The sequence below is a fragment of the Luteimonas saliphila genome, from assembly GCF_016774335.1.
In the GTDB taxonomy this organism is placed as follows: domain Bacteria; phylum Pseudomonadota; class Gammaproteobacteria; order Xanthomonadales; family Xanthomonadaceae; genus Luteimonas; species Luteimonas saliphila.
Genome location: NZ_JAETWA010000037.1, coordinates 113,241 through 168,287, shown reverse-complemented (window position 1 = coordinate 168,287; position 55,047 = coordinate 113,241). Strand labels below are relative to the sequence as shown.

Here is a 55,047-nt window from a genome sequence, read left to right as displayed (position 1 = left end):
GTTCCGGGCCTTTTCCTCGAACAGGTAGTTGTCCAGGTCGAAGTCCTTCAGGTGCATCTTGGTGTGGAACAGGGCCTCCTGGTACACGTTGACGTCCAGCATCTCGTAGCGGGCGCGGATGTTCTTGGCCAGGTAGTCCTGGATCGAGTTGATCTTGTGGTCGATGTAGTGCTTGCGGCCCTTGATGTCGCGGGTGAAGCCGCGCACCCGGTAGTCCATCACCACGATGTCCGACTCCAGGCTCTCGATCAGGTAGTTCAGGGCCTTGAGCGGCGAGATCACGCCGCAGGTCGACACGTCGATGTCGGCGCGGAAGGTGGCGATGCCGTTGTCCGGGTGGGTTTCGGGATAGGTGTGGACGGTGATGTGCGACTTGTCCAGGTGGGCCACGACCGCGTCGGAGATGATCTCCTTGCCGGCGTCCTTCTTGTCGATCACCGGCTCCTCGGAGATGAGGATGGTCACCGAGGCGCCCTGCGGGTCGTAGTCCTGGCGGGCGATGTTGAGAATGTTGGCGCCGATGATCTCGGCCACGTCGCTCAGGATCTGGGTCAGGCGGTCGGCGTCGTACTGCTCGTCGATATACTCGATGTAGCGCCGGCGCTCGTCCTCCGACGCGGCGTAGCACACGTCGTAGATGTTGAACGACAGCGACTTGGTGAGGTTGTTGAAGCCCTGGAGCTTCAGGCGAGGCAGTGGCTTGACCACGTCGGACGGTCCCCGGTCGGGCAGGCGAAGGGCGGAATTATGCGGCAAAGCCCGTGACCACGGGGGCAACGCGTTTGCTCCGCGGGCACGGACGTCCTAATCTCACGGCTTCCCCCGTTCCCCCCTGCATGAACCCAAGCCCTGTGGCCCTGATCAGCAGCTACCGCCGCCCTGCCCACCCGATGGCGCCGTCCCCCGCGACCATCGAACGTTTCCTCGCCCATTGCCACCGCCGGCGCTATCCGCCGCGCACGGAGGTGTTCCGGCCCGGCGATCCGGCCGGCACGCTCTATTTCGTCATCAGCGGCTCGGTCAGCATCATCACCGAGGAGGACGACGGCCGCGAGCTGGTGCTGGGGTATTTCGGCAACGGCGAGTTCGTGGGCGAGATGGGGCTGTTCATCGAAACCGACATACGCGAGGTGATCCTGCGCACCCGCACCCAGTGCGAGCTGGCCGAGATCAGCTACGAGCGGCTTTACCAGCTGTTCGACGGCACCCTGTCCAACGACGCGACCTCGATCATGTTCGCGATCGGCGTGCAACTCTCGCGCCGGCTGCTCGACACCAGCCGCAAGGCCGGGCGCCTGGCCTTCCTCGATGTCACCGACCGCATCATCCGCACCCTGCACGACCTGACCCGCGAGCCCGAGGCGATGACCCATCCGCAGGGCACGCAGCTGCGCGTATCGCGCCAGGAGCTGGCGCGGCTGGTCGGCTGCTCGCGCGAGATGGCGGGCCGGGTGCTGAAGAAGCTCCAGGTCGACGGCAAGCTTCACGCCCGCGGCAAGACCATCGTGCTCTACGGGACGCGATGAGCGTCGGCCACTTCGGCGCCGGCGGCACCCTGCCGGACGCCGATCTGCGCAGCGCCGGCCTGATCGACGCCGACGACGTCGCCACCCTGCTGTCCGAACTAGGCTATCCCTGCGACCTGAAGGACGCCGCGCGCCGGATCCGCACGATTCTCGACAACGACCGCCAGGCGCTGGTGGTGGCGCGGGTCGGCGGCACGGTGTCCGGGCTGATCGCGCTGGACTTCATGTACTACCTGCCGCTGGACACCCTGACCTGCCGCATCACCGCCCTGGTGGTGACGCCGTCGGCGCGCGGCCAGGGGCTGGGCCGGCAACTGCTGCGCGAGGCCGAACGCCGCGCGCGCGCCGGCGGCGCAGCCCGGCTGGAACTGACGAGCGGCTCGCAGCGCAGCGATGCCCACGCCTTCTACAAGGCCTGCGGCTTCAGCGACGGCACCGTGCGCTTCGTCAAGCGCCTGGGCGACGCGTAGCCGACCCGGCAGGTCGGGGGTGCCCGGGCAAGACGGGTCACGGCGGCTCGAGGCGGGTGTCATCGCGGGACGGCGGGACGCGGGCGGCACGGTGTTCGGTCCGGTCGGCACGATCGCTGGATACTCTCGACCGGAGTCGCGCCTGGCCTTTTCCGCGCATCCCGGTCGCGCCTGAAGGCGCTCCTACCAGGTCGTGCCGTGCCTGGCACGTAGGAGCGGCTTCAGCCGCGACCCCTGTTTCGCCCCTCCTGTATTCCTCGCCATCCCGGTCGCGCCTGAAGGCGCTCCTACCAGTCGTGCCGATGCCTGGTACGTAGGAGCGGCTTCAGCCGCGACCCCTGGTTCGCCCCTCCCGCATTCCGCGCCGTACTGAGTCGCGCCTGAAGGCGCTCCTACGGTACGGAGGTGCTGGGGGGCGGGTCGCCGCCGCGGTCGCGGCAACCCCAGTTGAGGATCGGGGTCCCGGCCGGCAGCACCCGGCGGAACAGTCCGACATTGCCGGGCTTGGGATTGACCACCACCGGCGACCGCGCCGCCTTCAACAGCGGCAGGTCCGCGCTGGAGTCGGAATAGGCGATGTCGATGTCGCCGTAGCCGCGCTCGCGCAGCATCCGCATCTTCTCCTCGGCGTGGCAGTGGCGGATGGCGACGATCGCGCCCAGCCGCGGCCCCACGGCCGTGCCGATCACCGGCACCGCCTCGTGCGCGACGAAGGCCAGGATCGCGCGCGCCAGTTCCGGCGGCGCGCCGGTGGCGATCACTACCCGGTCGCCGGCTTCCCGGTGGTGGTGCAGCACGTCCAGCGCCAGCGGCAGCAGTCGGCCGCGGATCTGCGCGTCGTGGCTGGCGACATAGCGATCGATGGCGTCGTCCAGCGTGCGCCTGCGCGGCATGCCCACGGTGCCGATCCAGACGAAGCCGGAAATGCCGTAGCGACGGGTCGGCAGGAATGCGATCAGCGGCCCCAGCAGCGGCGCGGCCAGCAACGCCAGCGCCGTGCGCCAGGCGCTGCGCCGGATCAGCCAGGCGAACAGGTGGCTGCCCGAATCGCCGTCGTAGAGGGTGTGGTCGAAATCGAAGACGACCAGCGGCGCGTCGTGGCGCGGCACGGCGACCGCACTCATGCCGGAAAGAACAGCCGTCGCAGGGCCGCGCCCGGATCGGCTTCGCGCATGAAGGCCTCGCCGACGAGGAAGGCCTCGATCCCGCCCTGGCGCATGCGCGCGACGTCCGCGGCGGCATGGATCCCGCTCTCGGTCACCAGGCGGCGATCGCGCGGCACCGCGCCCCGCAGCGACAGCGTGGTGTCCAGCGAGACCTCGAACGTGCGCAGGCTGCGGTTGTTGACGCCCAGCAGCGGCGCCGGCACCTGGATCGCGCGTTCGAGCTCGTCGATGTCGTGCACCTCGACCAGCACGTCGAGGCCGAGTTGCAGGGCGGTGCTGGAAAGCTCGGCGAGCTGTCCGTCGGACAGCGCGGCGACGATCAGCAGGATGCAGTCGGCGCCCAGCGCGCGCGCCTCGTACACCTGGTAGGGGTCGATCGTGAAGTCCTTGCGCAGCACCGGCAATGCGCAGGCGGCGCGCGCCTGCTGCAGGTAGGCGTCCGCGCCCTGGAAGAAGTCGACATCGGTCAGGACCGACAGGCAGGCTGCGCCACCGGCTTCGTAGCTGCGCGCGATCGCGGCCGGATCGAAGTCGGGCCGGATCACGCCCTTCGAGGGGCTGGCCTTCTTGACTTCCGCGATCACCGCCGGCGCGCCGGAGGCGATCTTGGCCTCGATCGCCGCGGCGAACCCGCGCGGGGCCGGCATGTCGGCGGCCAGCGCCCGCATCTCGTCCAGGGGCCGGACGGCTACGCGCCCGGCGACTTCCTCCGCCTTGCGTAGCAGGATCCGCTGCAGGATGTCGTCCTGGCGCGGCAGCGACGGCCGCAGGAGATGGGTCAAGGTCTTGCTTCCTTTTCGGTGCCGATCGCCGTGGCGCGGATCCGGCGCGCGGCTGCGATTGCCATGATCGCAGGACACGCCGGGCAGTGCGAGCTGCCTGCCTGCCGCTGGGCTCGCCCGGCGTCCACGCAGCGCGCACCCGGCATGGCCCAGCCACTGCGCCGGCGCGCGTGCCGGATGTCGCTGCTCACGCCGCGTCGCCGGAGTGCGCCTGTTCCCGGTCCCAGCCGTAGGCGCGCTCGACCCTGGCGATGCGCAGTTCGAAGTGCCGGTACCACTCGGCGCGACCGCGTTCGCGTGCCGCCGTGTGTTCGGCGTGCAGGCGCCAGGCGCGGATCGCGTCCTCGCTCTCCCAGTAGGCCACGGTGATCCCGAAGCCGTCTTCCCCGCGGGTCGATTCGACGCCGAGGAAGCCGGGCTGCTGCCGCGCCAGTTCGACCATGCGGTCTGCGGTCTCGCCGTAGCCGTTGTCGCCATCGGTCCGTTGCGAGCTGAAGATCACCGCGTAGTAGGGCGGTTTCGGGAGCGTGGCGAATGCGGTCGGATGCATGGCGGACCTTCGGGGTGCGTCCCGGGGGCCGGCGATTGTCGCAAACGCGCCGGGCCCGGTCAGCCCCCGCCCGAGGCGAGCCGGCGGGTGGCCGCGACGAAGGCCTCCAGCTTCGCCATCGCCGCCCCGGAGGCCACCGCTTCGCGCGCCCGGCCGATGCCGTCCTCGATCGAATCCGCCACGCCGGCCACGTACAGCGCCGCGCCGGCGTTGAGCACGACGATCTCCAGCGGCAAACCCGCCTCGCCGCGCAGCGCGCCCAGCAGCATCGCCTTCGAGCCGGCCGGGTCGTCGACCCGCAGGTTGCGGCTGGCGGCCATGGCGATGCCGTAATCCTCGGGGTGGATCTCGTATTCGTGCACCTTGCCATCGCGCAGTTCGCCGACCAGGGTGGCGGCGCCGAGCGAGATCTCGTCCATGCCGTCGCGGCCCCACACCACCAGCGCGCGCTCGGTGCCCAGTTCCTGCAGCACGCGCACCTGGATGCCGACGAGGTCGGGATGGAACACGCCCATCAGCACCGAGGGCGCCGACGCAGGGTTGGTCAGCGGCCCGAGGATGTTGAAGATCGTGCGCACGCCCATCTCGCGCCGCACCGGCGCCACCGCCTTCATCGCCGGGTGGTGGATCGGCGCGAACATGAAGCCGACACCGGTTTCGTCGATGCTGCGCGCCACCTGATCCGGCTGCAGCTCGATCGCCGCGCCCAGCGCTTCGAGCGCATCGGCGCTGCCGGACTTCGACGACACGCTGCGGTTGCCGTGCTTGGCCACGCGTGCGCCCGCGGCGGCAGCCACGAACATGCTCGCCGTGGAGATGTTGAACGTGTGCGAGCCGTCGCCGCCGGTGCCGACGATGTCGACCAGGTGGCTGCGATCGGGCACGTCGACGGTGCGCGAGAGTTCGCGCATCACCTTCGCCGCCGCGGCGATCTCGTCGACCGTCTCCTTCTTCACCCGCAGCCCGGTGAGGATCGCCGCGGTCATCACCGGCGAGACCTCGCCACGCATGATCTGGCGCATCAGCGAGATCATCTCGTCGTGGAAGATCTCGCGATGCTCGATGGTGCGCTGCAGGGCTTCTTGGGGGGTAATGGTCATGAGGGGCCGTGATTCGTGATTCGTGATTCGTGATTCGTGATTCGTGAAAATCTACACGATGTCATCCCGAGCGCAGCGAGGGATCTGCCTCACGCACGGCTTCGGATACCAGATCCCTCACTGCGTTCGGGATGACAGTCCTGCCGAGGCGACAGTCCTGCCGAGGCAAGAGTCGTGTTGAGGCGACAGTCCTGCCAACGCGACAGTCCTGCTGCAGCCACTGTACCGCTGGGCGGTCGCAGCTCCTGCCAGCACGTCGGCCGGGGACCTCGTCACCGCTCCAGGAAATTCTTCAGCAACGCATGTCCGTGCTCGGTCAGGATCGACTCGGGATGGAACTGCACGCCCTCGACCGGGTGCTCACGGTGGCGCAGGCCCATGATCGACTCGAATTCGCCTCCCTCGTGCTCGGTCCATGCGGTGACTTCCAGGCAATCGGGCAGCGAGTCGCGCTCGACCACCAGCGAGTGGTAGCGCGTGGCCTCGTAACCGTCGGGCAGCGCCGCGAACACGCCCTGGCCCCGGTGGCGGATCGGCGAGGTCTTGCCGTGCATGATCCGGCTCGCGCGCACCACCCGTCCGCCATAGGCCTGGCCGATCGCCTGGTGGCCGAGGCAGACGCCGAGAATCGGCGTGCTCGCGCCGAGCCGCTTCACCAAGCCCAGCGACACGCCCGCCTCGTTGGGCGTGCAGGGCCCTGGCGAAATGACGATGCGCTCTGGCGCCAGCGCCTCGATCTCGTCGACGCCCAGCTCGTCGTTGCGTACCACCCGCACCTCGGCGCCCAGCGCCTGCAGGTACTGCACGAGGTTCCAGGTGAAGCTGTCGTAGTTGTCGATCATCAACAGCATGGGTCAGTCCGCGAGCAGGAAGACGGCATAGATCTTGTCGTCGAACGTCACATAGCCGGTCTGGAACGACTCGGCCACGACCCCGCGAGTGCGGGCTCCCGTCACCGCGATGCTATCCAGCTCACCGCCCCCACCATCGCCACGCATCCGCCATTCGTAGGTCGATGGCCAGTTCCCTTCGCGGATTCCATACTGGAACTGCGGCGCCACGTCGGACACGCTGTAAAGGCCGCCAAGCCTGGCGCCATAGGCCTTCGCGATCGTCTCGGCCTTCTCACGGGAGGACTCGATGGCCTTCCCGCGCAGTGCCCGACGCAGTTCCGGCTCGCTGGAAAGCTCGGTTTGCACGTTGGAGACCGTGAGCTCCCGGGAGGTCCTGATCGCGGCGATGAACCGCTCCAACGATGGCTTGTCATCGAATCTCGCCGTCAGCGATCGCGACACCTCTGTCCCGACGAATACGTCTTCGTCCTTCTTCTCGTCGTAACGTTCCCTGGCATCGATGCGCAGCGAAGTCGCCACGATATCGGACGGGTCCACGCCTTGCCGGTCGAGTTGCTGCAGCACGCCCTGCAGGTTGGACTCCACTCGCCGCCTCGCGGCATCCGCATCGAGATCGACCGACTCGAAGTTCACGGTGATCTTGAAGCGGTCCGGGATCGCCCGCGCCTGCGCATCCCCGTAGACCAGGATGTGTCGGGCCTGCGGGATCGCATTGACTTGTGCGGCTGCGTCCGCGGAGAGCAGGATGGCGGCGGCAAGGACGACGGCTTTACCGATCATGGTGGAACTCCTCGTATGCAGGGGGTCGTCTGCCGGCGGACATGCCCGCGGTCAGGCTGGCGCAAGGGGGTCGGCGCACGCTCACAACCCCTTCGCCGCCTCGGCCACCGCGCGGAACAACGCCCGGCCCTTGTTCATGGTCTCGTCCCACTCCTTCTGCGGGTCGGAGTCGTAGACGATGCCGGCGCCGGCCTGGACGTGCAGCCTGCCGTCCTGGATCACGGCGGTGCGGATCGCGATCGCGGTGTCGGCGTCGCCGTGCCAGCCGATGTAACCGATCGCGCCGGCATAGACGTTGCGCTTGACCGGCTCGAGCTCACGGATGATCTCCAGCGCGCGGATCTTGGGCGCGCCGCTGACGGTGCCGGCGGGGAAGGTGGCGCGCAGCACGTCGGCGTAGGACAGGCCCGGCTTCAGCCGGCCGGTGACCTCGCTGACGATGTGCATGACGTGACTGTAGCGCTCGATGACGAAGCTGTCGCCGACCCGCACGCTGCCGGCCTCCGACACGTGGCCGACGTCGTTGCGGCCGAGGTCGATCAGCATCAGGTGCTCGGCGCGCTCCTTGGGATCGGCGAGCAGCTCGGCCTCGAGCGCGAGGTCCTCGTCGTGCGTGGCGCCGCGCGGACGGGTGCCGGCGATCGGGCGCACGGTCACCTCGCCCTCCTGCAGGCGTACCAGGATCTCCGGCGACGAGCCGACCACCTGGGTGCCGCCGACATCGAGGAAGTACATGTACGGCGACGGGTTCATCGCACGCAACGCCCGGTACACGTCCACCGGGCGCGCGTTGAACGGCACGCTCATGCGCTGCGACAGCACCACCTGGAAGGCATCGCCGGCGGCGATGTAGTCCTTGGCCCGGTCGACGGCCGCGAGGAAGCCCTCGCGGGTGAAGCCCGATTCGAAGTGGGCCTCGTCCAGCGCTTCGGGCCGGAGCGTCTCCGGATAACCGGCGCCGCCATGGCGCAGGCGGTGCGCGAGCGCGTCGAGCCGGCGGTTGGCGCGCGCCCAGGCCTGCGGCTGGCACGGATCGGCATGCACCACCAGGTACAGGCGGCCCTTGAGGTTGTCGAACACCGCGACTTCCTCGCTGAGCATCAGCAGGATGTCGGGCGTGCCGAGCTCGTCGGGCCGGGCGTTGGCGCGCAGGCGCGGCTCGATGTACTCGATGCACTCGAAGCCGAACCAGCCGACCAGGCCGCCGGTGAAACCGGGCAATCCCCGCAGCCGCGGCACGGAGTGCTCGCTGCGCAGGCGTTCGACCTCGGTGAACGGATCCTCGACTTCGCGCGTTTCGATCGTCTCGCCGTGCTCGCTGACCGTCAGCGTGTGGCCGTGGAAGGCGAATACCCTCCTCGCTGGCAGGCCGATGATCGAGTAGCGACCGAAACGCTCGCCACCCTCGACCGACTCGAACAGGTAGGTGCAGGGACCGTCGGCGAGCTTGAGGTAGACCGACAGCGGCGTGTCCAGGTCGGACAGCACCTCGCGCACGATGGGGATGCGGGTGTGGCCCTCGGCGGCCTGCCGGTCAAAGGCCGGCTGCAGGGATTCGTCTTGCGGGGTCACGCGGCATTTCCTCGTGGGGCGGGCGGGCGGTGGCGTCGGCGGCAGCGGGCCACCATCGCCAGCCTTCGCCGGCAGCACGGAAATGCGGGAATGCGGATGCGCCCATGGGCGCTAATGTAGCGATTCCGCGACCCGATTTGTAGGAGCGCCTTCAGGCGCGATGCCTTGCGTCTTCGGACATGGACGGGACACGCACAAGGCGTGTCGCCTGAAGGCGCTCCTGCGGGCCTGGGTCAAGGCGCGTGGGGCGTATCGCGCCTGAAGGCGCTCTATACGGGTGGGTTGATGGCGCACTGGGCGTGTCGCGCCTGAAGGCGCTCCTACGACAGGGGCGATGGTTGCACGAGCAACGGACAATCCGTGGGCAGGTGCATGCGCACCCGTCCGGGCACGCAATCGATGCGGAACCGGGTGGACTCCACCGGCTCGCCGTCGAGGTTGAGCACCAGCGGCGTCGCGGCCTCGATTTCGATCCAGGGCAGCTGGACGCGCGTGGCCACGCGGTCGAGCGCGGCCACCTTGCCTTCGCTGACCACGGCGCCGAGCGTGGCGGCGACCTCGCCCTCGAGTTCCGGGATCACGGTGACGTCGAGCAGGCCGTCGTCGACCCGCGCATCCGGGCACAACGCCTGGCCGCCGCCGGCCTGGCGGCCGTTGCCGATGCCGAGCGCGATGAAACCGCCCCGCCACGCGAACCCCGGCCCGCGCAGGCGCGCTTCCACCGGCTCGATCCGGCCCAGCTTCGCCAGGCCGGTCAGCAGGTAGGCCAGTCCGCCGAGCAGCTTCTTCATGCCTTCCGGCGTCTCCACCGTGACCTGGGTGCCGAAGCCGCCGCTGGCGAGGTTGGCGGCCCATCGGAGCTTGCCGTTGGCTTCCAGGCGCAGCAGGTCGATCGCGTGCGCGGGCTGCGCCGCGACCAGTTCTAGGGCAGGCAGCGGCTCGACGGGCAGGCCTGCGGCGCTGGCGAAATCGTTGGCGGTGCCCATCGGCACCAGTCCCAGGGTGGGCAATGTTGCGGCTGGCTCGTCGCGCCCGGCGAGCGTGGCGGCGACTTCGCTCAGGGTGCCGTCGCCACCGGCCGCGACGATCGCACCGGCGCCGGCGCCGATCGCCTCGACCACGTAGCGCTCGGCATCGCCATCCTCCCAGGTCACACGCACGTCGACCTGGATGCCACGCCCGCGCATCGCATGCACCGCCTCGCGCAGGTCGTCGTCGCCCGCGGACTTGCCGTTGATGATCAGGCGCCAGTGCGATGCGGACATGGTGTGTGGGAAGCGTGCTGGGTGGACGCCGGTGTAACACGCGCCGGAACGGCGTGCTTCACGCGCATTGCACACGCGATGGACGAGTCCAACCGGCGCTGAATACGACTGCCGTTGTCATGGTCGCGTCACCGAAGCCGCGCAGCATGGAAGGCCATAGCAGGGACGACGGGCGGGGGCTGGATTGCCCCCATGTCTTCCGGCGACGGATCCGCCGCGACAAGGCGGGTCCGTCGCCAGGCAAGCACGGCACTGACATCGCTCGCCCGGCCTTCAGGCCAGCGGCACGTCCGCCAGCACCACGCCGTCCCCGTCCGCGGCCAGCCACTGGCCGGGCGCGATCAGCAGCCCGCCGACCTCCACCGGTACGTCGCGCAGGCCCTGGCCGCGCTTGTCGGTCTTCATCGGACACGTGCCGAGCGCCTTGACGCCGAGGCCCAGCGCGGCGATGGCAACGCGGTCGCGGATCGCGCCATGCACCAGCATGCCGCTCCAGCCATTGGCCGCCGCCTGTCCGGCGAGCATGTCGCCGAGCATCGCGCGGCGCGGGGAGCCGCCGCCGTCGATCACCAGCACCCGGCCTTCGCCCGGCTCGGCAACCGCCTCGCGCACCAGCGAATTGTCCTCCAGCGCCTTGACCGTGCTCACCAGGCCCGAGAAGGCGATCCGCCCGCCGTAGTCGCGCAGCGGCAGGTCGAGAACGCGCACGCGGTCGGCGAACCGGTCGCACAGGTCGCAGGTGTTCATCGCGCGGCGCGCCCGATCTCGTCGCGCATGCGCGCGATGACCGTGGCGTAGTCGGGCTCGCCGAAGATCGCGCTGCCGGCGACGAAGGTGTCGGCGCCGGCGGCGGCGATCGCGCCGATGTTGTCGGGCTTGACCCCGCCGTCGATCTCGAGCCGGATCGGCTTGCCGCTCGCGTCGATGCGCTCGCGCACCCGGCGCAGCTTGTCCAGCGTCGAGGGGATGAAGGCCTGGCCGCCGAAGCCGGGGTTGACCGACATCAGCAGCACCAGGTCGAGGTCCTCCAGCACGTAGTCGAGTACTTCCAGCGGCGTGGCCGGGTTGAGCACCAGGCCCGCCTGGCAGCCTTCGCCCCTGATCAGCTGGATCGTGCGGTGCACGTGGCGCGAGGCCTCGGGATGGAAGCTGACCACGCTGGCGCCGGCCTTCGCGAAGTCCGGCACCAGGCGGTCGACCGGCTCGACCATCAGGTGCACGTCGATCGGCGCGGTCACGCCGTGCCTGCGCAGCGCCTCGCAGACCATCGGGCCGATGGTCAGGTTGGGGACGTAGTGGTTGTCCATCACGTCGAAGTGCACCCAGTCGGCGCCGGCGGCGAGCACGTGGTCGACCTCCTCGCCGAGTTTCGCGAAGTCCGCGGAGAGGATCGAGGGGGCGATGACGGCGGGCTGCATGCGAGATGTCTCCTGGTTCGTCGCGGCGGCGGGGGCATCCGCCATTCACATTCTGATCCCCGCGGCCCTGCGCCGGCGGCAACCTGCGCCGTACGGCCGGCCGAAGCAGCCCGTTCAGCGCTGCCGCAACTCCCGGATGCGGTCGTAGGCGGCGTTGATCTCGCGCGCCTTGTCCTCGGCCCTGGCGCGCAGTTCGGGCGCGGCGCCGGCGACCTTGTCCGGGTGGTACTGCGACATCAGCCGCCGGTAGGCCTGGTCGATCTCGGCGTCGCTGGCGTCGCTGGTCACCCCCAGCACCCGGTAGGGCTTCGCCTTGCCCGGCGCGATCCAGCCGGCGTCGAAGGCATGGCCGATCAGCAGCCCGATCAGCCCGCCCGCGGGGTGGCGCAGCAGCAGCCAGCCGGCGATGAAACCCAGCAGTTTTCCGTACCAGCGGTTCATGCCGACAGTGTAGCCGGCCCGCACGCCCGGCCGTTCATCGCCGCGGCGAAATGGCACTACACTTGCCGGCCCGCCCGAAGGCCCACCTCCTTGGCGACCACGCTGCTGTCCTCCGAACTGCCCGGCCTGACCCTGCGCCATCGCGGCAAGGTCCGCGACGTGTTCGACCTCGGCAACGACAAGCTGCTCATCGTCGCCACCGACCGCCTGAGCGCATTCGACGTGGTCCTGCCCGACCCGATCCCCGGCAAGGGCGAGATGCTGTGCCAGATCAGCAATTTCTGGTTCGACCGGACCGCGGCGCTGTTGCCCAACCACCTGACCGGCATCGACGTGGCGAGCGTCCTGCCCGCCGGCGTCGACCCGGCGCTGTACGCGCGGCGCGCGGTGGTGGCCAAGAAACTGCGACCGGTGCCGATCGAGGCGATCGCGCGCGGCTACATCATCGGCAGCGGCTGGAAGGACTACCAGCGCACCGGCCGGGTCAGCGGCATCGCCCTGCCCGGCGGGCTGCGCCAGGCCGAGCAGTTGCCCGAGCCGATCTTCACCCCGTCCACCAAGGCCGCGGTCGGCAACCACGACGAGAACATCGACTTCGACACCGCGGTCAAGCTCGCCGGCGCCGACCTGGCCGAACAGGTGCGCGACGCCACCCTGCGCCTGTACAAGCACGCCGCGGCCTACGCCGCCGAACGCGGGATCCTGCTGGCCGATACCAAGTTCGAGTTCGGCACCGACGAGGACGGCCGCCTGGTGGTGATGGACGAGATGCTCACGCCCGATTCCTCGCGCTACTGGCCGGCCGACGAGTACGAGGTCGGCAGCAGCCCGCCGAGCTACGACAAGCAGATCGTGCGCGATTACCTGGAAACGCTGGACTGGGACAAGACCCCGCCCGGTCCGCGGCTGCCCGCGGAAGTCATCGAACGCACGCGTGCGCGGTATGCGGAAGCGCTGCAGAAGCTGGCGGGGATTTCGATCGATTGAGCCACCTGTGTCGATGGAAGGGGTGGGCGCAGCGGAACGGACCGGCGGACCACATCGCGCCCGACGGGCCCAGGGGTTTGCCGGTATCCTGCGGAATCCTGCATGGTTTGGGAGGAATGCCATGAGTGCCTCCGTCGATTCGACCACCGAGCGCCCCATCGACCGCTGGTTCGCCAGCTATTCGGCCGACCACCGCAACGACGCCAACCAGTGGATCCACGTGTTCGCGGTCCCGCTGATCCTGTGGAGCGTGATCGCGCTGCTGTGGTGCGTCCCGGTGCCGCCCGAGAGCGGCTTCCGTTCCGGGCTGTGGTCGGGGCTGGCCTGCTTCGCGGCATGGATGTTCTATTTCCGCAACTCGCGACGGATCGGCCTGGGCATGCTCGCGGTGTTCGTGGCGATGCTGTGGCTGACGTTCTGGATCGAACGCCTGCAGGGCGCGCGCTTCCTGCTGTGGCTGGCCATCGGCGTGTTCGTGGTGGCGTGGATCGCGCAGTTCGTGGGCCACAGCAAGCTGTTCGAAGGCAAGAAGCCGAGCTTCTTCACCGACCTGCGCTACCTGCTCATCGGCCCGGCCTGGGTGCTGTCGAAGCTGTACCGGAAGCTCGGCTGGCGCTGGTGAGCCGGTGACGGCCGCCGCCGGGCTGCGCGGGCGCGACCTCGCGCTCGCGCTGGTGATCTGCCTGTGCTGGGCGTTCAACTTCCTGACCTCCGCGCACGCGCTGCAGGAAATCCCGCCATTCCTGTTCAGTGCGCTGCGCATGGCGATCGTGCTGGCGCTGCTCGTCGCCTTCATGCGCCCGCCGCCGCGTTCGCAGTGGTGGCGCCTGGGCGGGATCGCCATGTTCACCGGGGTGCTGCACTTCGGCACCAGCTTCCTGGCGCTCAAGCTCGCCGGCAACCTGTCCTCGCCTGCGATCGTGACCCAGACCTACGTGCCGATGGCGGTGCTGCTGGCCTGGTGGTGGCTGGGCGAGCGCTTCGCCTGGCGGACCGCGCTCGGCATCGGCCTGAGCTTCGCCGGGGTGATGGTGCTGGGCTTCGACCCGATGGTGCTCGACCGCCCGCTGGCGCTGTTCGTGATGCTCGGCTCCTCGCTGATGGTGGCGATCGGCACGGTGCTGATGCGGCGCATGACCGGGGTGGGCATGATCGACCAGCAGGGCTGGACCGCGGCGCTGAGCGTGCTGCCGCTGCTGGCGATCAGCGCGGTGGTCGAGCCGGGCGGATTCGCGGCGCTGCGCGAGGCGAGCTGGATCGGCTGGGGCGGCGCGGTGTATGCGGCGGTGTTCGCCTCGCTGCTCGGGCACGGGTTGTTCTTCAAGCTCGTGCAGCGGCATCCGGTGGCGCAGGTGACGCCCTACCTGCTGATGACGCCGGTGTTCGCGGTGCTGCTGGGGATCGCATTCTGGGGCGATCGCCCGGGCCCGGCGCTGTGGATCGGCGGGGCGATGGTGCTGGGCGGGGTGCTGGTGATCGCGATCCGCACGCTGCAGAAGAAGCGGCCGCCGGTGGCCGAGGTCACGCCGGAGGTGTGAACATCGCCGCGTCCGGCGCGAACGGGCGCGGCGCGTAGCCGAAATCGCGTCGCGCCGGTGCGGCATCGAACACCAGGTCCTCGCGCATTCGCGCGAGCGCGGCATCGTTGAAGCCGGCGGCGATGCCGGCGAGGCGGGCCGGAGCCAGCAGCGCGCGGAACAGGGCCGACGGCAACACGACCAGCCGCGGTCTCCGTGGCAGCGTCGCCAGCACCCGTCGCACCATCTCGCGGTACGCCAGCGTCTCGCCGCCCGGCAGGGCATAGGCCTTCGCGTGCGCGTCTGGGGCATCGAGGCAGGCCATCGCCGCATCGGCCAGATCGTCGACGTGCACCGGCTGGCGCAGGCCGGTGGCATCGTCCGGCAGCGCGAAGCCGCGCAGGCGCTGCGCGAGCAGCGCGATCCGGGTGAGCGTGGCATCGCGGCCGGCGCCGTAGACCAGGGTCGGCCGCAGCACGCTGGCGCCGATGCCGCGTGGCGCGGCGGCGGCGAACAATTGCGCTTCGGCCTCGCGCAGGCGCCGCGCGACGTCGCGCTCGGCAGCGTCGGCGGAGGCCTGCTTGACCTCGAGGCTGGTCGAACCGAACGCGACCACGCGCGCGCAGGCGACGTCGCCACGCGCGAACCATGCGGCGAACGCATCCAGCGGCCCGCAGCTCAGGACCGCATCGACGTCCGCCGGCAGGTTCCGGCAACCGGCGAGCTCGCCGCGCAACCAGCGCACGCCGCCGCGCGCGTCCTGCGACTGGCGCGACACCGCCAGCACGCGCCAGCCGGCGTCGGCCAGCCGCGCCAGCAGCGGTCGTCCGATCTGGCCGCTGCCGCCGAACACAAGCGCCGTGCGCCCGGCGCCCGGCGCGGCCATCGGCGAATGCGGCGCTTGCGCCGGAGCTTCGGTCATCGCCACAGGATACTGTGCAGACCCGCTTGCGCAGTCGTCGGTTAAACTCGGGTGCCGGCCCGGCGCATGCGCGGCGTGCCGGTCCGCCCACACCGGACTCCCGATGCTGATCCTGCTTCTGGCCCTGCCCTTCGTGGCGGTGCTGGCCATCGCCCTGGCCCGCAACGCCTCGCGACGGACCATCGCCTGGCTGGCGGCCGCCGCGCCGCTGCTCGGCCTGGGCGTGCTGGCGTGGTTCACGCCGGCGGTGATGGACGGTGCGATCCCGGCCTGGAGTCTGCCGTGGATCCCGCAGGCGGGTCTGGCGCTGTCGCTGCGGCTGGACGGGCTGGCCTGGATGTTCGCCGGCCTGGTGCTCGGCATCGGCGTGCTGATCGTGATGTACGCGCGCTACTACCTGTCGGAAGCCGACAGTTCGCCGCGCTTCTTCGGCTACCTGCTGCTGTTCATGGGCGCGATGCTGGGCATGGTGCTGGCCGGCAACCTGCTGCTGCTGGTGGTGTTCTGGGAACTGACCAGCATCAGCTCGTTCCTGCTGATCGGGTTCTGGAGCGGGCGCCAGGACGCGCGCCAGGGCGCGCGCATGGCGCTGACGATCACCGGCCTGGGCGGCCTGGCGCTGCTCGGCGGCGTGCTGCTGATCGGGCGCGTGGTCGGCAGCTACGAACTCGACGTGGTGCTCGCATCGGGCGATGCGATCCGCGCCAGCGGCGAGTATCCGGCGATCCTGGCCCTGGTGCTGGCCGGCGTGTTCACCAAGAGCGCGCAGTTCCCGCTGCACTTCTGGCTGCCGCAGGCGATGGCGGCGCCGACGCCGGTGTCGGCCTACCTGCATTCGGCGACGATGGTGAAGGCCGGCGTGTTCCTGCTGGCGCGGCTGCATCCGGCGCTGGCCGGGACCGACCTGTTCTTCTACGTGGTCACCACGGTCGGCGCGATCACCCTGCTGGTGGGCGCCTGGTACGCGATCTTCCAGCACGACCTGAAGGGCCTGCTGGCGTATTCGACGATCTCGCACCTGGGGCTGATCACGCTGCTGTTCGGCCTGTCGACGCCGATGGCCGTGGTCGCCGGCGTGTTCCACATCCTCAACCACGCCACGTTCAAGGCTTCGCTGTTCATGGCCGCCGGCATCCTGGACCACGAATGCGGGACCCGCGACCTGCGACGGCTCGGCAACCTGCGCCGCTACATGCCCTACACGGCCGCGCTGGCCATCGTGGCGTCGCTGGCGATGGCGGGGATCCCGCTGCTCAACGGCTTCCTGTCGAAGGAGATGTTCTTCGCCGAGGCGCTCGACGCCGGCGAAGACCGCGGCTTCCGCCTGGCGATCAGCATCGCCGCGCTGCTCTACGGCGTGTTCGGCGTGGCCTACAGCCTGCGCTTCGTGCACGACGCCTTCTTCGGTCGCGGCCCGCGCGCCTTGCCGGTGGAACCGCACGAGCCGCCGGTGTGGATGCGGATCCCGGTGGCGGTGCTGGTGGTGCTGTGCCTGGCGGTGGGCATGCTGCCGGCACTGACCGTGGAGCCGGTGCTCAGGACTGCCGTGATGGGCACGCTCGGCGATGCCGCCCCCGCGTTCTCGCTGGCGATCTGGCATGGCTGGAACCTGCCGCTGGCGATGAGCATCGCCGGGGTGCTCGGCGGTTTCGTCTTCTATTTCGCGCTGCGCCGGCTGTACGCGCTGCACGACGCGATCCTGCGCACCTGGGGCCGGCACCTGTTCCAGGTCAATATCGAGGCGCTGTTCACCGCCGCCGGCAGGTTCACCGCGCGTGTCGCCGAAGGCGGCATCCGCCGCAGCCTGTTCTGGATGATCGTGGTCACCCTGCTGGTGGGCGCGGCGCCGTTCATCGGCACGTCGGCGGCGCCGCTGCCCGGACTCGGAGCGTCGCAGTCGATGCCGTGGCTGGGCTGGATCCTGTGGGCGATCCTGGTCGCTTCCACGCTCGGCACGGTGGCGGTGCACGGGCGGCGCCTGACCGCGCTGATCGTGATCGGCGCGGTCGGCCTGCTGGTCAGCCTGGCCTTCGCGCTGCTGTCCGCGCCCGACCTCGCGCTGACCCAGCTGATGGTCGAGATGGTCACGATCGCGATGATGATGATGGCGCTGAACTACCTGCCCAAGCAGTCCAGGCAGGCGCGCACGCCGCTGCGCCGCTGGCGCGACGCGGTCCTTTCGGTCGTCGCGGGCCTCGGCGTCGGCGGCCTGGCCTACGCGATGATGCTGTCGCCGCAGCAGACCATCTCCGGCGAGATGCTGGCGCGCTCGCTGCCGGAGGCCTACGGCGCGAACGTGGTCAACGTGATCCTGGTCGATTTCCGCGGCTTCGACACCTTCGGCGAGATCACGGTGTTCGCGGTGGCGGCGCTGGTGGTGCATGCGCTGCTGCGCTGGGCGCGGCTGCGTCCCGACGAGGTGATGCCCGGCCCGCCGGTGCAGTTGCCGATCCCCGCCGACCTGACCCAGTTGCTGTTCCCGCTGGCGCTGACGGTCTCGATCTACCTGTTCCTGCGCGGCCACAACGCGCCCGGCGGCGGCTTCATCGCCGGCCTGGCGATCGCGGTGCCGGTGCTGATCAAGTACGTGGTACAGGGCGCGCGCGCGGTCGAGGCCAGCTTCGGCTTCGACTACCTGCGCGGCCTCGGCCTGGGGCTGCTCATCGCCTGTATCGGCGGCCTGGGCTCGCTCGCGTTCGGGTTGCCGTTCCTGGCCAGCGGCCATGTCGACCTCGAGCTGCCGCTGATCGGCCACCTGCCGCTGGCCAGCGCGCTGGTATTCGACACCGGCGTGTACGTGGTGGTGTTCGCTGGCGCATTGCTGATGCTGTCGACGATGGGCACGGTGCGTCGACGCCAGCTGCAGGCGGAGGGCCAGGGCTGATGGAATTCGCGATCGCCAGCGGGATCGGAGTACTGGTGGCGGCGGGCGTCTACCTGCTGCTGCGCGCGCGCACGTTCGACGTGATCCTCGGCCTGACCCTGCTCTCCTACGCCACCAATCTGCTGATCTTCTCGTCCGGGCGGCTGGTGGTGGGCAAGCCGCCGGTGCTGCGCCACGGGGTCGAGACGACCGCCGCGTACTACGCCGACCCGCTGCCGCAGGCACTGGTGCTGACCGCGATCGTGATCGCGTTCGCGATGACCGCGGTGGTGGTGGTGGTGGCGATGCGCAACCACGCCGACCTGCACAGCGACCATGTCGACGGACACGAGCCGGGCGCGGCAGCCGGCGACGACCGGACGCCGCCGGCATGATCCAGCACCTCGTGCTCGCGCCGGTGCTGGTGCCGCTGCTGTGCGGGGCGATCCTGCTGCTGCTCGAGCGCCGGCACAGCAGCCTGGTGCTGCGCACGGGCGCGTGGATCGGCCTGGCGCTGCTGCTGGCGGCCTCGATCGCGCTGTTCGCGCGCGCGTCCTCGGGAGGCATCGAGGTCTACCTGCTTGGCGACTGGCCGGCGCGGCTGGGCATCGTGCTCATGCTCGACCGCCTCGGCGCGCTGATGGTCCTGACCACCAGCCTGCTCGCGATCCCCTGCCTGCTCTACGCCTGCGCCGGATGGGACAAGCGCGCGCTGCATTTCCACGCGCTGTTCCTGATCCAGCTCGCCGGGCTCAACGGCGCGTTCCTGACCGGCGACGTGTTCAACTTGTTCGTGTTCTTCGAGGTGCTGCTGATCTCCTCGTACGGACTGCTGCTCTCGGGCGGGCGTGGCGAGCGGATGAAGGCGGGCATGCACTACGTGGTGTTCAACATCGTCGCCTCGACCCTGTTCCTGATCGCGCTGGCGCTGATCTACGGCCTGCTCGGCAGCCTGAACATGGCCGAGCTGGCGGTGCGCATCCGCGGGGTGGCCGCCGAGGACGCGGCGCTGGTGCGTGCCGCGTTCGGCTTGCTGCTGGTGGTGTTCTGCGCCAAGGCCGCGCTGCTGCCGATGTACCTGTGGCTGCCGGAAACCTACGCACGCGCGCCGGCGGCGGTGGCGGCGCTGTTCACGATCATGACCAAGGTCGGCCTGTACGCGCTGCTGCGGGTGAGCACGCTGATGCTGGGCGACGAGGCCGACGCGCTGGCCGGTTTAGGACGCGGCACCCTGCTCGCGTTCGGCGTGGTGACCCTGCTGCTCGGCGGCCTGGGCGTGGTCGGCGCACTGCGGCTGCGCATCTCGGCCTCTTACCTGGTGCTGCTCTCGGCGGGCACGCTGTTCGTCGCGTTCGCACTGGCGCGGCCGGACGCGATCGCGGCAGGGCTGTACTACCTGCCGCACAGCTGCTTCGCCGGCGCGGCGATGTTCATGATCGCGCACATCGTGCAGCGCGAGCGCGGCGAGGTCGGCGACCGGCTGCTGCAGCCTGCGCCGCCGATGCCGCGCCTGACCGGGTTGCTGTACATGGTCGCGGCCGTGTCGTTGGCGGGGCTGCCGCCGCTGTCGGGCTTCATCGGCAAGTTCCTGCTGCTGGCCGCGGTGCCGGGCGAGGACACCGCCGTGGTCTACGCCGCGGTGCTGGTGGGCAGTCTGCTGGCGCTGATCGGGCTGAGCCGCACCGGCACCCGGCTGTTCTGGCGTACCGCCGCGGTTCCGGAGAACGAACCGGTGCCGCCGACCGCAGCGCCACGGTCGGCGAGGACCCCGGTGGGCAAGCGCGAGATCGCCGCCACGATCCTGCTGCTTTCCTACGGTGTCGCGATGACCGTGTTCGCCGCGCCGATCCTGCGCTACACCGACGCGGCCGCCCACCAACTGCTGTCGCCGGGCGACTACATCCGCGAGGTACGCGCGGCGACCCCCGCCGCGCGGCAACCGTGATGCGAGGTCTGCCATGAGACGACGCCTGTTCCCCTCGATCCCGCAGAGCCTGACCGTCTTCGCCTTCTGGGTGCTGATGGCCGAGGACTACGCGCCGGGCACGCTGCTGATGGCCGCGCTGCTGGCCTGGCTGATGCCGCACATCGCGGCGAAGCTGGAACGCGAGTTCGCGCGCCTGGGCAACGTGTGGATCCTGGTCCCGCTGGCGTTCCGTTTGCTCGGCGACATCGTGCTCGCCAACATCGCCGTCGCGCGCCAGGTGCTGGGCCCCGAGCGGCGGCTGCGCTCGCGCTTCGTCTGGGTGCCGCTGGACCTGACCAATATCCACGGCATCTCGGCGCTGGCCAGCATCATCACGCTGACGCCGGGGACGCTGAGTTCGGAACTGTCCGAGGACCGCCGCCACCTGCTGGTGCATTGCCTCGACGTCGACGACCCGCAGACGATGATCGACAACATCAAGCGCCGCTACGAGGCGCCGATGCTCAAGGTGTTCCCATGATCGACATCGATATCGCCATCGCCCTCGGCCTGATCGTGGTCGGCATCGCCATGCTGCTGTCGCTGTGGCGGCTGGTGCGCGGACCCACGGCACCGGACCGGATCCTCGCCCTCGACACGCTGTACGTGACCACGATCGCGCTGCTGGTGCTGTTCGGCATGTACCTCGACAGCGAGATCTACTTCGAGGTCGCACTGATCATCGCCATGCTCGGCTTCTTCGGCACCGTGGTGCTGAGCAAGTACGTGGTGCGCAGGGACATCGTCGAATGATCACCTGGCTGGTCGACCTGCTGACCCTGGCCCTGCTCGCGGTGGGCTGCTTCTTCGTGTTCCTGGGCAGCTTCGCGCTGGTCAAGCTGACCCGTTTCTTCCACCGCATCCACGGGCCGACCAAGGCCAGCACCCTCGGCGTGGGCTGCATCCTCCTGGCCTCGATCGCGTATCACTCGGTGCACGGCGCGGGCCTGCACCCGCGCGAACTGCTGATCACGGTGTTCCTGTTCCTGACCGCGCCGGTCGCCGCGCACATGATGTCGCGCGCGGCGCTGTCGCTGATGGACACGCGTCCCGAGGACCCCGCCGCCCCGGTGGAGCCGGAGGGCCACATCCGCGACGACGCCGACGAACGCGCCGAGCAGCAGGCACGCGAGCGCGGGGACGCAGGCGGCGGGCACTGACGCCCGGACCGGGGCGCTCCCTGCCCCGCCCGCCGTGCGGCGGGTGCCGGTCCCGGGCCGCGGGTCCGCGTGCCGACAGGCCTCCCGGGCCCGGCGCGGGCCACGCGCGGCGGCTCACATCATCAGCAGTTCGAACCCGACCCAGGCCAGGAAGGCCAGCAGCAGCACCGCGCCCTCCGCCCGGCTGATGCGCAGCTCGCCGCGCAGCATCGGCAGCAGCAGCGCGGCGAATACCAGCGCGGCGGGCAGTTCGAAGCGCACGAACGAGGCCGGCACCGGCACCTCGCGCAGCACCGCCATGCCGCCGACCACCAGCAGCAGGTTGACCAGGCTCGAGCCGACGACGTGCCCGGCGACGATGTCGCCCTGCCCGCGTCGCGCCGCGGCGATCGCCGCCGCCATTTCCGGCAGCGCGGTGCCGATCGCAACCAGCAGCAGGCCGCTCAGCAGCGATTCCATGCCCAGCGCCTGGCCCAGCGCCGCGCCGCCGTACACCGTCCACTTGGCGCCGAAGAACAGTAGCGCGGCGGCGATGGCCAGACGCACCAGGTTGAGCCCCGGCGCGGTGCGTGTCTCGGCGAAGCCCGCGAACTCGCTGCGCAGTTCCGGCTGTCGCCGCCCGAACGCCCAGGCGAAGCCGAGCACGGCGACGAACGAGGCCAGCAGCACGAATCCGTCCAGGCGGGTGAGGCGGCCGTCCTGCCCCAGCAGGATCGTCGCGAGCGTCGCCACCACCAGGCACACGATCAGCGACGGCAGCGCCTTCCAGCGGATCAGCAGCGGCGCGAACAGCGCCGCCGCGCCCAGGGTGAGGCCGAAGTTGGCGATGTTGCTGCCCACCGCATTGCCGAGCGCGAGTGCCGGGTCCCCGATCCAGAACGCGCGCAGGTTGACCGCGAGTTCCGGCAACGAGGTCGCGAACGCGACCAGCACCAGGCCGGTCGTGAACGGCGAAATGCCGAGCTTGCGGGCGAGCCCCGCCGCGGACTTGACCAGCGAATCGCCGCCGAGCGCCAGCAGCACGATTCCCGCGGCGAAGTAGAACAGTGCAGCGCTCATCGCGACATCCCTTCCACCGGCCAGTCCGCGATTCTAGGGTTCAGGTCCGGGGAGCGCCAATGGCCGCAGGGGCCGGAGCGCTGGATCGACGCTCGCGTGGACGCCGGGCGTCAGGAGCAGCCCTCGACATAGTCCACCTGCGGCGGCACGCCGATCCGCCATGCGTCGACGCGGCCCGCGGCATCCAGCTCCAGCACCAGCGCCGCCTCGCCACCCCCGGCGTCGGTCACGCGCAGCACCTTGCCCTCGGGGTCGTACTTGTGCGGCTGTTCTTCGACCCGACCCTCGTACAGGGCGCGCACTTCGTCTCCGCTCATCCCGACCTTCGCGCCGCCCGGCGCGGTCACCAATGCATCGCGCACGTCGATCCGCACGAAGCGGTCGCCCTCGATCATGAAGGCGGTGCGGTAGCCCTCGCTGCCGAGCGGCTGCGGGATCAGGTAGTGGCAGCCACCGGGCTCGGCGGGCCGTTCGTCGCCGAGGTCGCCACCCCAGGCCTGGCGCACGGCTTCGGCGCTCGCGCCGAACGCCGCCGGCCCGAAACCGGCGAAGCTGATCGTGCCCTCGGCCGGCGCACCGACGCGCAGCGAGCCCAGCGCCTGCTCGCTCGCGGTCGCCGGCGGCACGTCCCGTTCCGGCTGGTCGAGCGGCGCCTGCGATGCCGGCATCCCGGCATCGCCGTCGGGCATCGACGGTTCGGGCTCGTCGCGCTGCGCGGTGCAGGCACACAATGCGGCAAGGACGGCGAGGACGAACGGGGTCTGCAGGCGCATGCTCGGGCTCCGGTGGGTTGCTGGCGATCGCAGCCTGCCATGGCCCGCGTGAGCATCGTGAAGACGGGCGCATGCCATGGGATCCGGCGAAGGCCGCGCCGCATCCGCATCGCGATCGCGACCGGGCGACGGGGCCCAGCGGCTTCGGGTCTCGACACCGGCGCCGCGCGCGAATCACGCCACGCCCACCGTCCCTCGCGCTCCCGCTCCGGAGAATCGGCCTGGCCCGATGCCCGGCCGCCAGCCCGGGTCGCGGCTCAGCGCGGCGGCGCGAACTGCCTGCGCAGGCCCGCCCAGCAGGCCTGGTAGTCGCGCTGGCGGTGCGCGGCGTCGACCGCCTGCCGGGTCGGCTTGATCACCCCGCGGGTCTCGAACATGAAGGCCATGGTGTCGGTGATGACGTCGGGTTTCGACAGGTCGGCACTGGAGGCCTTGTCGAACGTGGCCGCGTCCGGCCCGTGCCCGCTCATGCAGTTGTGCAGCGAACAGCCGCCGGGCGCGAAGCCCTCGGCCTTGGCGTCGTAGGCGCCGTGCACCAGGCCCATGAACTCGCTGGCGACGTTGCGGTGGAACCACGGCGGGCGGAACGTGTCCTGCTGCACCAGCCAGCGCGGCGGGAAGATCGCGAAGTCGAGGTTGCCCACGCCCGGGGTGTCGGTGGGCGAAGTCAGCACCAGGAAGATGCTCGGGTCGGGATGGTCGAAGCTGATCGAACCGATGGTGTTGAAGCGCCGCAGGTCGTACTTGTAGGGCGCGTAGTTGCCGTGCCAGGCCACCACGTCCAGCGGCGAATGATCGATCGGCGCATGCCACAGGTGGCCGCCGAACTTCGCGATCAGTTCGAATCCACCCTCGAGGTCTTCCCAGGCGGCGACCGGCGAGAGGAAGTCGCGCGGATTGGCGAGGCCGTTGGACCCGATCGGCCCCAGGCCGGGCAGGCGCAGCAGCGCGCCGAAGTTCTCGCAGACGTAGCCGCGCGAGGCGCCATCGGGCAGTTCCACGCGGAAACGCACGCCGCGCGGCACCACCACGATTTCCTGCGGTTCGACATCCAGCACGCCCAGCTCGGTGGCCACGCGCAGGCGCCCCTGCTGCGGCACGATCAGCAGCTCGCCGTCGGCGCTGTAGAAGTAGCGCCCGCGCATCGAGGTGTTGGCCGCGTACAGGTGGATGCCGACGCCGGCGTGCGCGTCGCTGCCGCCGTTGCCGGCGACGGTGTAGAGGCCTTCGACGAAATCGGTCGGCGCCTCGGGCAGCGGCAGCGGGTTCCAGCGCATCTGGTCGGGCGATACGGGCGCCTCGCCGAAGCGGTCGTGCAGGCGCGGCTGCGCGAACGACTCGAAGCGGCCGTGCATCGCCGCCGGGCGGATCCGGTACAGCCAGCTGCGGCGGTTCTCGCCGCGCGGGGCGGTGAACGCGGTGCCGGTCAGCTGCTCCGCGTAGAGGCCGTGCGCCACCTTCTGCGGCGAATTGCGCCCGACCGGGAGGGTGCCGGGGATCGCCTCGGTCGCGAACTCGTTGCCGAAGCCGGACATGTAGCCATTGGTGGTCATGACGCTTCTCGCTGGTGGTTGTTCCGCCCGGGTTCCGCCGCAGGAGCGCTTTCGGGCGCGACAGCCTGGCGGGAACCGTCGAACGTCGGGTTCGCGGCTGAAGCCGCTCCTACGGTGGTGTCGGCCAGGTCGACAAGCCCTGCAAGTGGAGAGGGGACGGGAAAGCCTACAGCACGCCGCGCTTCATCTGGTCGCGCTCGATGCTCTCGAACAGCGCCTGGAAATTGCCTTCTCCGAAGCCCTCGTTGCCCTTGCGCTGGATGATCTCGAAGAAGATCGGCCCCAACGCGTTGGTGGTGAAGATCTGCAGCAGCTTGCGCTGCCTTGTCTCGACGTCGGCATCGATCAGGATCTTGTTCCTGGCCAGGCGTTCGAGGTCCTCGCCATGGTTGGGGATGCGCTGGTCGATCACCTCGAAATACGTGTCCGGGGTATCGAGGAACTCCACGCCCTGCGCGCGCATCTTCTCCACGGTGTCGTAGATGTCGTCGGTGAAGCAGGCGATGTGCTGGATGCCCTCGCCGTGGTAGGTGTCGAGGTACTCGTTGATCTGGCTCTTCGGATCGCTCGACTCGTTGAGCGGGATGCGCACCATGCCGTCTGGTGCGGTCATCGCCTTGGACAGCAGGCCGGTCTTGGCGCCCTTGATGTCGAAGTAGCGGATCTCGCGGAAGTTGAACAGGCGCTCGTAGTAGTCCGACCACTTCGCCATGTTCCCCTGGTAGAGGTTGTGCGTGAGGTGGTCGATGAAGGTCAGGCCGAAGCCCTTCGGCATCAGCTCGGCGCCGGGCAGGATCTCGTAGTCGGGATCGTGGATCGTGCCCTTGTCGTCGTAGCGGTCGACCAGGTACAGCATGCAGCCGCCGATGCCCTTGATCACCGGGGCGGCCACCGCCTTGGTCAGTTCGTCGTTCGCGTCGAAGGATTCGGCGCCATTCTTCAGCGCCTGCACGCGTACCCATTCGGCGAGCTTGCTGAAGCGGATCGCGAAGCCGCAGGCGCTGGAGCCGTGCTCGGCCGCGAAGCGCGCCGCGAACGAGTCGGGATCCTCGTTGATCAGGAAGGTGCAGTCGCCCTGGCGGTAGGTGCTGATCGGACGCGTGCGGTGCCGCGCGACCTGCACGAAGCCCAGGCGCTTGAAGTAGTCGTGGAGATGGCCGGCCTCGCCCGGGGGCGCCGCGTATTCGACGAATTCGAAGCCGTCGATGCCCATCGGATTCTCGAACGTGGCCACCGGCATGCCGGGCTGGCCGTTCGCGGCCTGTGACTGCGCTGTCATGTGATACTCCTCGCGGGGAAGGCGACGCGGCCTGCGTCGAGTTGCCTATTCTATAGTTTCACGAGAAACCAACAGCAAGGTGCAGCGCATCATGTCCGACCCAGCTGTCTCACAGGAACATGCGATCCTCGACCTCGAACGCTTCGTGCCCTATCGGCTGAGCGTCCTGTCCAACCGTGTCAGCAATGCCATTTCCAGCGAATACCATCGTCGATTCGGCCTGGCGATCACCGAATGGCGGGTGATGGCGGTGCTGGGCCGCTACCCCGGCCTGTCGGCGCGCGAGGTGACCGAGCGCACCGCCATGGACAAGGTCGCGGTCAGCCGCGCGGTGGCGCGCCTGCTGGAGCGGGAACTGCTCAAGCGCGACATCCACGGCGACGATCGCCGCCGCTCGGTGCTGACCCTGTCCGAGGCCGGCTACTCGGTGTACGACGAAGTCGCGCCGATGACCCTGGCCTGCGAACGGCGCCTGCTCGAGCCGCTGTCGGAAGAGGAGCGCGAGCTGCTGTCGCGGCTGATCGACAAGCTCGCCGGCGAAGGCATGGACGGGATGCTGCGGCACATCTGAGCGCGGACCCGGCAGCCGCGGCGCTTCGCAACGAAAAAGGCGGCCTGGTGGCCGCCTTTTTCCGCACCGGCGCCAACCGGGATCAGGAGCGCGTTTCCTTGCGCACGTCGACGCCCGCCGCGATCGGCTCGCCGAGTTCGCCCTGCCCGGCCAGATCGCCGTCGTCGCGCAGGGTGTCGAGGTGCATGAGCCTGCGGATCAGCGGCGCGACGACCAGCATGCCGGCCCCGACGCCGACCGCCAGCCAGCCGACATTGCTGTAGACCTCCAGTACGCGCTCGGGACCGGCGCCCTCGCCGCCCGTCGCCGCGGAAATCAGGCCTGCGGCGAAGTTGCCGGTGGCCGACGCGAAGAACCAGGCGCCCATGATCAGGCTCGCCATGTGCGCCGGCGTCAATCGGTTCATCGCCGACAGCCCGACCGGCGACAGGCACAACTCGCCCATGGTGTGGATCAGGTAGATCAGGAAGATGAAGATGACGGGGGTGACGCTGCCGCCGGCCTTGGCGCCGGCCACCAGCACCAGGAAGCCCAGCCCGACCTGGACCACGGCGAGCGCGAACTTGGTGGGCGTGGACGGCTCCATGCCGCGTCGCCCGAGCGTCAGCCACAGCCACGCGAACACCGGGCCGAGCAGCACGATGTAGATCGCGTTGAGCGACTGGAACATCGAGGCCGGGACCTCCCAGCCGAAGATGTGGCGGTCGACGGAGCGGTCGGTGAACAGGTTCAGCGAGGCGCCCGCCTGTTCGAACAGCGCCCAGAACAGAATCGAGCCGATGATCAGGTACAAGGCCGCGATGATGCGGTCGCGGTCTTCCTTCGGCAGCTTGAAGACCGCGATGAAGAGCACGTAGCCCACCAGGATCGCGCCCGCCACGCCCAGCAGGCTGCCGACCAGTTTCTGGTGCTGGATCATGAACCAGACCAGGCCGACCGCGGCGAAGCCGAGCGCATACAGCAGCCATTCGAACCGCACCCCGACCACCGGCTTCGCCAGCCGGGCCGCGTCCGGCGCCTCGCCGCGCCCCATCAGCAGCGGCTTGCCGAGCACGAACACCACCAGGCCCAGCAGCATGCCCACGCCGGCGGCGCCGAAGCCCCAGGCCCAGCCGTAGGTCTGGCCGAGGTACCCGGCGATCAGCGACCCCAGCGCGGCACCGAGGTTGATGCCCATGTAGAAGATCGTGTACGCCGGATCGCGGCGGATGTCGGTGCGCGGGTACAGCTGCCCGACCATCACCGAGATGTTGGCCTTGAGGAAGCCGGAGCCGACGATGATGAAGGCCAGCGCCAGCCAGAAGACGTTGATCTCCGCCGCGCTCTGGCCGCCGTCTCCCTCGAACGCCATCAGGAAGTGGCCGAAGGTCAGCAGCACCGCGCCGAACGCCACCGCCTTGCGCTGGCCGAGGTAGCGGTCGGCCAGGTAGCCGCCGACCACCGGCGCGATGTAGACCAGCGCGGTGTAGGCGCCGTAGATCACCGAGGCCTGTTCGTCCGAGAACATCCAGTGCTGGACGAGGTAGAAGATCAGCAGCGCACGCATGCCGTAGTAGGAGAACCGCTCCCACATCTCGGCGAAGAACAGGACGAACAGGCCCCGGGGATGCCCGAGGATGGTCTTGCGCTCTTCTTCGGCGTACGGATTGCTGGACACGGGCGACGGCTCCTCCACAAGGGACGACCGCCATCGAGGCGGTCGTTTCCCCTGCAACTTAGCCGCGGACGGCGCCGAAGGAAAGTGGCGCCGCGCCCGGCCCGCCCCTGCGGCCGCCGGGGACGGGCCGTTCAGCCTGCCGGATAGGCGTGGTGCGCGCCGGTGCCCAGCGGGATGTCCAGCGCCCAGAAGCCGAGCAGGAACGCGGTCCAGGCCACCAGCAGGGTGACCGAGAACGGCAGCATCAGCGCCAGCAGGGTGCCGACCCCGCTGTCCTTCACGTACTTGCGACAAAACACCACGATCAGCGGGAAGTACGGCAGCAGCGGGGTGATGATGTTGGTGCTCGAATCGCCCACGCGGTAGGCGGCCTGGGTGAGGTCGGGCGAGATCCCCAGTTGCATCATCATCGGCACCATGATCGCCCCGATCAGCGCCCACTTCGCCGAGGCCGAGCCGATCAGCAGGTTGACGAAGCCCGACAGCAGCACCAGCCCGATCAGGGTGATGCTGGTGTGCAGGCCCATCGCCTGCAACGCGTTGGCGCCCTTGATCGCCAACAGCGCGCCGAGGTTGCTCTGGCCGAAGGCGTAGATGAACTGCGCGCAGAAGAACGCCATGACGATGTAGTAGCCCATGCCGCTCATCGCCTTGCTCATCCCGGCGATGACGTCGCGGTGGGTTTTCACGCTGCCCGAGACGTAGCCGTAGACCACGCCGGGCACCAGGAAGAAAATGAAGATCAGGGCCACGATCGAGCGCATCAGCGGCGCCACCGGCGCCAGCAGCGGATGCGTGGCCGCGGGCACCTGGTCGGCGGGCGCGGCCCAGGGCGTGCCCGGGATCAGCAGCGTGGCCACGAACAGCGCGAGCGTTGCGACCATCGCCACCCCCGCCAGGGTCAGGCCACGGCGCTCCCGTGGCTCGAGCGGATCGAGCACGGGCATGTCCGCCGGATCGCCATCGACGGCGGTGCCGCGCAACCGCGGCTCGATCACCCGGTCGGTGAGGAACCACGCGATCGCGATCACCAGGAACGACGAGGCGGTGGTGAAGACGTAGTTGTTGAGCGGATTGACTTGGACGGCCGGGTCGATCAGGTGCGCCGACGCCTGGGTCAGGCCGGCAAGCAGGGGATCGAGGCTGGAGGGCACGAACATGGTCGCGCTGAATCCGCCGGACACGCCCGCGAACGCCGCCGCGATGCCCGCCAGCGGATGCCGCCCGGCGGCGTAGAAGATCACCGCGCCGAGCGGAATCACCAGCACGTAGCCGGCGTCGACCGCGACATGGCTGAGGATACCCACCGCGACCAGCATCGGCGTCAGCAGCATCTTCGGCGTCACCGACAGGATCGCCCGCAGGCCGGCGCTGATGAAACCGGTGTGCTCGGCGACGCCGAGCCCGAGCATCGCCACCAGCACCACGCCCAGCGGCGGGAAATTGACGAAGGTCTGCACCATCTGCGCCATGAAGCCGGTCAGGCTGGTGCCCGAGAGCAGGTTGACCACCTGGAGGGGCACGCCGCCGGGATTGTCGGGACTGATCGAGCGCGGATCGATCTCGCGGAATTCGACGCCCGACAGCAGCGCGGACACCACCCAGACCGCCAGCATCAGCAGCAGGAACAGCACCGCAGGGTCCGGCAGGCGGTTGCCCACGCGTTCGACGGCATCGAGAAAGCGGGTGACGAAGCCGCGCGGCGCCGCGGCGCGCTCCGATCCTGGCTGGTTCATGCGGTGTAGGTCCCCCGTCCGGCTGGTAACGGACGCATCCTAGTGCAATTTCCCGGGACACGACGCCCGCACGCGCCCGGCCGCTACAGGCGTCGCTGCGGCCACAGGTAGTCGCGATCGTCGAAGCTGCGGCACCAGTGCGGCCGGTAGACCACCACCAGCACCATCACCGTACCGGCGAAGAAGGCCTCGGCGAACGCCAGTAGCGGCGTCGCGGCGAGATAGGCCGAGGCCGCGCGGTCGCCCACCCGGGCCGCCACCGCCGCCTTGGCGAGCATCGACGCGGCCATCGCCAGCGCCGCGCCGCCGAACGCGTTGAGCATCACGTAGGTGAAGATGTTGCGCGGCACCCCGTTGCGCGCCGCCCACGACACCAGCGCGGTGACCGCGACCGGCAGCGCGCCAGCGACGAGGAAATCAGCCGCCCAGCCGTGCCAGGACGCGCCCAGCAGCACCCCGGCGAGGCTCACCAGCGCCATGACCCAGCACGCCACGCCGGCGCCGAACATCAGCGTCGCGATGCTGGCGCCGAGGAAGTGCAGCATCACCCCCTGCAGCGGCGCGGTGTTGAACCAGCGCATCGCCGCCAGCGCCAGCGCGGCGACGACCAGCACCCGGCGCGCGTCCGCGTCCGCGTCGCGAACGTGCGCGCGCAGCGCGGGCCAGGCCCGGGTGAGCACGGTCGCCGCCAGCAGCCAAGCCAGCCATCCGAAGACCCCGGGGACCGCGGACTCCATGGAAGCGGCGCGTGCGGGCTAGCGCCCGGGTCCGATCTGCGTGCGCACGTCGAACAGCTCGGGGAAGAAGGTCAATTCAAGCGCCTGCTTCAGGAAACCGACCCCCGAAGAACCGCCGGTGCCGCGCCTGAAGCCGATGATGCGCATCACCGTGCGCATGTGGCGGAAGCGCCACAGCTGGAACTGGGTCTCCAGGTCCACCAGATCCTCGCACAGCGCGTACTCGCGCCAGTAGCGGCCGGTATCCTCGTAGATCGCCTCGAACACCGGCAGCAGCGCCTCGTCGCGCACGTGCGGGCGGGTCCAGTCGCGCTGCAGGTGGTGCCCGGGGATCGCATGGTCCCAGCGCGCGAGGTACATCAGGAACTCGTCGTACAGGGCCGGCGCCTCCAGCGCCTCGCGCAGCGTCGCCTGCCCGGCCGGGTCGTGCGCGAACACCTTGAGCATCGCCGCGTTCTTGTTGCCGATCAGGAACTCGACGGTGCGGTACTGCAGCGACTGGAAGCCCGACGACGGTCCCAGCACGTCGCGGAACTCCATGTATTCCGACGGCGTGAGCGTCTCCAGCACCGACCACTGCTCGGTCAGCTGGCGCAGCACCTGCTTGCACCGCGCCAGCACCTTCTGGCACTGCCAGACCTGGTCGCGGCGCAGGAAGCCGATCGCCGCGCCCAGCTCGTGGATGATCAGCTTGAGCCAAAGCTCGGAGACCTGGTGCTGGACGATGAACAGCATCTCGTCGTGGTGCGGCGGGTCGGACAGCGGCCGCTGCGCGGACAGCAACTGCTCCAGCCCGAGGTACCCGCCGTAGGTGATCCTGCCGTCGAGGTCGGTGTGGATGCCCTCCTCGAGCGGACGTTCGTTCTTGTCGATGGCCATCGCGCGAGGGTAACGCATGGCCGCCGTGCCGCGTCATGCAACCGACACCCGGACGGTGCACAATCGGCCCTGGCAGGGGGGCCGGCCACCGATCCGGCAACGGATCGAACCTAGGAGTCTTTCGTGGGCATTCGGCTCGTCCGCCGGCTGTTGCCGGCCCTCGTTCTCTGCGGCGCGCTGTTCGCCGCCCACGCGCAGGCGCAGGTCGTCGTCAGCCAGGTCTATGGCGGCGGCGGCAACAGCGGCGCCCCCTACACCAACGATTTCGTCGAGCTGTTCAACCGCGGCAGCGAGCCGGCGTCGCTGTCGGGCCTGTCGCTGCAGTACGCGAGCGCCACCGGCACCGGCAACTTCGGCGCCGGCAGCAGCCAGATCGTGGTGCTGCCCGCGGCGACGCTCGAACCGGGCCAGTACTTCCTGGTCGGCCTGGCCGGCGGCGCCAACGGCGCTCCGCTACCGTCGACCGACGCCAGCGGCACCATCAACATGTCCGGCAGCGCCGGCAAGGTCGCCCTGGTCGAATCGACCACCAGCCTGGGCTGCAACGGCGGCAGCACGCCGTGCACGCCCGCGCAGCTGGCACTGATCGTCGACCTCGTCGGCTTCGGCGGCGCCAACTTCTTCGAGGGCAGCGGCGCCGCGCCGACGCTCAACAATGCCAGTGCGGCGTTCCGCGCCGACAACGGCTGCAGCGACAGCGACGACAACGCCGCCGACTTCGCCAGCGCCGCGCCCGCGCCGCGCAACGCGTCCTCGCTGCCCGCGCCCTGCGCCGGCGGCGGCATCGTCTACGCCAGCATCGGCGACACCAGCGCCGCCGAGGGCGACGCCGGCACCACGCCGTTCTTCTTCACCATCAGCCTCAACCAGTCGGCGGGACCGGGCGGGGTGAGCGTCGACTATGCGACCGCCGACGGCACCGCCACGGCCGGCGAGGACTACATCGCCGCCAGCGGCACCGCGACCATCGCGGAAGGGTCCACCTCGGTCACGATCGGCGTCGATGTGATCGGCGACACCGTCACCGAAGCCGACGAGACCTTCTTCGTCGACCTGTCGAACGCCGCCGGCGCGGAGCTTGCCGATGCGCAGGCGGTGGGCACGATCCTCAACGACGACGTCGAAACCGTGGCGATCTCCGCGATCCAGGGCGATGGCCAGGTTTCGCCCTTCGATGGCATGACGGTCGCCACCACCGGCATCGTCACCGCCCGCAAGAACAACGGCTTCTTCCTGCAGACGGCCGACGGCGAGGACGACGGCAACCCGGCCACCTCCGAAGGCCTCTTCGTGTTCACCAGCACCACCCCGCCCGACGCCGCGGCCGTAGGCAACCGCGTGCTGGTGCAGGGCACGGTGGACGAGTACATCCCCGCCGCCGATCCGCACCAGCTGCCGCTGACCGAACTGGTCAACGCCAGCGTGACCGCGCTGTCGGGCGGCCACACCCTGCCGGCCCCGGTGGCGCTGACCGTCGACCTGCCGAACGCGGACGACGGACTCGACCAGCTCGAACGCTTCGAGGCCATGCGCGTCGTGGTGCCGAGCGCGACCGTGGTCGCACCCACCGGCGGCAACGTCAACGAGACCCAGGCCACCGCCACCAGCAACGGCCGCTTCGCGGTCGTGGTCACCGGCAACGCGCGACCGTTCCGCGAACCCGGCATCCCGGTGCCGAACCCGGATCCGCTCGGCAGCAGCGCCACCGACATCCCGCGCTGGGACTTCAACCCGGAACTGATCGCTGTCAACAGCACCACGATCGGCGCGCCGGCCGCGAACGTGGCCGCCGGCTGCCTGATCACCGACGGCAGCCTGGTCGGACCGCTCGACTACACCTTCCGCCGCTACACCATCCACCCCGAAGGCGCGCTGACGATCGACTGCAGCGCCACCGGCCTGCCGGTGCCCTCGCGCCTGCCGACCGCCGACGACGCCACCTTCGCGACCTGGAACCTCGAGCGCTTCTTCGACGACCACAACGATCCCGCGATCGGCGAACCGGTGCTGACCGCGGCGGCCTTCGAGCGGCGCCTGGCGAAGGCGTCGCTGGCGATCCGCGGCTACCTGCACACGCCGGACGTGGTCGGCGTGGTCGAGGTCGAGAACCAGGCCGTGCTGCAGGCGCTCGCCGCGCGCATCAACGCCGACGTGGTCGCGGCCGGCGGACCGGATCCGGGCTACACCGCGCACCTGCTCGAAGGCAACGACGTCGGCGGCATCGACGTCGGCTTCCTGGTCAAGGCCGCCGAGGTCGCCGCCGGAACGCCGCGCGTGGACGTGCTGGGCGTGGTCCAGCACGGCGCAGCGGAGGTGCTCCAGAACCCCGACGGCAGCACCAGCCTGCTCAACGACCGTCCGCCGCTGTCGCTGGACGCCGTGGTCCACTTCGCCGACGGCCGCAGCTGGCCGTTCACCGCGATCGTGGTGCACCAGCGTTCGCTCAACGGCGTCGACAGCGACGAGAACGGCAGCAATGGTTGGCTGACGCTCGGCCAGCGCGTGCGCGCCAAGCGCCAGGCGCAGGCGGAGTTCCTCGCCACCCTGGTCGACGGCATGCAGGCCGACGACCCCACGCGCAACCTGGTGGTGATGGGCGACTTCAACGCCTTCCAGTTCAACGACGGCCTGGTCGACGCCATGGGCACGGTCACCGGCCTGCCCTCGCCCGACGCGCAGACCGCGGTCGACGGCGACGGCGTGGACCTGGTCGAACCCAACCTGTTCAACCTCACCCTGCTCGCCGAACCGCAGCAGCGCTACTCGTTCGTGTTCGACTACCAGGCGCAGACGCTCGACCACATCCTGGTCAACGATGCCCTGGTCGACTCGCCGCTGGTCGCCGGGCTCGAGATCAGCCACGCGCGGATCAACGCCGACTTCCCGGAAACCGCGCGCAACGAGGACGACACGCCCTCGCGGCTGTCCGACCACGATCCGACCGTGCTGCTGGTGCGGCTGGCGGCGCTGCGCTTCGCCGACCTGTCGGTGGAAACCGGGGCGCTTGCGGCCACGGTCGCCCTGGGCGAGGCGCTGCAGTTCTCGGCGGTGGTCGCGAACGCGGGACCGGACGACGCCGCGTATCCCGGCGCGGGCTTCGTGCTCGACGCGGAACTGGCCGACCTCGCGGTCGCGGCGCCCGATGGCTGGGACTGCGAAGCGCCGCTGGTGGCGGCCGGGACCACCACGGTCGCCTGCAATGCCGACGGCCTCGCCGCCGGTGCCGAGGCGGTGTTCGCCCTGTCCGCCACCGCGCTCGAGGCGATGGAAGGCACGCCGGTCACGCTCGCCGCCGCCGTCACCGCGCAGACCGAGGACACGGACCCCGGCAACAACGAGTCCAGCGCCGCGATCCTGGTCGAGGATCCGTATGCCGGCATCCCGGTGCTGGCGAACGGCATTTCGCTCGGTGGCCAGTCGGGCGCCGCAGGCGAGGAGCTGGTCTACCGCGTCGACGTGCCGGAAGGCGCCGGCCCGCTGCGCGTGCTCAGCTTCGGCGGCAGCGGCGACGTCACCCTGTATGCGGCACACGAGCGCATCCCGACTGTCGACGACTTCGACGGGCGCTCGCAGCGGCCGGGCAACAACGAGACGATCGCGGTGGCGGCGCCCACGCCGGGCACCTGGTTCGTGAAGCTGATCGGGGTGCGCGCGTTCCGCAACGTGTCGGTCCGCGCGACCTTCGACGACTGAGCGCGGTTTCCGGCCGCTTCCCCGACCACGGGACGCGGCCGGAACGAGGCCCGACCGCGCCAGGCGGTCCACCGTGACGGGCGCGCAGACGCAGTCTCGGGCACGCGAACGCAAGCACAGGGACGCGGCTCGCGCATGACGCAATGCGCAACGGATCCTTACGCAGGAAACCTTATCATCCTGGGTTCGACAACGACCGGATGGAAGTGCATGCGCGTTGCCGCGAGCTTCGAGATCGAGTATCTGCAATACCTCGACCAGGACGGGCGGATGGTCGCCGACCTGCCGGGGTCGATGCTGCCGAAGGACGAGATCCTGGCGCTGTTCCGGCAGATGCTGTTCCTGCGCGCGTTCGACGGCAAGGCGGTCGCGCTCCAGCGCACCGGCAAGCTCGGGACCTACGCACCGTGCCTCGGCCACGAAGCCACCCAGATCGGCATCGGCGCGATGATGCGGCCCGAGGACGTGCTGGCGCCGAGCTACCGCGAATACGGCGCGCAGATCATGCGCGGCGTGCGCCTGCGCGAGATCTTGCTGTACTGGGGCGGCGACGAACGCGGCAACGACTACCAGGTCGCGCGCCACGACTTCCCCTGGGCGGTGCCGATCGCCACCCAGTGCCTGCATGCCGCGGGCGCGGCGCTGGCCTTCAAGCTGCGCGGCGAGAAGCGCGTCGCCGTCACCTGCTGCGGCGACGGCGGCAGCTCCAAGACCGACACCTACGCCGCGATCAATGCCGCCGGCGCCTACACCCTGCCGTTCGTCCAGTGCATCATCAACAACGGCTGGGCGATCTCGGTGCCGCGCAGCGCGCAGACCGGCGCGCAGACGCTGGCGCAGAAGGGCCTGGCCGGCGGCCTGCATTGCCTGCAGGTGGACGGCAACGACCTGTTCGCGGTGCTCGAGGGCATGCGCCGGGCCATGGAGCGCGCACGCGGCGGCGAAGGCGGCACGGTGATCGAGTTCATGACCTATCGCCTGCACGACCACACCACCGCCGACGATGCGCGCCGCTACCGCGACGAGGCCGAGGTCAAGGACGCCTGGACGCGCGACCCGGTCACGCGGCTGCGCACCTGGCTCGGCGCCGAAGGCCTGTGGGACGAGGCGCAGGAAAAGGACTGGCTGGCCGAATGCACGCGCCTGGTCGACGTCGAGATCGACGCCTACCTCGACACCAGGACCCAACCGGCAGAGGCGATGTTCGACTACCTCTACGCCGACCCGCCGCCCGACATCCTCGAACAGCGCGCGCAGTTGCTGGCGCTGGAGGGCCGCGCATGAAGGCCGCGGTCCACCAGCAGAAGCAGGACGGCGCCCGGGTCGCACAGGCGAAGGCGATCACCCTGATCGAGGCGATCACCCAGGCGCTGGCCTGGGAGATGCGCCACGACGATTCTGTGGTGGTGCTGGGCGAGGACGTCGGCGTCAACGGCGGCGTGTTCCGCGCCACCGCGGGCCTGCAGCAGCAGTTCGGCGCCGATCGCGTGCTCGACACGCCGCTCGACGAGACCACCATCGCCGGACTCACCGTGGGCATGGCGGCGATGGGCATGAAGCCGGTGGCCGAGGCGCAGTTCGACGGCTTCGTCTATCCGATGCTCGACCACATCATCTGCCACGCGGTGCGCTTCCGCACCCGCACCCGCGGCCGCCTGACCTGCCCCATGGTGCTGCGCGTGCCCTGGGGCGGCGGCATCCGCGCGCCCGAGCACCACAGCGAGGCGAACGAAGCGATGTTCACCAACGTGCCCGGCCTGCGGGTGGTGCTGCCGTCCTCCCCCGCGCGCGCCTACGGCCTGCTGCTGGCGGCGATCCGCGAACCGGACCCGGTGATCTACTTCGAGCCCAAGCGCATCTACCGCCAGTACAAGGAAGTGGTACCGGACGACGGCGAGGCGCTGCCGCTGGACGTGTGCTACGTGCTGCGCGACGGCAGCGACGTCACCCTCGTCACCTGGGGCGCGCAGGTCAAGGAGACGCTGGAAGCCGCCGAGGAGCTGGCGCGCGACGGCATCAGCGCGGAGGTGATCGATGTCGCCACGCTCAAGCCGCTGGATTTCGCCACCATCGCCGAATCCGTCGCCAAGACCGGCCGCTGCGTGATCGTGCACGAGGCGCCGCGCACCGCGGGCTTCGGCGCCGAGATCGCCGCGCGCCTGGCCGAGCACTCGATGTACGACCTGGTCGCGCCGGTCGAGCGCGTCACCGGCTACGACACCCACATGCCGCTGTTCCGGCTGGAGATGAAGTACATGCCGGGCACGGACAGGATCGTCGCGGCGGCGCAGCGTACGCTGGCGAACTCGTAGGACGGGTCCTCACCCGCCCGCCATGTGCGGCCGCCCGTCCCCTCAGGCGGCCCGCGCACGGCACTTCCCATGGACATGGCGGGTCGTTGCCCGCCCGACGGAACCGCGACATGGCCCCGAACAAGAAGACCTTCCTGCTCCCCGACCTCGGCGAAGGCCTGCCCGACGCCACCATCGTCGAGTGGTACGTCAAGGAGGGCGACAGCATCCGCCTCGACGACAACCTGGTGTCGATGGAGACCGCCAAGGCGGTGGTCGACGTGCCCTCGCCGGTCTCGGGCAAGGTGCTCAGGCTCGCCGGCGCCGCCGGGGACGTGATCGTCACCGGCGCGATGCTGGCCGAGTTCGAGCTCGATGCGTCGCAGCCGCAGCGCGCCGAAGGACAGGACACCGGCCACCACCACGGCGCGAAGGCAGCGTCCGGCAAGAGCGTCGGCAGCCAGGATCCCGCGCCGGACGACCGCGTGGTCGCTTCCACCGAGGGCGGCGCGATCGAGCAGACCGGCAAGACGCAGCCGGAAGGGAAGTCGGAGCCCGGGGATGGCGAGCGCGCCGACAGCGGCACCGTGGTCGGCGCGATGCAGGCGTCCGACGACGTGCATGCCGAAGCGGCGGTGTCGGTCGGCGGGATCCGGGCGATGCCGGCGGTGCGCGCGCTGGCGCGCAAGCTCAAGGTCGACCTCGCGCGCGTGCGCGGCAGCGGCGCCGACGGCGTGGTGACGATGGCCGACGTGAAGCAGGCGGCGGCGAACGGAACCGCCGCATCCCTCCCCTCACCCGCTCGCGGGAGAGTGGCCCGGGGTGAGGGCACTACGGCCACCGCCCCACACACCAGCCCTTCCCCGCGAGCGGGAGAGGGATCCGGTCGCGCCACGCGCACCGCCGGCGAGCGCACTGCACTCTCGGCCAGCGGCAAGCCCATGCGCACGCAGCCACCGTCGGTCAGCGCCAGCGGTCAGCCCGAACAGCTCAAGGGCGTGCGCCGCAACATGGCGCGGGTGATGGCCGACGCGCACAGCAAGGTCGTGCCCACCAGCCTGGTCGACGATGCCGACATCCACGACTGGCAGCCCGGCAACGACCTCACCGTGCGACTGATCCGTGCGATCTGCGCCGCGGCCCGTGCGGTGCCCGCACTCAACGCCTGGTTCGATGGCGACAAACTCGTCCGCACCCTGCACCCGCAGGTCGACCTCGGCATCGCCGTCGACACCGGCGACGGCCTGTTCGTGCCGGCGCTGCGCAACGCCGACCTGCTCGACGCGCGCGGCGTGCGCGAAGGCATCGACCGCCTGCGCGCGCAGGTCGAGGACCGCAGCATCCCGGCTTCCGAGCTGACCGGCTACACCATCTCGCTGTCGAACTTCGGCATGTTCGCCGGCCGCTACGCGACGCCGGTGGTGGTGCCGCCGTGCGTGGCGATCGTCGCCGCCGGCCGCGGACGGCACCAGATCGTGCCGGTGGTCGGTGGCTTCGAGTCGCACCGGGTGATCCCGCTGTCGCTGACCTTCGACCATCGCGCCTGCACCGGCGGCGAGGCGGCACGCTTCCTGAAGGCGATGCTCGACGACCTGGCGTCGCCGCACTGAGGCGCGCAGGCGCGCCGCTCCAGAACCCGGCCCTGATGCGTCCGGGCGGTCGCGGCGGACAGACCACCGACTCGTTCGCCTTTCGACACGCGCCTACCGCCCCGGACCCGACCACCGCCTGCACGAGGATCCTGCCATGTCCCACCACAGCCGCCTCGCCGGCTTCATGATCGACTGCCGCGAGGGCGCGCTCGCCGACGCCGCCGCATTCTGGAGCCGGGCCCTCGGCCTGCCGGTGGCCGATCCCGACGAAGGCGGACAGGGCCGCTACGCGGTGCTGGGCGCAGGGCCCGGCGGGCTGCACATCGAGGTGCAGAAGGTCGACCATCCGCCGCGCGTGCACCTGGACATCGAAACCGACGACGTCGAGGCCGAGGCCAGCAGGCTCGAGGCGCTCGGCGCACGCAGGATCGAATCCGTCCGTGGCCGCTGGTGGGTGATGGAGGCGCCGACCGGGCACCGCTTCTGCGTCGTGCCGATGCGCGCTCCGGAGCAACGCGCCAGTCCCACCTCCTGGGACTGAAGTTCGACGAACAGGAGAACCCCACATGCCCCACCACAGTCGCCTGAGCACGTTCGTGCTCGACTGCGAGGTCGACGACCTCGCGCCGCACGTCGAGTTCTGGAGCCGGGCCCTCGGCAAGCGCGTCGAGTCCGCCGACGAGGACGGCGACGGCAGGTACGCGCGTCTGCATACGGAAGTCGACGAGCCGATCCTGTTGTTGCAGAAGGTCCCGCATGCCTCGCGCATCCATCTCGACATCGAGGCCGACGACGTCGAGGCCGAGGCCGAGCGTCTGGTCGCGCTCGGCGCCAGGAAGATCGAGAAGGTGCACACCTGGTGGGTGATGGAAGCCCCCAGCGGCCACCGCTTCTGCGTGGTGCGCCAGCAGCGCAAGCCGTTCGGCCCGTATCTCAATCGCTGGGAGTAGCGACGGCCCCGCCGGCGGGCGGGCTCGCGCCCTTCAACCGGCCGCGCGCGCCTTTGCTTCGCGGTCCAGCCACACGCCCAGGCCCTGCGCATTGATCTCGATGTCGCCGCCGAGCACACCGGCGACGCTGCGTGCGGGATCGGCGACGCCGTGCGCTGCGGCGCGCTCGACGTAGAGCGCGGTCAGGCCGTGGACGATCCGCGCGTGGCGGTCGGGCGTTGCGTCCGCATTGCGCGCGATCGTCGCCATCGCATCCACCAGAACGATCAGCTCGTCGGCCAGCCGTGCGCATTCGGTGACGATGCCGTAGTGGGCGATGCGGATCGCTGTGGGCGATTGAGTTACCAGCCGGCGGATCGAGGCCTGCATCTGCCCGGGGTCGAACTGCACCGGCGAGGTCGTCGGCACCGCGAAGGCGCCGTTGCCGTTGTCGAACTCGCGATACGACAGCCCGAACGCGTCGCCGGCGATCCAGCTGCGCGTCGCCGCATCCCACACGCTGTAGTGGTGCAGGGCGTGTCCGGGCGTGTCGGCGCAGGCGAGCGGGCGACCGGCGAGGTCGACCACGTGACCGTCGTCGGCGACCACCACGCGCGCCTCGTCCACCGGCAGCATGCCGGCATGGTCGCGCGCGAACATCGCTTCCCCGTAGACGCGTTTCGCGCCGGCGATGAGCTTCTCCGGATCGACCATGTGCTGTGCGCCACGCGGATGCACCACCAGCCGTGCGTTCGGCAGCGCGTGCATCAGCGGGCCGGCAGCGCCGGCGTGGTCGAGGTGGACGTGGGTGACCAGCAGCCAGTCGACCGCGTCGCGGGCCACCCCGGCGGCGTCGATCGCCGCGAGCACGCGCTGCGCGCAGGTCGCGGTGCCGCAGTCGACCAGCGCCGCGCGGCCACCGCTGCCGTGCACCAGATACGCCGCGCACAACCCCGGGCGGATGTAGCCGGTGTCGATTAGGGTGATGCCGTCGGCCTTCATCGCGCCTTCCCCGGTTGCATCGGCATGCTTCAGTCGCGCCTGCGCCCGAACAACAGGTGGCGCACCGCGAACGCGATGCCCAGCGCCGCGAGGAACACCCCGTAGCCCAGCGCGGTCGCCAGCACCTGCGGCCACAGCTTGCCGTACTGGGTGTCGGCATTGGCCACCGACCAGTGCACGCTCCACAGGAAGGCGGCCACCGCGAGCGCCAGCGTCGCCAGGTCGTACAGCGCGCGCTTCATGCCGCGCGGCTGGCGCGGGAACAGCCAGTACAGCGTGCCCAGGATCGCGAACCAGGGCAGGAACAGGATCAGGGTGAGGTTGAGCTCGACCAGCGGGTTCATGCCTGCGCCTTCGCCGCCTTTTCAGCGTCGGCGGCGGCCAGCGCATCGAGCGCTGCCTGCACGTCGGCCTCGGTGACGCCCTCGCCCGTCGAGGCCGGCGCCTGCGCCAGCGGCACGCTTCCGCGCCGCAGCGCGGCGATCGCCTGGCCCGCGTCGCGCGGCGCGTCGAACCCGCGGCTCTGCAGCAGCACGCGCTCGCCCTCGACCAGCTTGAAGTAGAACCTGCCGTCGGCTTCGCGGTACTGCTTGAAGGCAGCCAGGGGCGGCCTGTCCGCCACGGTTTCGGTCTCCATCGCGTCGAGACGTACCGTCGACAGGTCGCGCAGGCCCACCGCCTCGCGCAGCTGCGCCAGCAGCGGCGTCGCATAGCGCTCGCGCAGCCGGCGCGCGCCGTCGCGCAGCGTGTCCTCGATGTCGTCCGGACGCGCGACCAGATCGAGGTAGCGCTCGCGCAGCGGCGCGATCTCGGCCTCGACCAGGCCGTAGAGCCGCTGCTTCGCATCGCCCCAGCCGATGCCGTCGGCAAAGCCCTGCGCGAACGCGGCCGTCTGCTCGTGGCTGGCGAAGGCTTGGTAGAGCTGGAACAGCGCCGAGCCCTCGGTGTCCTTCGCCTCGCCAGGCGCACGCGAATCGGTGACGATCGAGAACACCAGCTTCTTCAGTTCCGCCGGCGGCGCGAACAGCGCGATGGTGTTGCCGTAGCTCTTGCTCATCTTGCGACCGTCCAGCCCCGGCAGGGTGGCGACCTGTTCGTCCACCACCGCCTCGGGCAGCACGAACCAGTCGTGGCCGTAGACGTGGTTGAAGCGCTGGCCGAAGTCGCGCGCCATCTCGATGTGCTGCACCTGGTCGCGCCCCACCGGCACCTTGTCGGCGTTGAAGATCAGGATGTCGGCGGCCATCAGCACCGGATACATGAACAGTCCGGCGCTGATGCCGGCATCGTCGTCCTCGCCGTCGGCACGGTTGCGGTCCACCGCCGCCTTGTAGGCGTGGGCGCGGTTGAGGATGCCCTTGCCGGCGACGCAGGTCAGGTACCAGGTCAGCTCGGTGATCTCGGGGATGTCGCTCTGGCGGTAGAACCAGACCTTGGCCGGGTCCAGCCCGCAGGCCAGCCAGGCCGCGGCGATCTCGAGCGTGGAGCGCTGGGTGCGCGCCGGATCCTGGGCCTTGATCAGGCTGTGCAGGTCGGCGAGGAAATAGAAGCTCTCCGTGTCATCGGCGCGGCTGGCGGCGACCGCGGGCCGGATCGCCCCGACGTAGTTGCCCAGGTGCGGGGTGCCGGAGGTGGTGATGCCGGTGAGGACGCGGGCGGGGCGTGGGGGCATTGCAGGGCGCCGGGACGCGGAAGCGGAACGCCAGTTTAACCGTTGCGCCGACCGCCCCCGATCGCGCCAACCCCGCCCGCCGTGCGCGTGCGTTCAACCGCACGACCCGAACGGAGATCCCCACCATGATCCACAAGCCCGCACTGGCCGCCCTGGCCCTCCTCGCCGCCCTGCTGCTCGCGGCGCCCGCCGCCGCCCGTTCGCTGGTCCGCATCGACGTGGTCGATCGCGACAGCGGCCAGTGGCTGCCGGAGTATCCGCACCGGCGCGAGTCCTGGATCGCCGGCACGCCCGGGCATCGCTACGGCGTGCGCCTGACCAACAACACCGGCGAACGGTTGCTGGTGGTGCTGTCGGTCGACGGCGTCAATGCCGTCACCGGGCAGACCGCGCACCCCTCGCAGACCGGCTACGTACTCGCGCCCTGGCAGAGCACCGAGATCACCGGCTGGCGCAAGTCGTACCAGGACGTGGCCGGCTTCGTGTTCACCGCGCTGCCCGACAGCTATGCCGCGCGCACCGGCCGACCGGACCACGTCGGCACGATCGGCGTGGCGGTGTTCCGCGAACGCACGTACCGGTACCCGCATCCACTGCCCTCGCCGCCGATCGCGCGTGGCGCGGATGCCGGGAAGTCGCGCAGCGCCGCACCGGCGGCCGAGGCTGCGGACGCATACGGCGATCACGACGGTCTCGCCCGGCAACAGATCGGTACCGGGCATGGACAGCGGGAATGGTCGCCGGTCGGGCAGACTTCGTTCGTGCGCGCCAGCTCGCGGCCGGCGCAGATCACGCAGCTGCGTTACGACGCGCCCGGCGCCCTGGCTGCGCGCGGCATCATGCCCTGGCCGGCACCGGGCCCGTGGCAGCATCGCGACCGCCCGCAGGCGTTCCCGGGCGGTTTCGTGGCCGATCCGCCCGGGCGCTGGCACTAACGCACCCGTCCGGTCCGTCCCAATCGAAGATCGCGACCCGCTCTCGAGCTGGTCCCTGGGTCCCTCGCGACCTGGATCGCACGACCGCGCTACGTCGGGTAGCAGGAAGCGCAGGGGCCGGATAACACAGGGGCCGGCGATGCCGGCCCCTGTCCATCCTGGTTGTCGCCGGGATCCGTCATCGGAAACGGCGTCGGTCGCGGCGCGATCGCGTCTACCGTCTACACCGACCGCCGCTGCGGCTGAATCCCAACCGGATCAGTTCAGCGTCTTCTCGAAGTCGCGCACTTCCTGCTCGGCGCGTTCGCGCTCCCAGCCGTAACGCTCCTGCAGCTTGCCGGCGAGGTACTTGCTGTCGCCCGCGGCGACGTCGAACACGTCGTCGGTCAGGTCGCCCCACTTGGCCTGCGCCTGGCCTTTGAGCTGGGTCCACTTGCCCGCAATGATGTCTTTGTTCATGGCTGGATTCCTTCGTTGTTGGGAGGACATCGGTGCGAAAAATCCGCTCCGCATCGATGGCGATCATCATCGCGTCCTGCGCATCACGGCGGCATCAAGGATTCGTAAGGCCTCGTTCACAACGATGACTTGCTCCGCCGGGAAGTTCAGCTCCGGCGTGCGCACCTGCGAACGCGGGACTTTTCCGACACTTGGCGGCCGGAAACGAAAAAGCCGGCAATGCCGGCTTTCCCGCAAACGCATCCGTGCAAGGTCGGATCACCTCGGATCGGTGCCGCCAGTGTCGTCGGCCTTCTCCTGCACCTTGTCGCCGACCTTCTCGACGTCCTTGCCGACGCCCTTCATGGTGTTGCACGCGCTGAGCGTGCCGAGCGAAAACATGGCGATCAGCATCATGGCCATCAAACGCTTCATCTGGTTTCTCCTGGAGACTTGGTCGAGTGCGACCGCGGGATCGTCCCCGCGCTCGTCCATGTCATCAGACGCCGAGGAGCGTGAAATCCGCGTTGAATGCACGAAGTGGCGCCTTTGCGCCGTCCATCCCCAACACCGCCGTTCACGCATGTCGACGCGGCGTCACGGCGCGACCGCGCTCAGTCGCGCATCAGGGTCGACTTGCCGAACAGGCTTTCCACCAGGTCGACCGCGAGTTCCGCGGTCGTGTTGCGACTGTCGAGCGCGGGATTGACCTCGACGATGTCGAGCGAGCCGAGCCGGCCACTGTCGGCGATCATCTCCATGATCAGCTGCGCCTCGCGGTAGTTGACGCCGCCCGGGATGGGCGTGCCCGTGCCGGGCGCGATGGTGGGGTCGAGGATGTCGACGTCGAAGCTCACGTGCAGGTGGGTGTCGCCATCGAGGCCATGCAGCGCCTGTTCCATCGCCCGCTTCATCCCGACCTCGTCGATGTAGCGCATGTCGTAGATGTCGAGCCGGTGTTCTTTGACCAGGCGCTTCTCGTCCTGGTCCACCGAGCGGATGCCGAGCTGCCGGACCTGGCCCGGCACGATCGCGGGCACGTGTCCGCCGATCCGGGTGAGCCCCTCGGGGCCGATACCGCACAGGCACGCGACCGGCATGCCGTGGACGTTGCCCGAGGGCGTGATCGTGCTGGTGTTGAAGTCGGTGTGCGCGTCCAGCCACAGCACGCGCAGCCCCCTGCCTTCGCGTCGGCAGTGCGCGGCCACGGCGGCGATCGAACCGATCGCCAGGCAATGGTCGCCGCCGAGCATCACCGGCATGCGGCCTTCGCCGAGGATGAGCGCGGCCGTATCGAACACCGCCTGGTTCCACGCCACCACCTGGTCGAGATGGCGGTAGCCGTCCACCGGGCCCAGCCAGGGATTCTTCGGGCCCGGCACGTCGCCCGCGTCGACGACGTCGACGCCCCGGCCCCGCAGCGCCTCGCCCAGGCCGGCGACGCGCAGCGCTTCCGGACCCATCGAGGCGCCGCGGGTACCCGCACCGACATCGGTGGGCGCGCCGAAGATCGAAACCGGAGGATAGCGTTGCTGCATGTCGGACGATCTCTGGCGCAGGGTCTGGGCCGGCAGTCTAGCGAGGCCGCGCGCCCGTCCGGTGTCGCAGCGCAGCAATGCGAAGCCGGCCTGGTCCGCGCGGCAGGACGCCATTGGTCGGGCATTGCACCGATCCCCATGCCCCTGCGACGGATGCCTGCGGCTGCCGCGTCCGCCGCACCCGGGAGAGCCTCCATGGCAGGGCCCACCCTTACAGGCGCGGCGCAGGCACCGCCCTCCGGCCGCGCCTGCCTATCGTCCGGCAATGGCGCTACCGGCCCCGCTGTCGTTCATGCGCGGCATCATCACCACCATCGACCACAGGCTACGGCCGCACCTGCGCAGCGCATTCGACCTCGACCACACCCAGCGGATCGAACCGGTCCGGTTCAACGCCCATCCCGTCGGGTCGCCGCGATCGGCCTGTCGACCGGCGGAACGCGGAGCCCGTCGGTCACTCGCGCAGCGCATGGTGCCGCTTATCCGATTCGAACGGATGACCTACCGCTTACAAGGCGGTTGCTCTACCAGCTGAGCTAAAGCGGCGTTGTCGTCGATGCCCGGTGCGATCGCCGGCCTGGAGGCATTCTAGCCCAGGGCCCTCAGCGTGCCGCCCCTGCCGGTCCGCAGTCGATGGGTTCGCTCCGCGCCGCGTCGGCCGCACGCCTGAGCACGGCCAGGTCCGCGTGTTCGCCGGCGGCGATGTCGACCCAGTGACGCGTCTGGCCGCCGTCGCCGATCGGCTCGGCCACGGCGGCGAATCCGGCCGCCTGCAGCGCAGTGCTGTGGCGCTGCGCGGCCGCCTCGCCGCCGAAACGGCCGAGCGCGATGGCGACCGTGCCGTCCCCGGCGGTGGGCAGGAGGTAGTGGTCGCGGAAACCCGCCGCGATCAGGCGTGTCGCCATCGCATCGGCGGCTGCGCGATCGGGCAGCGCCGGCAGGTGCACGCTCCAGCCCCGCGGCGCGGCCCGCACCTGGCGCACCGCCACGCGCAGCACCGCCGGCCGCAGTCGCGCGGCCGCGCGTTCGGCCTCGGCGACGTCCGCGAACGGACCGAAACTGTGGCAGACGGTGGCGCTGGCCCGGGCGTCCGGTGCTTCCTGCGCGCGCGCCGTTTCCGTGGCTGCCGCCGTGTCCGGCGTCGGTTCGGTATCGGCCGGCGCCGTCGCGACGTCCTGCGCGTCGGATGCGGGCGGCATGGCATCCGCGAACGGCGCGGCCGCGGCGGCGGGGTCCGCCGCTTCTTCCAGCAGGCGCAGCGATTCGATTCCCGACGGCAGCGGCGAGTCGGTGGACGGTGGCGCGTCCGCGCGCGTCGCCCACCACAGTGCGACGCCGAGGTTGAGAATCAGCAGCAGGACGATCAGGGCGCGTGCGAGCATCGGCCGATTCTAGGGGCTCGACCCGATCCGGGCCCAGTGCGCCAGGCCGCGCAGCACCAGCGAGGGGTCGTGCACGACGTCGGGCAGGTGTGGCAGCAGTGCCCCGGCGCCGCCCCCGTGCAGCAGCAGCGGCACCGGCGCGCCGCACTCGCGCGCCGCCGCCTCCAGGCTGCGCTCGACCAGGGCCAGCGCCGCGCCGAGGCACCCCGAGTTCAGCGCGTCCCCGGTGTCGGCGGCGAACTCGCGGTAGCGTCCCCCTTCGCGCATGAGCTGCGCGGCCTTTGCGTGCAGCGCCTCGCGCATCAGCGCGGGCGACGGCGCGATGCGCCCGCCGCGGTGCTGGCCGCAGGCGTCGACGAGATCGATGGTGAGCGCCGTGCCCACGCCCGCCACCAGCCAGGCGCCGCCGCGCGCGTGGGCGGCGAGCATCGCCAGGAACCGGTCCACGCCGAGCCGCTCGGACGCGGCGTAGGCGATCCGCAGCCCACCCCATGCGCGCTGCGTCGCCGCCAGGCCGATGCGGCCGCAGCGCGCGGAAAGCGCGTCGAGCAGCGCGGTGCGCAGCGGCGGCGAGGCGACGCTGGCCACGTGCGCCGCATCGATGCGTGGCGGCAGGCGTTCGATCCAGGCGTCCGCCAGCGCCTCGCCATCGTGCGCGAACGCCAGTACTTCGCCGGGGCTTCCGTCCGCGCGCAGCGGCGCGCACTTGAGCCGCGAGTTGCCGAGGTCGAACAGCCAGTCGGTCATGGCCCGCGATCCGTGCGCCGCAGACTGACTTCGCCGGCGTGGAAGGCGCGCTCGCCGTGCGTCAGCCGCACGCGCAGCGCTCCATCGTCGGCAAGGCCCAGCGCCAGGCCCGTGTGTACGCCGTCGCCCGCCTGTACTTGCACCGCGTGGCCGGCGAGGACGTCGTGCCCGGCGTAGTGCGCCAGGAAGGGCGCCAGCCCTTCGCGGTCGAAGCGCGACAGTGCCGGCAGCAGCTGCGCCAGCACTCCGGCGGCAAGCAGGCTGCGCGGTGGCGAATCGCCCAGCGCCCGCAGGTCGATCCACGGCTGGTCGATGCCTGCGCCGGCATGCGCCGGCATGCGCACGTTGAGGCCGATGCCGATCACCGCACGCGCGGGCCCGCCATGCTCGCCGCCACCCTCGACCAGAATGCCGCCGAGCTTGCGCAACCTCGCGCCATCGGCGACCACCACGTCGTTCGGCCACTTCAGCCGGGCCTGGACGACCCCCAGCGCGTGCAGCGCCTCCACCACCGCCAACCCGGCCACGAGGCTCAAGCCGCCCAGACGCGCCAGCCCCGCATCGAAGCGGCGCGCCACCGACAGGTACAGGTTGGCGGCCAGCGGCGACGCCCAGGGGCGCCCACGACGGCCGCGGCCGCCGGTCTGGCGCTCGGCCAGGAGCACCTGCACGCCCGCGGCCGCATCGCCGCCACGCAGGAGTTCGGAACTGGTCGAATCCAGCGACCACGCGACCTCGAGTGCGGCGACGTCCGCGCGAACCGCGTCCGGCAAGGCGAGCAGGATCCGGTCCGCGTCGAGCAGGTCGACCGGGGCGGCCAGCGCATAGCCGCGTCCGGCGCGGGCGTCGATCGCGACCCCGGCCTCGCGCAGCCCCTCGATCCGCTTCCACACCGCCGCACGGGTCAGGCCCGCCTCCCGGGCCAGCGCATCGCCCGACACCGGGCCAGCGCCCAGGCGCTGCAGCAGGGCACGATCCGCGGACGTGGTCATGGGGTGTCGAACAGGCGCATGGCCCGATTATCCGGGATCACGGCCCGCCGCGCGGCCGCCGGCGTCCGGGGCGCCCGCCCCGCTCCGAACCGCCCGGCGTCGGGCGGCGAACTCGGTCCGCCGCGCCGCCGGCCCGCCTCGTCGCATCGCGGCTGCAACCTTCCGCGGCCTGCCCGCATCCAAGGTATAGTGAACTGTTGCCACCGCAACAACTGGCCGAAGGATGGTTGCCATGGCTCCTGGACTGCGAACCCGCGTGCTGCCATGCCTGCTGCTGGCCTGCGCCGCGTTTCCCGTGGCGGCCCGCCAGACCGCGTTGATGGATGCCAATGGCGGCAGCGCAGGCTGCCCGGTCGCCGTGGAGGCGGAGTCCGATGCAGAGGCCGCACCGGCCGGCGACAAGCGCGCCGTGGCGCCGGCCCGTGCCCGCCCCGCTCCCGCCCGCCGCAGCGGCGAATCCGAAGCCGCGACGCGCCCGCCGCGCTGGCACAGTTTCCTGCCGGGCATGATCCGCTGAGGACCTCGGGGTTGTGCCCGCAGCCCTGATCCGGCGACTGCTCGGTCGCGTACCCGATCCGATCGACGACGATACCTGGCGCCACGTGCAATTGCGCGTGCGCTGGATCGCTGCGCTCGACGACGCACGCGCGCAGCGCCTGCGCGGACTGGCCACGTTGTTCCTGCAGCGCAAGACCATCACTCCGATCGAACCGCTGCGGCTCGACGCCATCCGGCGCGCGACGCTCGCCGCGCTGTGCAGCCTGCCGCTGCTCGAGTTCGGCGAGGAAGGCCTGCACGGCTGGTCGCAGTTGATCGTCTATCCGGATGCGTTCCGGGTGAACCGCACCCATGTCGACGCCGCCGGCGTGCTGCACGAATGGGACGACGAACTGATCGGCGAGGCCTGGGACAGCGGGCCGCTGATCCTGTCCTGGGCCGACGTCGAGTCCGACCTCGACGACCCGCACGCCGGCTTCTGCGTGGCCGTGCACGAGATGGCGCACAAGCTCGACTCGCTCGACGGCTTGCTCGACGGCACCCCCCCACTGCCGCGCGACTGGCAGCGCGCCTGGGCACGCGACTTCCAGCAGGCCTTCGACGCCTTCGTCGCCGACGTGGATGCCGGACGCGACGTGTTGATCGATCCCTACGCGGCCGAGGCGCCGGAGGAATTCTTCGCCGTCTGCAGCGAATACCACTTCAGCGACCCCGCCACGCTGCGCAACGCGTTTCCGGCCGTGGCGGCGCATCTCCAGCGCTTCTACGGTCCGGTTCCGTAGGGCGGCGCCAGGCCCGCCATTGCGCCGCTTCGGCTGCCCGCCAATCAGGCGGCCCGACGATGCCGCGATCCGGCAATGGGCCGATCGGGATTCGACAATGCGGGGCTGGCTTGAGCCGCACGACGGCGGCCCGGGACCCGACCTACAGCCCGGGCGGAAGCCGCACCTCGAAACGCGAGCCGCCAAGTTCGGTCGAGCGGCCGACGTGCAGTTCGCCGCGATAGCTGCGCACGATGTCCTGCACGATCGACAGGCCGATGCCATGTCCCTGCACGCGCTCGTCGCCACGCACCCCGCGCTGCAGCACCAGCGGGATGCGTTCCTCCGGAATGCCGGGGCCGTCGTCGTCGACCGCCAGCAGCAGGCCCGGGCGCCGGTTCGGCGCGCTGGCGCCGGGCTTGACCGTCAGCAGCACCCGCGAGCGCGCCCACTTGAACGCATTCTCGGTCAGGTTGCCGAGCAGTTCCTGCAGGTCGCCGGGTTCGCCATGGAAGCGCGCCTCAGGGTCGATGTCGAACTCGCAGATCACCCGCTTGGCGGCGTATATCTTCTCCAGCCCCTGCACCAGCGTCTCGGCGTAGGGTTCGATCTCGATCGGCGCGGCGAACAGGGTATGCCCGGTCGAGGCTGCCCGGCCGAGCTGGTAGCTCACCAGGTCGTTCATGCGCTGCAGCTGGGTGGCCACTTCCGCACGCAGTTCGCCGTCCCCGGCGTCGGAGTCCAGGCGCGCGCGCATGACCGCAAGCGGCGTCTTCAGGCTGTGGGCGAGGTCGGACATGGTGTTGCGCTGCTGTTCGAGGTTCTCGCGCTCGCTCTCGATCAGCGCGTTGATGCTGTCGGTGAGCGGCTCGAGCTCGCGCGGGTGGCGCTCGCCCATGCGGTTGGCCTGTCCGCGCTGCACCCGCTTGAGTTCCTCGACCACCTTGCGCAGCGGCCACAGGCTCCAGCGGACGACCAGCGTCTGCAGCAGCAGCAGGATCACGCCGGCGATGCCCAGATAGCCCCACAGCGCCGCACGGAACACGCGCACCTGGCGCGGCACGGTGCCGGCGTCTTCCATCACGTAGATCGTATAGGGGAACTCGGCGTCGGGCGCGGAGTCCTGCGAGGCCCAGACCATGCCCAGCCCGTAGCGGTACACCTGCCCCGGGGTGCCGTCGCTGCGGGTCATCGGCAACGGACCTTCGAACGTCTCCTCGCCGCCGCCGAGCATCGTCGCCGGGGGCAGTTGCGGCCCGGAGGCCGAGCGCGAGATCCAGCCGCCGTTGGGCAGCACGATTTCGGCATACAGGCCACTGCCGGGCCGGTCGAAGCGGTCGTCGGGGCCGTTGTCAGGCGAATACAGATCGCCATTGCGCAGGAACTCGACATCCCCGGCGTAGGCGAACACGTAGTTGCGCAGGCGGTCGCGCTGGCCTTCGCTGGCGACGTCCAAGAAGGCGCGGTCGAGCGCGTAGCCGGCCAGCGCGAGGAAGGCCACGAGGCCGAGGCTGGCGGCCATCAACTGCCGCGCCTGCAACGAGCGCGGGCGCCACGGCAGCACGCGTGCGGACTTGCCGGTGCTCATCGAATCAGGGTCGGCTCATTCGGCTCGGGCGATCGCGGGGCGGCACGGATGCCAGGCCCGAGCCGCCACGATAGTCGATTGCGTGGCGGCTTCGCCGCCGCGGTGGCGCCGCGACGCGGTCGCCGTGATGGGTGGCTTCAGCCTTCGCCGTTGCGCGGGATCGCGAACCGGTAACCGCGGCCGCGCACCGTCTCGATCGGCTTGAGCGCGCCTTCCGGGTCCAGCTTCTTGCGCAGACGGCCGATGAAGACCTCGAGCACGTTCGAGTCGCGGTCGAAATCCTGCTGGTAGATGTGCTCGGTCAGGTCGGCCTTCGAGACCAGCTCGCCGGCATGCATCATCAGGTACTCGAGCACCTTGTACTCGTAGCTGGTGAGATCCACGTTCTGGCCGTTGACCGTGACCGTCTGCGCGGCGAGGTCGAGCACCACCGCGCCGCATTCTAGCGTCGGCTTGCTCCAGCCGGCGGCGCGGCGCACCAGGGCGTTGATGCGCGCCAGCAGTTCCTCGACGTGGAAGGGCTTGACCAGGTAGTCGTCGGCGCCCTGTTTGAGGCCGTCGACCTTGTCCTGCCAGCTCGAGCGCGCGGTCAGGATCAGCACCGGGAACTGCTTGCCCTCGTCGCGCAGCGCCTTGACCAGTTCCATGCCCGACATCTTCGGCAGGCCGAGGTCGATGATGCCGACGTCGAACGGGACCTCGCGGCCCATGTACAGGCCCTCTTCGCCGTCCTGGGCGGCGTCCACGGCAAAGCCCTCGCGCTTCAGGCGCGCGGCCAGGGTTTCACGCAGGGGAGCTTCGTCTTCGACGAGCAGGATGCGCATGGAACGACTCCGTTCAGATCGGTGGATGCGGCCAGTGTGGCCGGACTTTCCTGAACAGAGTGCCGGATCAGTCGTGGTCGTCGCGTGTAGGCGGATGGCGAGGCGGCTCGGGCCTCTGGCGCTGCGGATCGTCGACGTAGATGCGCACCCGTCCGCGGTCGTCCATCGCCTTGATCCGGTTCACGTCGCGGCCGTCGGCCTGCATGCGCTCGGCGCTGAGCACCCGGCTGCCGCGGTTGCTGCGCTCGAAGCGCCGCACCGAATCCGAGAGCGCATCGCGGTTGCGGTTGGACGCGGCCGCCCGGGGTGCCCGCTCCCGCTGCTCGCTCGGCCGGTCCTGGCCGCCGCGATCGCGCGGCGGATCCTGCGCCCACGCCGACCCGGCGCCGGCCATCACGAGCGCGACCGACACGGCGAGGGCGGCGATGTGGGACGGCTTTGCGATCATTTCGGCTGGGTTCCCGGGCACGCGGACGCGCAAGCCCCTTTGCGGGAGGGGGACCGGCATTCTTGGAGGCGGGCAGTGAATCGCCCCTTAACTTTTCCTTCACCAATCTCGGGCGGTTCATCCCGCTGAAGGATTCAGAACACTTCAGCGACGCAACACCGCAGCGAGCCACCCCCCGCCTCGATCGCCGACAGGTCCACCTGGCAGGTCACGAAGCCCGCCGTTTCCAGCATCCGTACCGTCTCCGGGCGCAACGCGCGCGCAGCGGTGGCGCTCATCGAGACGGTGCCGGCGGTGAGCGCGATGGCATTGCCGGCAAAGGCGTCGCGCTCGGCTGCCGACAGCAGCGCCGCGTGCGGGTACAGCCCGGCGATGGCTCCGGCGACGGCCCGATCGGCGAACCCGTCCGCGCAGGCCAGCACGGCGCGGCCGGCCAGCACCGCCAGCACCACATTGGTGTGGTACTCGCCGGGGGCGAGGTCGAACACCAGGGTCGCGCGCAGCCCGAAGGCAGCGTGCATCAGTGCGGCGCCGGCGGCGTCGCAGCGCTCGGACAGGCCGCAGTAGCCCAGGCCGCTGCTGCGGTCGACGACCAGCGCGCCTGTCAGTTCGCAGGGGTGCGGCTGCGTCGACAGATCGCGCTCGGCGTATCCGGCCACGTCGCGGAACCAGCCGCGGATGTCCCCGCGCCCCGCCTCTCGCTGGCGCACCGGATGGCGCATGCGGCCCACCACCAGCCGCGGCGGGAACGGGGCAGCGCTGCGCACGTCCGCACGCGCGGTCGCGAACACGTTGTTGGGGAACAGGGCGTCCGGCGTGTCGGGGTCGCCGGCGAAGCAGACCGTCGGCAGTTGCCGCGACAGCGCCACATGCAACGCGCGGTGCTGGCGCAGGGCAAGCCCGGGATCGAACTCCGCGGCGCCCGCCATGTAGCGGTTGTCGGCGGCCGACTCCCCGGCACGGGCGAAGCCGTCCGGCGCGACCAGGAAGGCGGCGCGTGCGGTGGCGGGGCCGAAGTCCGGTGCGCTGTCGCCGGCGCGGGCAAGGAAGGCGTCGAGGTCGCGGGTGATCACGCCGCCAGTTCCGCCGCCGACGCGGTCGCCGCGAGTGCGCGTTCGAGCAGCGACCAGTCCGCCCCGGGCCGGTGCGCCCCCTCGCTGAGCACCTGGCGGAACGCGCGCCCGCCCGGCTGCGCGTGGTACAGCCCCAGGACGTGGCGGGTGATGTGCCTGAGCGGCACGCCACGCGCGAGCTGCACCTCGACATGCGGCCGCAACGCCCGCAGCAACGCGTGGCGCGGGCGCAGCGCACCGCCGAACAGCGCCACGTCGAGCCGGTGCAGCAGATAGGGATCGTGGTAGGCGGCGCGACCGAGCATCGCGCCATCCGCGTGGTCCAGGTGCGCGACCGCTTCTTCGAGCGAGGCGATGCCGCCGTTGACGATCACCTGCAGGTCCGGGCGCTCGCGCTTGAGCCGCCACGCCCAGTCGTAGCGCAGCGGCGGCACCTCGCGGTTCTCCTTCGGCGACAGCCCCTTGAGCCAGGCATTGCGCGCGTGCACCACGAACAGCCGGCAGCCCGCGTCGGCGACGGTATCGACGAAGGCCAGGAAGCGATCCCAATCGTGGTCGTCGTCGACGCCGAGCCGGCACTTCACCGTCACCGGCACCGGACGTTCCAACGTGCCGACCGCCGCGATCATCGCCGCCACGCCTTCGGCCACCAGCGCCGGCTCGCGCATCAGGCATGCGCCGAAGCGACCCGCCTGCACGCGATCGGAGGGGCAGCCGCAATTGAGGTTGACCTCGTCGAAGCCGTGCTCGGCGCCGATCCGCGCCGCCTGCGCCAGCGATGCCGGTTCGCTGCCGCCGAGTTGCAGGGCCACCGGATGCTCGGCCGGATCCATCGCCAGCAGCTTGGCCCGGTCGCCGTGGATCACCGCGTTCGCATGCACCATCTCCGAATACAGGCGCGCATGCGGCGCCAGCAGCCGGTGGAACACGCGGCAGTCGGTGTCGGTCCAGTCCATCATCGGGGCGACCGAAAGACGAACAGAAGCCGCATAGCGCGACTTCTCTGGCGATTCTAATGAGTTACCCAAGTTTTGGGGATGCTCAGTTGCGGTCATGATCGG

General features: G+C 70.4%; 56 protein-coding genes and 1 tRNA gene (1 of these 57 cut by a window edge). 21 read left to right on the top strand and 36 right to left on the bottom strand.

All coding sequences use genetic code 11. The features are described 5' to 3' along the window. Positions 1 to 708, bottom strand: the 5' portion of a protein-coding gene (gene speD, locus JMO03_RS11090; protein WP_149103660.1) for an adenosylmethionine decarboxylase. 87 nt of this gene lie to the left of the window's left edge; 708 of the gene's 795 nt are visible here — the first part of the coding sequence; its start codon is at positions 706 to 708; its stop codon lies off the left edge, out of view. A 182-nt stretch (positions 709 to 890) separates the two neighbouring features. On the opposite strand from speD, the gene crp reads away from it, so the two are divergent. After that, positions 891 to 1,526 (top strand): cAMP-activated global transcriptional regulator CRP, encoded by a 636-nt coding sequence (crp, locus tag JMO03_RS11085; protein ID WP_425491831.1) that lies wholly within the window; start codon positions 891 to 893, stop codon positions 1,524 to 1,526. Next, positions 1,523 to 1,996, top strand: coding sequence for a GNAT family N-acetyltransferase (locus JMO03_RS11080; RefSeq protein WP_202843301.1), 474 nt, complete (start codon positions 1,523 to 1,525; stop codon positions 1,994 to 1,996). The genes crp and JMO03_RS11080 overlap by 4 nt, the downstream gene beginning before the upstream one ends. A gap of 392 nt (positions 1,997 to 2,388) precedes the next feature. On the opposite strand, the gene JMO03_RS11075 is transcribed toward JMO03_RS11080, so the two are convergent. From JMO03_RS11075 to JMO03_RS11025, 11 genes are all read right to left on the bottom strand, one after another. Next, positions 2,389 to 3,120, bottom strand: coding sequence for a haloacid dehalogenase-like hydrolase (locus JMO03_RS11075; RefSeq protein ID WP_202843299.1), 732 nt, complete (start codon positions 3,118 to 3,120; stop codon positions 2,389 to 2,391). Then, positions 3,117 to 3,944, bottom strand: a complete 828-nt coding sequence (gene trpC, locus JMO03_RS11070) for an indole-3-glycerol phosphate synthase TrpC (protein ID WP_238346077.1) — start codon at positions 3,942 to 3,944, stop codon at positions 3,117 to 3,119. Before trpC ends, JMO03_RS11075 begins: the two co-directional genes overlap by 4 nt. A 187-nt stretch (positions 3,945 to 4,131) precedes the next feature. Then, positions 4,132 to 4,494 (bottom strand): antibiotic biosynthesis monooxygenase family protein, encoded by a 363-nt coding sequence (locus tag JMO03_RS11065; RefSeq protein WP_202843297.1) that lies wholly within the window; start codon positions 4,492 to 4,494, stop codon positions 4,132 to 4,134. A 59-nt stretch (positions 4,495 to 4,553) separates the two neighbouring features. Continuing rightward, positions 4,554 to 5,594 carry an anthranilate phosphoribosyltransferase gene (gene trpD / locus JMO03_RS11060; RefSeq protein ID WP_202843294.1) on the bottom strand — a complete coding sequence of 347 codons (1,041 nt, stop codon included), beginning with the start codon at positions 5,592 to 5,594 and terminating at the stop codon, positions 4,554 to 4,556. A gap of 272 nt (positions 5,595 to 5,866) precedes the next feature. Further along, positions 5,867 to 6,445, bottom strand: coding sequence for an anthranilate synthase component II (locus JMO03_RS11055; RefSeq protein WP_202843293.1), 579 nt, complete (start codon positions 6,443 to 6,445; stop codon positions 5,867 to 5,869). Positions 6,446 to 6,448: 3 nt separating this feature from the next. Further along, positions 6,449 to 7,228 carry an SIMPL domain-containing protein gene (locus JMO03_RS11050; RefSeq protein WP_202843291.1) on the bottom strand — a complete coding sequence of 260 codons (780 nt, stop codon included), beginning with the start codon at positions 7,226 to 7,228 and terminating at the stop codon, positions 6,449 to 6,451. Between the two features lie 81 nt (positions 7,229 to 7,309). After that, the gene (gene trpE / locus JMO03_RS11045) at positions 7,310 to 8,779 is read right to left on the bottom strand and encodes an anthranilate synthase component I (protein WP_202843358.1); all 1,470 of its coding nucleotides are present in this window, start codon (positions 8,777 to 8,779) and stop codon (positions 7,310 to 7,312) included. A gap of 341 nt (positions 8,780 to 9,120) precedes the next feature. Then, positions 9,121 to 10,065: a lipid kinase YegS gene (yegS, locus tag JMO03_RS11040; protein WP_202843289.1), complete on the bottom strand. Its 945-nt coding sequence runs from the start codon at positions 10,063 to 10,065 to the stop codon at positions 9,121 to 9,123. Between the two features lie 273 nt (positions 10,066 to 10,338). Next, positions 10,339 to 10,812 carry a ribonuclease E activity regulator RraA gene (gene rraA / locus JMO03_RS11035; RefSeq protein ID WP_202843288.1) on the bottom strand — a complete coding sequence of 158 codons (474 nt, stop codon included), beginning with the start codon at positions 10,810 to 10,812 and terminating at the stop codon, positions 10,339 to 10,341. Further along, positions 10,809 to 11,483 (bottom strand): ribulose-phosphate 3-epimerase, encoded by a 675-nt coding sequence (gene rpe, locus JMO03_RS11030; RefSeq protein WP_202843287.1) that lies wholly within the window; start codon positions 11,481 to 11,483, stop codon positions 10,809 to 10,811. The genes rraA and rpe overlap by 4 nt, the downstream gene beginning before the upstream one ends. A gap of 114 nt (positions 11,484 to 11,597) precedes the next feature. After that, entirely contained in the window at positions 11,598 to 11,924 is a 327-nt protein-coding gene (locus JMO03_RS11025; RefSeq protein WP_202843286.1) for a J domain-containing protein, read from the bottom strand. A 90-nt stretch (positions 11,925 to 12,014) separates the two neighbouring features. Here JMO03_RS11025 and JMO03_RS11020 point away from each other — a divergent pair, with 90 nt between their 5' ends. From JMO03_RS11020 to JMO03_RS11010, 3 genes are all read left to right on the top strand, one after another. After that, the gene (locus JMO03_RS11020; protein WP_202843285.1) at positions 12,015 to 12,911 is read left to right on the top strand and encodes a phosphoribosylaminoimidazolesuccinocarboxamide synthase; all 897 of its coding nucleotides are present in this window, start codon (positions 12,015 to 12,017) and stop codon (positions 12,909 to 12,911) included. A gap of 121 nt (positions 12,912 to 13,032) precedes the next feature. Continuing rightward, entirely contained in the window at positions 13,033 to 13,533 is a 501-nt protein-coding gene (locus JMO03_RS11015; RefSeq protein ID WP_202843283.1) for an Mpo1 family 2-hydroxy fatty acid dioxygenase, read from the top strand. Between the two features lie 4 nt (positions 13,534 to 13,537). Then, positions 13,538 to 14,449, top strand: coding sequence for an EamA family transporter (locus tag JMO03_RS11010; RefSeq protein ID WP_202843282.1), 912 nt, complete (start codon positions 13,538 to 13,540; stop codon positions 14,447 to 14,449). Here the strand turns inward: JMO03_RS11010 and JMO03_RS11005 are convergent. After that, positions 14,433 to 15,350 carry an NAD-dependent epimerase/dehydratase family protein gene (locus JMO03_RS11005; RefSeq protein WP_238346076.1) on the bottom strand — a complete coding sequence of 306 codons (918 nt, stop codon included), beginning with the start codon at positions 15,348 to 15,350 and terminating at the stop codon, positions 14,433 to 14,435. The two genes, JMO03_RS11010 and JMO03_RS11005, sit on opposite strands and share 17 nt — an antisense overlap. A 103-nt stretch (positions 15,351 to 15,453) precedes the next feature. Here JMO03_RS11005 and JMO03_RS11000 point away from each other — a divergent pair, with 103 nt between their 5' ends. The 6 genes from JMO03_RS11000 to JMO03_RS10975 are packed head-to-tail and all read left to right on the top strand — an operon-like array spanning position 15,454 to position 21,339. After that, a complete protein-coding gene (locus tag JMO03_RS11000) occupies positions 15,454 to 18,234 on the top strand; it encodes a monovalent cation/H+ antiporter subunit A (RefSeq protein ID WP_202843281.1) in 2,781 nt (926 codons plus the stop codon). Next, on the top strand, positions 18,234 to 18,608 hold the full coding sequence (locus JMO03_RS10995; protein WP_202843280.1) for a Na+/H+ antiporter subunit C: 375 nt from the start codon (positions 18,234 to 18,236) through the stop codon (positions 18,606 to 18,608). Before JMO03_RS11000 ends, JMO03_RS10995 begins: the two co-directional genes overlap by 1 nt. Next, entirely contained in the window at positions 18,608 to 20,158 is a 1,551-nt protein-coding gene (locus JMO03_RS10990) for a monovalent cation/H+ antiporter subunit D (RefSeq protein ID WP_202843354.1), read from the top strand. Before JMO03_RS10995 ends, JMO03_RS10990 begins: the two co-directional genes overlap by 1 nt. Before the next feature lie 13 nt (positions 20,159 to 20,171). Continuing rightward, entirely contained in the window at positions 20,172 to 20,660 is a 489-nt protein-coding gene (locus JMO03_RS10985) for a Na+/H+ antiporter subunit E (protein ID WP_202843279.1), read from the top strand. After that, positions 20,657 to 20,932: a K+/H+ antiporter subunit F gene (locus JMO03_RS10980; protein WP_202843277.1), complete on the top strand. Its 276-nt coding sequence runs from the start codon at positions 20,657 to 20,659 to the stop codon at positions 20,930 to 20,932. The genes JMO03_RS10985 and JMO03_RS10980 overlap by 4 nt, the downstream gene beginning before the upstream one ends. Next, complete coding sequence (locus JMO03_RS10975; protein ID WP_202843276.1) at positions 20,929 to 21,339, top strand: Na+/H+ antiporter subunit G; 411 nt, start codon at positions 20,929 to 20,931, stop codon at positions 21,337 to 21,339. The genes JMO03_RS10980 and JMO03_RS10975 overlap by 4 nt, the downstream gene beginning before the upstream one ends. 114 nt (positions 21,340 to 21,453) lie before the next feature. Here the strand turns inward: JMO03_RS10975 and JMO03_RS10970 are convergent, their stop codons facing one another. From JMO03_RS10970 to hppD, 4 genes are all read right to left on the bottom strand, one after another. Beyond that, positions 21,454 to 22,398 (bottom strand): sodium:calcium antiporter, encoded by a 945-nt coding sequence (locus tag JMO03_RS10970; RefSeq protein WP_202843275.1) that lies wholly within the window; start codon positions 22,396 to 22,398, stop codon positions 21,454 to 21,456. Between the two features lie 110 nt (positions 22,399 to 22,508). Then, positions 22,509 to 23,171, bottom strand: a complete 663-nt coding sequence (locus JMO03_RS10965; protein ID WP_202843274.1) for a hypothetical protein — start codon at positions 23,169 to 23,171, stop codon at positions 22,509 to 22,511. Between the two features lie 257 nt (positions 23,172 to 23,428). Next, the gene (gene hmgA, locus JMO03_RS10960; RefSeq protein WP_202843272.1) at positions 23,429 to 24,724 is read right to left on the bottom strand and encodes a homogentisate 1,2-dioxygenase; all 1,296 of its coding nucleotides are present in this window, start codon (positions 24,722 to 24,724) and stop codon (positions 23,429 to 23,431) included. Between the two features lie 166 nt (positions 24,725 to 24,890). Beyond that, complete coding sequence (hppD, locus tag JMO03_RS10955; protein WP_202843271.1) at positions 24,891 to 26,003, bottom strand: 4-hydroxyphenylpyruvate dioxygenase; 1,113 nt, start codon at positions 26,001 to 26,003, stop codon at positions 24,891 to 24,893. Positions 26,004 to 26,094: 91 nt separating this feature from the next. Here hppD and JMO03_RS10950 point away from each other — a divergent pair, with 91 nt between their 5' ends. Next, positions 26,095 to 26,574: a MarR family winged helix-turn-helix transcriptional regulator gene (locus JMO03_RS10950; RefSeq protein WP_202843269.1), complete on the top strand. Its 480-nt coding sequence runs from the start codon at positions 26,095 to 26,097 to the stop codon at positions 26,572 to 26,574. An 82-nt stretch (positions 26,575 to 26,656) separates the two neighbouring features. Here the strand turns inward: JMO03_RS10950 and JMO03_RS10945 are convergent, their stop codons facing one another. From JMO03_RS10945 to JMO03_RS10930, 4 genes are all read right to left on the bottom strand, one after another. Further along, the gene (locus tag JMO03_RS10945) at positions 26,657 to 28,231 is read right to left on the bottom strand and encodes an oligopeptide:H+ symporter (protein ID WP_202843267.1); all 1,575 of its coding nucleotides are present in this window, start codon (positions 28,229 to 28,231) and stop codon (positions 26,657 to 26,659) included. A gap of 131 nt (positions 28,232 to 28,362) precedes the next feature. After that, a complete protein-coding gene (locus tag JMO03_RS10940) occupies positions 28,363 to 29,967 on the bottom strand; it encodes an AbgT family transporter (RefSeq protein WP_202843265.1) in 1,605 nt (534 codons plus the stop codon). A gap of 83 nt (positions 29,968 to 30,050) precedes the next feature. Beyond that, positions 30,051 to 30,704 carry an energy-coupling factor ABC transporter permease gene (locus JMO03_RS10935; RefSeq protein WP_202843263.1) on the bottom strand — a complete coding sequence of 218 codons (654 nt, stop codon included), beginning with the start codon at positions 30,702 to 30,704 and terminating at the stop codon, positions 30,051 to 30,053. 18 nt (positions 30,705 to 30,722) lie between these two features. Continuing rightward, a complete protein-coding gene (locus JMO03_RS10930; protein ID WP_202843261.1) occupies positions 30,723 to 31,583 on the bottom strand; it encodes a tryptophan 2,3-dioxygenase in 861 nt (286 codons plus the stop codon). Positions 31,584 to 31,706: 123 nt separating this feature from the next. On the opposite strand from JMO03_RS10930, the gene JMO03_RS10925 reads away from it, so the two are divergent. From JMO03_RS10925 to JMO03_RS10900, 6 genes are all read left to right on the top strand, one after another. Continuing rightward, positions 31,707 to 35,276: a Calx-beta domain-containing protein gene (locus JMO03_RS10925; protein ID WP_202843259.1), complete on the top strand. Its 3,570-nt coding sequence runs from the start codon at positions 31,707 to 31,709 to the stop codon at positions 35,274 to 35,276. Positions 35,277 to 35,486: 210 nt separating this feature from the next. Continuing rightward, a complete protein-coding gene (pdhA, locus tag JMO03_RS10920; protein ID WP_202843257.1) occupies positions 35,487 to 36,560 on the top strand; it encodes a pyruvate dehydrogenase (acetyl-transferring) E1 component subunit alpha in 1,074 nt (357 codons plus the stop codon). Further along, positions 36,557 to 37,588 (top strand): alpha-ketoacid dehydrogenase subunit beta, encoded by a 1,032-nt coding sequence (locus tag JMO03_RS10915; RefSeq protein ID WP_202843255.1) that lies wholly within the window; start codon positions 36,557 to 36,559, stop codon positions 37,586 to 37,588. The genes pdhA and JMO03_RS10915 overlap by 4 nt, the downstream gene beginning before the upstream one ends. A 110-nt stretch (positions 37,589 to 37,698) precedes the next feature. Further along, positions 37,699 to 39,177, top strand: coding sequence for a dihydrolipoamide acetyltransferase family protein (locus JMO03_RS10910; protein ID WP_202843253.1), 1,479 nt, complete (start codon positions 37,699 to 37,701; stop codon positions 39,175 to 39,177). A gap of 136 nt (positions 39,178 to 39,313) precedes the next feature. Continuing rightward, entirely contained in the window at positions 39,314 to 39,700 is a 387-nt protein-coding gene (locus JMO03_RS10905) for a VOC family protein (protein WP_202843251.1), read from the top strand. A 25-nt stretch (positions 39,701 to 39,725) separates the two neighbouring features. Then, positions 39,726 to 40,109 carry a VOC family protein gene (locus JMO03_RS10900; protein WP_202843249.1) on the top strand — a complete coding sequence of 128 codons (384 nt, stop codon included), beginning with the start codon at positions 39,726 to 39,728 and terminating at the stop codon, positions 40,107 to 40,109. Positions 40,110 to 40,142: 33 nt separating this feature from the next. Here the strand turns inward: JMO03_RS10900 and JMO03_RS10895 are convergent, their stop codons facing one another. Genes JMO03_RS10895 through JMO03_RS10885 form a run of 3 tightly spaced genes read right to left on the bottom strand, consistent with a single transcriptional unit; the run spans position 40,143 to position 42,762 of the window. Then, positions 40,143 to 41,090 (bottom strand): MBL fold metallo-hydrolase, encoded by a 948-nt coding sequence (locus JMO03_RS10895; RefSeq protein ID WP_202843247.1) that lies wholly within the window; start codon positions 41,088 to 41,090, stop codon positions 40,143 to 40,145. Positions 41,091 to 41,119: 29 nt separating this feature from the next. Beyond that, entirely contained in the window at positions 41,120 to 41,434 is a 315-nt protein-coding gene (locus tag JMO03_RS10890; protein WP_202843245.1) for a hypothetical protein, read from the bottom strand. Continuing rightward, on the bottom strand, positions 41,431 to 42,762 hold the full coding sequence (locus JMO03_RS10885) for a tryptophan--tRNA ligase (protein ID WP_202843243.1): 1,332 nt from the start codon (positions 42,760 to 42,762) through the stop codon (positions 41,431 to 41,433). Before JMO03_RS10885 ends, JMO03_RS10890 begins: the two co-directional genes overlap by 4 nt. A gap of 125 nt (positions 42,763 to 42,887) precedes the next feature. On the opposite strand from JMO03_RS10885, the gene JMO03_RS10880 reads away from it, so the two are divergent. Further along, complete coding sequence (locus JMO03_RS10880) at positions 42,888 to 43,697, top strand: hypothetical protein (RefSeq protein ID WP_202843241.1); 810 nt, start codon at positions 42,888 to 42,890, stop codon at positions 43,695 to 43,697. A gap of 258 nt (positions 43,698 to 43,955) precedes the next feature. On the opposite strand, the gene JMO03_RS10875 is transcribed toward JMO03_RS10880, so the two are convergent. The 7 genes from JMO03_RS10875 to birA form a co-directional block, all read right to left on the bottom strand. Then, entirely contained in the window at positions 43,956 to 44,156 is a 201-nt protein-coding gene (locus JMO03_RS10875) for a CsbD family protein (protein ID WP_202843239.1), read from the bottom strand. A 258-nt stretch (positions 44,157 to 44,414) separates the two neighbouring features. Continuing rightward, positions 44,415 to 44,570, bottom strand: a complete 156-nt coding sequence (locus JMO03_RS10870; protein WP_202843237.1) for an entericidin A/B family lipoprotein — start codon at positions 44,568 to 44,570, stop codon at positions 44,415 to 44,417. A gap of 179 nt (positions 44,571 to 44,749) precedes the next feature. Then, positions 44,750 to 45,673, bottom strand: coding sequence for an arginase (gene rocF / locus JMO03_RS10865; protein ID WP_202843352.1), 924 nt, complete (start codon positions 45,671 to 45,673; stop codon positions 44,750 to 44,752). Between the two features lie 470 nt (positions 45,674 to 46,143). Continuing rightward, a tRNA-Thr gene (locus tag JMO03_RS10860) sits at positions 46,144 to 46,219 on the bottom strand. Between the two features lie 56 nt (positions 46,220 to 46,275). Next, on the bottom strand, positions 46,276 to 47,055 hold the full coding sequence (locus JMO03_RS10855) for an SPOR domain-containing protein (protein ID WP_202843235.1): 780 nt from the start codon (positions 47,053 to 47,055) through the stop codon (positions 46,276 to 46,278). Positions 47,056 to 47,064: 9 nt separating this feature from the next. Then, positions 47,065 to 47,802, bottom strand: coding sequence for a type III pantothenate kinase (locus JMO03_RS10850; protein WP_202843233.1), 738 nt, complete (start codon positions 47,800 to 47,802; stop codon positions 47,065 to 47,067). Next, the gene (birA, locus tag JMO03_RS10845; RefSeq protein WP_202843231.1) at positions 47,799 to 48,794 is read right to left on the bottom strand and encodes a bifunctional biotin--[acetyl-CoA-carboxylase] ligase/biotin operon repressor BirA; all 996 of its coding nucleotides are present in this window, start codon (positions 48,792 to 48,794) and stop codon (positions 47,799 to 47,801) included. The genes JMO03_RS10850 and birA overlap by 4 nt, the downstream gene beginning before the upstream one ends. Before the next feature lie 232 nt (positions 48,795 to 49,026). Here birA and JMO03_RS10840 point away from each other — a divergent pair, with 232 nt between their 5' ends. Together JMO03_RS10840 and JMO03_RS10835 are read left to right on the top strand one after the other, a co-directional pair. Next, positions 49,027 to 49,311, top strand: a complete 285-nt coding sequence (locus tag JMO03_RS10840) for a hypothetical protein (protein WP_202843229.1) — start codon at positions 49,027 to 49,029, stop codon at positions 49,309 to 49,311. A 13-nt stretch (positions 49,312 to 49,324) separates the two neighbouring features. Next, complete coding sequence (locus JMO03_RS10835; protein WP_425491827.1) at positions 49,325 to 50,074, top strand: M90 family metallopeptidase; 750 nt, start codon at positions 49,325 to 49,327, stop codon at positions 50,072 to 50,074. Between the two features lie 142 nt (positions 50,075 to 50,216). On the opposite strand, the gene JMO03_RS10830 is transcribed toward JMO03_RS10835, so the two are convergent. The 5 genes from JMO03_RS10830 to dusA form a co-directional block, all read right to left on the bottom strand. Further along, on the bottom strand, positions 50,217 to 51,641 hold the full coding sequence (locus tag JMO03_RS10830) for an ATP-binding protein (protein WP_238346074.1): 1,425 nt from the start codon (positions 51,639 to 51,641) through the stop codon (positions 50,217 to 50,219). Between the two features lie 137 nt (positions 51,642 to 51,778). Further along, complete coding sequence (locus tag JMO03_RS10825; protein ID WP_149103615.1) at positions 51,779 to 52,465, bottom strand: response regulator transcription factor; 687 nt, start codon at positions 52,463 to 52,465, stop codon at positions 51,779 to 51,781. Positions 52,466 to 52,532: 67 nt separating this feature from the next. Continuing rightward, on the bottom strand, positions 52,533 to 52,913 hold the full coding sequence (locus JMO03_RS21140) for a hypothetical protein (RefSeq protein WP_238346073.1): 381 nt from the start codon (positions 52,911 to 52,913) through the stop codon (positions 52,533 to 52,535). A gap of 134 nt (positions 52,914 to 53,047) precedes the next feature. Next, on the bottom strand, positions 53,048 to 53,986 hold the full coding sequence (locus tag JMO03_RS10815; protein ID WP_202843227.1) for an arginine deiminase-related protein: 939 nt from the start codon (positions 53,984 to 53,986) through the stop codon (positions 53,048 to 53,050). Continuing rightward, entirely contained in the window at positions 53,983 to 55,041 is a 1,059-nt protein-coding gene (dusA, locus tag JMO03_RS10810; protein ID WP_202843225.1) for a tRNA dihydrouridine(20/20a) synthase DusA, read from the bottom strand. Before dusA ends, JMO03_RS10815 begins: the two co-directional genes overlap by 4 nt. Between the last annotated feature and the right edge of the window lie 6 nt (positions 55,042 to 55,047).

Excerpts from the sequence above, each read along its gene's own strand:
- hmgA (WP_202843272.1), bottom strand. The coding sequence starts at position 24,724 with ATGACCACCAATGGCTACATGTCCGGCTTCGGCAACGAGTTCGCGACC.
- JMO03_RS10885 (WP_202843243.1), bottom strand. The coding sequence starts at position 42,762 with ATGCCCCCACGCCCCGCCCGCGTCCTCACCGGCATCACCACCTCCGGC.
- rpe (WP_202843287.1), bottom strand. The coding sequence starts at position 11,483 with ATGCAGCCCGCCGTCATCGCCCCCTCGATCCTCTCCGCGGACTTCGCG.
- JMO03_RS21140 (WP_238346073.1), bottom strand. The coding sequence starts at position 52,913 with ATGATCGCAAAGCCGTCCCACATCGCCGCCCTCGCCGTGTCGGTCGCG.
- JMO03_RS11065 (WP_202843297.1), bottom strand. The coding sequence starts at position 4,494 with ATGCATCCGACCGCATTCGCCACGCTCCCGAAACCGCCCTACTACGCG.
- trpD (WP_202843294.1), bottom strand. The coding sequence starts at position 5,594 with ATGACCATTACCCCCCAAGAAGCCCTGCAGCGCACCATCGAGCATCGC.
- JMO03_RS10900 (WP_202843249.1), top strand. The coding sequence starts at position 39,726 with ATGCCCCACCACAGTCGCCTGAGCACGTTCGTGCTCGACTGCGAGGTC.
- JMO03_RS11015 (WP_202843283.1), top strand. The coding sequence starts at position 13,033 with ATGAGTGCCTCCGTCGATTCGACCACCGAGCGCCCCATCGACCGCTGG.
- JMO03_RS10870 (WP_202843237.1), bottom strand. The coding sequence starts at position 44,570 with ATGAAGCGTTTGATGGCCATGATGCTGATCGCCATGTTTTCGCTCGGC.
- yegS (WP_202843289.1), bottom strand. The coding sequence starts at position 10,065 with ATGTCCGCATCGCACTGGCGCCTGATCATCAACGGCAAGTCCGCGGGC.
- JMO03_RS10950 (WP_202843269.1), top strand. The coding sequence starts at position 26,095 with ATGTCCGACCCAGCTGTCTCACAGGAACATGCGATCCTCGACCTCGAA.
- JMO03_RS10975 (WP_202843276.1), top strand. The coding sequence starts at position 20,929 with ATGATCACCTGGCTGGTCGACCTGCTGACCCTGGCCCTGCTCGCGGTG.
- JMO03_RS11075 (WP_202843299.1), bottom strand. The coding sequence starts at position 3,120 with ATGAGTGCGGTCGCCGTGCCGCGCCACGACGCGCCGCTGGTCGTCTTC.
- JMO03_RS10840 (WP_202843229.1), top strand. The coding sequence starts at position 49,027 with ATGGCTCCTGGACTGCGAACCCGCGTGCTGCCATGCCTGCTGCTGGCC.
- JMO03_RS10890 (WP_202843245.1), bottom strand. The coding sequence starts at position 41,434 with ATGAACCCGCTGGTCGAGCTCAACCTCACCCTGATCCTGTTCCTGCCC.
- JMO03_RS10850 (WP_202843233.1), bottom strand. The coding sequence starts at position 47,802 with ATGACCGACTGGCTGTTCGACCTCGGCAACTCGCGGCTCAAGTGCGCG.
- JMO03_RS11055 (WP_202843293.1), bottom strand. The coding sequence starts at position 6,445 with ATGCTGTTGATGATCGACAACTACGACAGCTTCACCTGGAACCTCGTG.
- JMO03_RS10985 (WP_202843279.1), top strand. The coding sequence starts at position 20,172 with ATGAGACGACGCCTGTTCCCCTCGATCCCGCAGAGCCTGACCGTCTTC.
- JMO03_RS11000 (WP_202843281.1), top strand. The coding sequence starts at position 15,454 with ATGCTGATCCTGCTTCTGGCCCTGCCCTTCGTGGCGGTGCTGGCCATC.
- rocF (WP_202843352.1), bottom strand. The coding sequence starts at position 45,673 with ATGCAGCAACGCTATCCTCCGGTTTCGATCTTCGGCGCGCCCACCGAT.
- JMO03_RS10825 (WP_149103615.1), bottom strand. The coding sequence starts at position 52,465 with ATGCGCATCCTGCTCGTCGAAGACGAAGCTCCCCTGCGTGAAACCCTG.
- JMO03_RS11050 (WP_202843291.1), bottom strand. The coding sequence starts at position 7,228 with ATGATCGGTAAAGCCGTCGTCCTTGCCGCCGCCATCCTGCTCTCCGCG.
- JMO03_RS10915 (WP_202843255.1), top strand. The coding sequence starts at position 36,557 with ATGAAGGCCGCGGTCCACCAGCAGAAGCAGGACGGCGCCCGGGTCGCA.
- JMO03_RS11025 (WP_202843286.1), bottom strand. The coding sequence starts at position 11,924 with ATGAACCGCTGGTACGGAAAACTGCTGGGTTTCATCGCCGGCTGGCTG.
- pdhA (WP_202843257.1), top strand. The coding sequence starts at position 35,487 with ATGCGCGTTGCCGCGAGCTTCGAGATCGAGTATCTGCAATACCTCGAC.
- JMO03_RS10855 (WP_202843235.1), bottom strand. The coding sequence starts at position 47,055 with ATGCTCGCACGCGCCCTGATCGTCCTGCTGCTGATTCTCAACCTCGGC.
- JMO03_RS10895 (WP_202843247.1), bottom strand. The coding sequence starts at position 41,090 with ATGAAGGCCGACGGCATCACCCTAATCGACACCGGCTACATCCGCCCG.
- JMO03_RS10880 (WP_202843241.1), top strand. The coding sequence starts at position 42,888 with ATGATCCACAAGCCCGCACTGGCCGCCCTGGCCCTCCTCGCCGCCCTG.
- JMO03_RS10875 (WP_202843239.1), bottom strand. The coding sequence starts at position 44,156 with ATGAACAAAGACATCATTGCGGGCAAGTGGACCCAGCTCAAAGGCCAG.
- JMO03_RS10980 (WP_202843277.1), top strand. The coding sequence starts at position 20,657 with ATGATCGACATCGATATCGCCATCGCCCTCGGCCTGATCGTGGTCGGC.
- JMO03_RS10970 (WP_202843275.1), bottom strand. The coding sequence starts at position 22,398 with ATGAGCGCTGCACTGTTCTACTTCGCCGCGGGAATCGTGCTGCTGGCG.
- JMO03_RS11005 (WP_238346076.1), bottom strand. The coding sequence starts at position 15,350 with ATGACCGAAGCTCCGGCGCAAGCGCCGCATTCGCCGATGGCCGCGCCG.
- JMO03_RS10910 (WP_202843253.1), top strand. The coding sequence starts at position 37,699 with ATGGCCCCGAACAAGAAGACCTTCCTGCTCCCCGACCTCGGCGAAGGC.
- crp (WP_425491831.1), top strand. The coding sequence starts at position 891 with ATGGCGCCGTCCCCCGCGACCATCGAACGTTTCCTCGCCCATTGCCAC.
- JMO03_RS10995 (WP_202843280.1), top strand. The coding sequence starts at position 18,234 with ATGGAATTCGCGATCGCCAGCGGGATCGGAGTACTGGTGGCGGCGGGC.
- birA (WP_202843231.1), bottom strand. The coding sequence starts at position 48,794 with ATGACCACGTCCGCGGATCGTGCCCTGCTGCAGCGCCTGGGCGCTGGC.
- hppD (WP_202843271.1), bottom strand. The coding sequence starts at position 26,003 with ATGACAGCGCAGTCACAGGCCGCGAACGGCCAGCCCGGCATGCCGGTG.
- JMO03_RS10930 (WP_202843261.1), bottom strand. The coding sequence starts at position 31,583 with ATGGCCATCGACAAGAACGAACGTCCGCTCGAGGAGGGCATCCACACC.
- dusA (WP_202843225.1), bottom strand. The coding sequence starts at position 55,041 with ATGACCGCAACTGAGCATCCCCAAAACTTGGGTAACTCATTAGAATCG.
- rraA (WP_202843288.1), bottom strand. The coding sequence starts at position 10,812 with ATGAACACCTGCGACCTGTGCGACCGGTTCGCCGACCGCGTGCGCGTT.
- JMO03_RS10830 (WP_238346074.1), bottom strand. The coding sequence starts at position 51,641 with ATGAGCACCGGCAAGTCCGCACGCGTGCTGCCGTGGCGCCCGCGCTCG.
- JMO03_RS10905 (WP_202843251.1), top strand. The coding sequence starts at position 39,314 with ATGTCCCACCACAGCCGCCTCGCCGGCTTCATGATCGACTGCCGCGAG.
- JMO03_RS10940 (WP_202843265.1), bottom strand. The coding sequence starts at position 29,967 with ATGAACCAGCCAGGATCGGAGCGCGCCGCGGCGCCGCGCGGCTTCGTC.
- JMO03_RS11080 (WP_202843301.1), top strand. The coding sequence starts at position 1,523 with ATGAGCGTCGGCCACTTCGGCGCCGGCGGCACCCTGCCGGACGCCGAT.
- JMO03_RS10935 (WP_202843263.1), bottom strand. The coding sequence starts at position 30,704 with ATGGAGTCCGCGGTCCCCGGGGTCTTCGGATGGCTGGCTTGGCTGCTG.
- JMO03_RS10965 (WP_202843274.1), bottom strand. The coding sequence starts at position 23,171 with ATGCGCCTGCAGACCCCGTTCGTCCTCGCCGTCCTTGCCGCATTGTGT.